The following is a 57,671-nucleotide window of genomic DNA, read 5'->3' as shown; positions in this document are numbered from 1 at the left end:
GCTACAACTCAACTTACCATTTCGTAAGTTGAAACCAACAATAACATGAAAACATTGAGAACGGGTGGGTCCTGCCTATCCGTTTTTATTAAATCGTGTTATAATAGAATAGAAATAAAAAAATATAGGAGAAACAAACCTCATGGCACGCGAATTTTCACTTGAAAAAACTCGTAATATCGGTATCATGGCTCACGTCGATGCTGGTAAAACAACTACTACTGAGCGTATCCTTTACTACACTGGTAAAATCCACAAAATCGGTGAAACTCACGAAGGTGCGTCACAAATGGACTGGATGGAGCAAGAGCAAGAACGTGGTATCACTATCACATCTGCTGCGACAACAGCTCAATGGAACAACCACCGCGTAAACATCATCGACACACCAGGACACGTGGACTTCACTATCGAAGTACAACGTTCTCTTCGTGTATTGGACGGTGCGGTTACAGTTCTTGACTCACAATCAGGTGTTGAGCCTCAAACTGAAACAGTTTGGCGTCAAGCAACTGAGTACGGAGTTCCACGTATCGTATTTGCCAACAAAATGGACAAAATCGGTGCTGACTTCCTTTACTCAGTAAGCACACTTCACGACCGTCTTCAAGCAAACGCACACCCAATTCAATTGCCAATCGGTGCTGAAGATGACTTCCGTGGTATCATCGACTTGATCAAGATGAAAGCTGAAATCTATACTAACGACCTTGGTACAGATATCCTTGAAGAAGATATTCCAGCTGAATACCTTGACCAAGCTCAAGAATACCGTGAAAAATTGGTTGAAGCAGTTGCTGAAACTGACGAAGAATTGATGATGAAATACCTCGAAGGTGAAGAAATCACTAACGAAGAATTGAAAGCTGGTATCCGTAAAGCGACTATCAACGTTGAATTCTTCCCAGTATTGTGTGGTTCTGCCTTCAAGAACAAAGGTGTTCAATTGATGCTTGATGCGGTTATCGACTACCTTCCAAGCCCACTTGACATCCCAGCAATCAAAGGTATCAACCCAGATACAGATGAAGAAGAAACTCGTCCTGCATCTGATGAAGAGCCATTTGCAGCTCTTGCCTTCAAGATCATGACTGACCCATTCGTAGGTCGTTTGACATTCTTCCGTGTTTACTCAGGTGTTCTTCAATCAGGTTCTTACGTATTGAACACTTCTAAAGGTAAACGTGAACGTATCGGACGTATCCTTCAAATGCACGCTAACAGCCGTCAAGAAATCGACACTGTTTACTCAGGTGATATCGCTGCTGCCGTTGGTTTGAAAGACACTACAACTGGTGACTCATTGACAGATGAAAAAGCTAAAATCATCCTTGAGTCAATCAACGTTCCAGAACCAGTTATCCAATTGATGGTTGAGCCTAAATCTAAAGCAGACCAAGATAAGATGGGTATCGCCCTTCAAAAATTGGCTGAAGAAGATCCAACATTCCGCGTTGAAACTAACGTTGAAACTGGTGAAACAGTTATCTCTGGTATGGGTGAGCTTCACCTTGACGTCCTTGTTGACCGTATGCGTCGTGAGTTCAAAGTTGAAGCGAACGTAGGTGCTCCTCAAGTATCTTACCGTGAAACATTCCGCGCTTCTACTCAAGCACGTGGATTCTTCAAACGTCAGTCTGGTGGTAAAGGTCAGTTTGGTGATGTATGGATTGAATTTACTCCAAACGAAGAAGGAAAAGGATTCGAATTCGAAAACGCAATCGTCGGTGGTGTGGTTCCTCGTGAATTTATCCCAGCGGTTGAAAAAGGTTTGGTAGAATCTATGGCTAACGGTGTTCTTGCTGGTTACCCAATGGTTGACGTTAAAGCTAAGCTTTACGATGGTTCATACCACGATGTCGACTCATCTGAAACTGCCTTCAAGATCGCTGCATCTCTTGCACTTAAAGAAGCTGCTAAGACTGCACAACCAGCTATCCTTGAACCAATGATGCTTGTAACAATCACTGTTCCTGAAGAAAATCTTGGTGATGTTATGGGTCACGTAACTGCTCGTCGTGGACGTGTAGATGGTATGGAAGCACACGGTAACAGCCAAATCGTTCGTGCTTACGTTCCACTTGCTGAAATGTTTGGTTACGCAACAGTTCTTCGTTCTGCATCTCAAGGACGTGGTACATTCATGATGGTATTCGACCATTACGAAGATGTACCTAAGTCAGTACAAGAAGAAATCATTAAGAAAAACAAAGGTGAAGAATAATTCATCGACACCCTAAAAGAAGTCACTTTGTGGCTTCTTTTTCTGTTTGGTAGAAATAGGTAAAAGTGCCTCAAATATGGTAAAATAGAAGGAGTATATTGTGAGGAAAATGGATGTCAACCACTTTTGAAATTTTAATGAATCAGTTGGGAATACCCGCTGAAATGAGAAATCATGAGGCCTTCTCTCAGGCTGAAATAGAACAAGTCATTGTTCATAAACGAAGCAAAGTTTGGGAGTTTCATTTTGTTTTTGAAAATATCTTGCCTTTTGAACTTTTTCTAGAGTTGAAAAGAGGCTTGAAAGAAGAATTCTCAAAAACGGGAAATCAGGCTAGTTTTGAGATAAAAACGCGAAACCAGGAATTTTCTAGAGAACTTTTACAAGCCTACTATCGAGAGGCTTTTTCGGATGGACCTTGCGCCAGTCAAGGTTTTCGTTCTATCTATCAGAATTTTCAGGTTCGCTTTGAAAATGACCAGTTAATCATTGAAGCTTCTGAAGCGGCAGATACAGAGCATTTTAGAAAAAATCATCTGCCAAATCTTAGCAAACAGCTGGAACTTTTTGGCTTTCCTAAACTTTCCTGCAGTTTAGAAAAAAATGAAGAACTCACGAGGGAAGAGCAAGAGGCCTTTCAGACAGAAAATCAAATGATTATCCAAGCTGCTAATGAAGAAACACTTCGGGCTATGGAACAATTGGAACAGATGGCGCCGCCTCCTCCAGCTGAGGATAAGCCTGTCTTTGATTTCCAAGCCAAGAAAGCAGCTGCCAAGCCTAAACTTGACAAGGCAGAGATTACTCCAATGATTGAGGTCAATACTGAGGAGAACCGTCTGGTTTTTGAAGGAGTCGTCTTTGATGTTGAGCATAAGGTGACTAGAACAGGTCGTGTTTTGATTAACTTCAAGATGACAGACTACACTTCTAGCTTCTCCATGCAAAAATGGGTCAAGAACGAAGAAGAAGCTCTGAAGTTTGACATGATCAAGAAAAATTCTTGGCTCCGTGTTCGTGGGAATGTTGAGGTCAATAATTTCACGCGAGACTTGACCATGAATGTACAGGATGTTCAGGAAGTCGTCCACTATGAGCGTAAAGACTTGATGCCAGAGGGTGAGCGTCGCGTTGAGTTTCATGCCCATACCAATATGTCGACCATGGATGCTCTACCTGAAGTTGAAGAACTCGTTGCGAAAGCAGCTAAATGGGGTCATAAAGCGGTAGCAATCACGGACCATGGGAATGTTCAATCCTTCCCTCATGGCTATAAGGCGGCTAAGAAAGCTGGCATCCAGCTAATCTATGGGATGGAAGCCAATATTGTTGAAGACCGTGTTCCTATCGTCTATAATGAAGTGGAGATGGACCTTTCTGAAGCTACTTATGTAGTCTTTGACGTGGAAACGACTGGTCTATCTGCTATCTATAATGACTTGATACAGGTTGCGGCTTCCAAGATGTATAAGGGTAATATCGTCGCTGAATTTGATGAGTTTATCAATCCAGGTCACCCCTTATCAGCCTTTACGACAGAATTGACGGGGATTACGGATGATCATGTAAAAAATGCCAAACCCTTGGTTCAAGTTTTAAAAGAGTTTCAAGAATTTTGTAAGGATACCGTTCTTGTCGCCCACAATGCAACCTTTGACGTTGGCTTTATGAATGCCAACTATGAACGTCATGGCCTGCCAAAAATCACTCAACCCGTCATCGATACGCTAGAATTCGCAAGAAATCTCTATCCTGAGTACAAACGTCATGGTCTAGGACCTTTGACTAAACGTTTTGGTGTAGCTTTAGAACACCACCACATGGCCAATTACGATGCGGAAGCAACTGGCCGTCTGCTCTTTATCTTTATCAAAGAAGTAGCAGAAAAACACGGTGTGACAGATTTGGCACGATTAAACCTTGATTTAATCAGTCCAGATTCTTATAAAAAAGCTCGAGTCAAGCATGCGACCATCTATGTGAAAAATCAGGTGGGCTTGAAAAATATCTTTAAGCTGGTTTCTCTCTCAAATACTCAGTATTTTGAAGGAGTACCGCGAATTCCACGTACGGTACTGGATGCCCATCGAGAAGGTTTAATCTTGGGCTCTGCTTGTACAGAAGGGGAAGTTTTTGATTCAGTCGTATCACAGGGAGTGGATGCAGCGGTCGAAGTCGCTAAATATTATGACTTTATCGAGGTGATGCCTCCAGCTATCTATGCACCTCTGATTGCCAAAGAGCAGGTCAAGGACATGGAAGAACTCCAAACCATTATCAAGAGTTTGATAGAGGTTGGAGATCGTCTCGGTAAGCCGGTTCTTGCGACAGGAAATGTCCACTATCTCGAACCCGAGGATGAAATTTATCGAGAAATCATCGTCCGCAGTCTAGGTCAGGGTGCCATGATTAACCGAACTATCGGCCATGGAGAAGCTGCCCAACCAGCTCCGCTACCAAAGGCGCATTTTAGAACCACCAATGAAATGTTGGATGAATTTGCCTTTCTAGGGGAAGATTTGGCTCGCAAGATTGTCATTGAAAATACCAATGCCATGGCAGAAATCTTTGAGCCTGTGGAGGTTGTAAAGAGTGATTTGTACACGCCTTTCATTGACAAAGCTGAAGAAACAGTTGCTGAATTAACCTATAAAAAAGCCTTTGAAATCTATGGAAACCCACTGCCAGATATCGTTGATTTACGGATTGAAAAGGAATTGACTTCTATCCTGGGGAATGGTTTTGCCGTGATTTATCTGGCTTCACAGATGCTAGTGCATCGTTCCAACGAACGAGGTTATTTGGTTGGTTCACGGGGGTCTGTTGGTTCTAGTTTCGTTGCGACCATGATTGGGATTACCGAGGTCAACCCTCTTTCTCCTCACTATGTCTGTGGTCAGTGTCAGTATAGTGAGTTTATTACAGATGGTTCCTACGGTTCAGGTTTTGATATGCCCAATAAAGACTGTCCAAACTGTGCCCACAAGCTCAGCAAGAATGGACAGGATATTCCTTTCGAGACCTTCCTTGGTTTTGACGGGGACAAGGTACCCGATATCGATTTGAACTTCTCGGGTGAGGATCAGCCGAGCGCCCACTTGGATGTACGTGATATCTTTGGGGAAGAATATGCCTTCCGTGCAGGAACGGTAGGTACGGTGGCTGCTAAAACAGCCTATGGATTTGTCAAGGGTTACGAGCGTGACTATGGCAAGTTCTACCGTGAAGCTGAAGTAGAGCGCCTAGCCCAAGGAGCTGCCGGTGTCAAACGGACGACAGGCCAACACCCCGGGGGAATTGTTGTTATTCCTAACTACATGGATGTCTACGATTTTACGCCTGTCCAGTATCCAGCGGATGACGTGACGGCTGAATGGCAGACCACTCACTTTAACTTCCACGATATCGATGAGAACGTCCTCAAACTCGATGTGCTGGGGCATGATGATCCGACCATGATTCGGAAACTGCAGGACTTGTCTGGGATTGATCCTAATGAAATCCCTATGGATGACGAAGGCGTGATGGCCCTCTTTTCAGGGACCGATGTGCTTGGGGTAACACCTGAGCAAATCGGGACTTCAACTGGTATGCTTGGAATTCCAGAGTTTGGAACTAACTTTGTTCGAGGCATGGTGGATGAAACCCATCCGACGACCTTTGCGGAGTTGCTTCAGCTTTCTGGTCTGTCTCACGGTACCGACGTTTGGTTGGGAAATGCCCAAGACTTGATTAAGGCTGGAATTGCGGACCTGTCAACCGTTATCGGATGTCGGGATGATATCATGGTTTACCTCATGCACGCTGGTCTAGATCCAAAGATGGCCTTTACTATCATGGAGCGTGTACGTAAGGGATTGTGGCTCAAAATCTCAGAAGAAGAGCGCAACGGTTATATCGAAGCTATGAAGGCCAACAATGTGCCTGAGTGGTATATCGAATCTTGTGGAAAAATTAAGTACATGTTCCCTAAAGCCCACGCGGCTGCCTACGTTATGATGGCCTTGCGTGTAGCCTACTTCAAGGTTCACCATCCGATTTATTACTACTGTGCTTACTTCTCCATTCGTGCCAAGGCCTTTGATATCAAGACCATGGGTGCAGGCTTGGATGCTATCAAACGCAAGATGCAAGAAATTGCTGAAAAGCGCAAGAATAATGAAGCTTCCAACGTAGAAATCGACCTTTACACAACGCTTGAAATCGTCAATGAGATGTGGGAACGTGGCTTCAAATTTGGGAAATTGGACCTCTATCGCAGTGATGCGACTGAATTCATCATCGACGGAGATACCCTCATCCCACCATTTGTCGCCATGGATGGTCTAGGAGAGAACGTTGCCAAGCAATTAGTTCGTGCTCGTCAAGAGGGAGAATTCCTCTCTAAAACAGAGCTCCGCAAGCGTGGTGGACTCTCATCAACCTTGGTTGAAAAGATGGATGAAATGGGAATTCTGGGCAATATGCCAGAGGATAATCAGCTGAGCCTGTTTGATGATTTGTTTTAAGAAGGCAGATTGGCCTCAATTTTATAGAGATGTTTGATAATTAAAAAAATAACAGGACATTAGATAATCCTGTTATTTTTTAATTGTGAACATAAATATACAACGGCTAGATTACTAATCCTCTAAGACGATATCCTCTTCTTCTAGGTCTTCTATCAATTTCTGCTTGTAATGAGTGAGAGAAAGTATTTTTTGGCCGACCCAAGATTTTTTAAATAAGTCCAATAATTCTTTATCTTCAATGAGGTCTTCTGGTCCTATAACTTGTCCTATTAAATGATTATCTTTGCAAAATGATATTAGGGGGATATCTATTGTACGGTAGGATGTATAATCAATAGTATTGTTTGAAAAAAAATAAATAAAATTCTCAAGGTTACCTTGGGTGTTTATGAATCTTAAATAAAAAGGTGTGTTTCTAGAAGCAGACCTAACAATAATTTTTACTGGAAGATTGAGAATGTAATATTCAAATAAGTCCTCGTCTTTAGATTTAGATTCTTCAAATTTATCTAATAAAGGAATTAAAATATTATTATTAAAGCGTTGGGTACTCATGTCCTCTAACATAGGGAATACTGAATCTGCACTAGAGCTAAATTTTCCTGATTCTATTAGATGAAAGCTATAGTCACGCATTTTACTATCCGTTTGTATATTTAGAAAATAAGCAACAAAATATTCTTGGAAGGAACGATGGGAGAACTTGTATCTGTTTCCTTCCATGTATAGTACACATAGGCGGTTTTCTAAATCGTCTATAAAATTGCGTATATTGAGAACGTCTTTAATTCGAGGAGGAAATTTTTTAAAAATTTCGTCAATCTCTGGGAAGGTAAACTCTGTTTTTGCTTTTTGGTATGTTAGAAAACAGAAGATTGCAAAACATTCTTTAAAAGTATCTGAACTTAAATCTGATAACATTTTTCGTCGATAACTTTTCGTAGCATCGTGCTTCGAGAGCATGGTATCAAAGGCTTGATAGTAGAATAGGTGTAATTTTTGCGGGATTTCTGCATAGTCATTGTAAGTGGAGAGCATAATATTTAGTAACAGAGGATTTGAAGCAAAGGATTCATGTCTATCATATAAACCACTCTCTAGATCACGAATAAATTTATTTTTGAGTTCCTCATCTGGATATTCAATTTTTGTAATAAGACTTATAGCTTGTTCCTTAGTAAAAGGAACAGCTTTTAGAACTGTGAAACGTTGAAATTCAATGAATTCGGATTTGCTATAAGGTCTGGAAGAAAGGATATAATGGTTTTCAGGATATTTGTCACAAAAATCATTTAACTTCTTGAAAAATTCTTTTTGGTTTTCGCTATACAATTCATCATAGCCATCCAATAGGAATAAAAAGCATCCAGATTGAAGTGCATAATCTAAATATTTTTCTTGAAATGTATTGTGAAATTGATTTAGTTTTTTTAGCAGTAATTTCTCAAGGTCTAAATGCTCCTCGTCGTTGAAATCTTTTAATTCAATAAAAATAGGAATATAGTCTTTTAATTCTAATTCACTTAGAAAAAGATGTTTCATGAGAGTGGATTTACCAATTCCACCAGAACCTTCAATGATTAAAAATTTTGAGATACCAGTTAGTACTCTTGTTGTAGTGGGATTGATGATGTCTGAGCCTTTTTCTAAAAAAGGAACTTCAAAAAAATCATACAGTCTTTTGGGCTCAATTCCGTAGATAATCGTTTTGATTTTACTGTATTTTTCATAAGAATTTGTTAAATAATCTTGGAAAGGAATCTCTAGATTAATTTTTGCCTCATTGTAGAGCGTTTTAAATTTGTCAGTTGTTTTTGAAATAATAGGTGAAAGGTATTTATCCAGAATAGCACTAGTAAATTGTTTTGCAATTTCATTGTTAAAGATTTCGTCCATCATCTTTTTGCTCCTGTGTATTTTTAGTGTATATCTATAGAATATCACCTTATATTTTTTATGTCAATATAAATAAAGAATGTCAATATAGCTGTATATTACATTCTCAATTCTTGGATAGTTAAATAAAAGCAAGCTTAATTTGACTTGTTTTTAAATTTACATCATATGTGATATACTAGTAACGGAGGACATTTCATGAAACTAAGAATTTTTGCGGAAGATAAGCCAGCTGAGAAGGTGTTTGAGTACCAATTTGAACTTGCTGATCATACAATTCTTCTATCGACAGCACTCTTGTCAGGTGCTATTGCTTTGGCAGGATTATTTTCTGCTTTGAAAGAAAAATAAAATAGAAAAGAGAAAACAGAATGGTTTTACCAAATTTTAAAGAAAATCTAGAAAAATACGCTAAGCTTTTGGTTGCAAACGGAGTGAACGTGCAACCTGGTCACACTTTGGCTCTCTCTATTGATGTGGAGCAACGCGAGTTGGCTCACTTAATCGTCAAAGAAGCCTATGCACTTGGAGCGCACGAAGTTATCGTTCAATGGGCAGATGACTTTGTAAACCGTGAGAAATTCCTTCACGCGCCGATGGAGCGTCTGGACAATGTACCAGAATACAAGATTGCTGAGATGAACTACCTTCTTGAAAACAAAGCAAGTCGTCTCGGTGTTCGTTCTTCTGACCCAGGTGCCTTGAACGGAGTGGATGCTGAAAAGCTTTCAGCTTCTGCTAAAGCTATGGGAATTGCGATGAAGCCAATGCGTATCGCAACTCAATCCAACAAGGTTAGCTGGACTGTAGCAGCAGCGGCTGGACTTGAGTGGGCTAAGAAGGTCTTTCCAAATGCTGCAAGCGACGAAGAAGCAGTGGACCTCCTTTGGGACCAAATCTTCAAGACTTGCCGTATCTACGAAGAAGATCCAGTTAAGGCTTGGGAAGAACATGCAGCTATCTTGAAGAGCAAGGCGGAAATGCTCAACAAAGAGCAATTCTCAGCTCTTCACTACACTGCTCCTGGAACTGATTTGACACTTGGCTTGCCTAAGAACCACGTTTGGGAATCAGCTGGTGCAGTTAATGCCCAAGGTGAAGGATTCTTGCCAAACATGCCAACAGAAGAAGTCTTTACAGCTCCTGACTTCCGTCGTGCAGATGGTTATGTAACGTCTACAAAACCACTCAGCTACAATGGAAATATCATCGAAGGCATCAAGGTGACCTTTGAAAATGGAGAAATTGTAGATATTACAGCTGAGAAGGGTGATCAGGTTATGAAGGACCTTGTCTTTAAGAATGCAGGTGCGCGTGCCTTGGGTGAATGTGCCTTGGTACCAGATCCAAGTCCAATTTCTCAGTCAGGTATTACCTTCTTTAATACTCTTTTCGATGAGAATGCTTCTAACCACTTAGCTATCGGTGCAGCCTATGCAACGAGCGTTGTTGGTGGAGCAGAGATGAGCGAAGAAGAACTGGAAGCTGCAGGACTCAACCGTTCAGACGTTCACGTTGACTTTATGATTGGTTCTAACCAAATGGATATCGATGGTATCCGTGAGGATGGAACACGCGTACCTCTCTTCCGCAATGGAGATTGGGCAAATTAAGGAGAAGCTATGATTGGAAGTATGTTTGTCGGACTTTTAATCGGACTACTAGCAGGAGCTATCACCAATCGTGGAGAACGAATGGGATGCTTCGGTAAAATGTTTCTCGGCTGGATTGGTGCCTTTCTAGGACAATTACTCTTTGGTGCATGGGGGCCAAGCCTAAGCGGTACAGCCATTATCCCATCAGTTCTTGGGGCCATGATTTTACTAGCCATCTTCTGGGAAAGAGGAAGCTAAGTTTCGCTTTAGAAGGCAGATTAACTCTAAAGAATAAGAGAGAGGCTAGGACAAAAGTCCTAGCCTCTCAATTGTCTTTGGATTGTCGATCAAGACGCAGTGGTTGAGTGGCCTCTACTACGCTGATTTCATCAGCTTTTACAGCCCTACTCAACTGTGCGGAGGTGGGACGACGAAATCGAATTCTAACGAATTACCGATTTCTGTCCCACTCTCTCTTTTTAGGTCGCTATATAAAGTCATTTGAAAGCACTCATCTAAGCTTAGCCACAGAGCTTTCAGTGACTGGTTCTTTTTATATTGCGTCAAGTATGGTACAATAAAAGCATGAGAATTCAACAATTACACTATATTATCAAAATTGTAGAGACTGGTTCCATGAATGAGGCTGCCAAGCAACTTTTCATTACGCAGCCCAGTCTATCAAATGCAGTTCGTGACCTAGAAAATGAGATGGGAATTGAGATTTTTATTCGAAATCCCAAGGGAATCACCCTCACACGTGATGGGATGGAATTTTTATCCTATGCCCGTCAGGTTGTCGAGCAAACCCAACTTCTAGAAGAACGCTATAAAAATCCAATCGCTCATCGCGAGCTTTTTAGTGTGTCTTCGCAACACTATGCTTTTGTGGTCAATGCTTTTGTTTCCTTGCTTAAGAAAAGCGATATGGAAAAGTACGAGCTTTTTTTGCGTGAAACCAGAACCTGGGAAATCATCGACGACGTCAAGAACTTCCGTAGTGAAGTAGGAGTCCTCTTTTTAAATAGCTATAACCGGGATGTCCTTTCTAAGATGTTGGATGACAACCATCTAGTTGCCCACCATCTCTTTACAGCGCAGCCCCATATCTTCGTCAGCAAGTCCAACCCACTTGCCAAAAAAGACAAGGTGCAGTTGGCAGACCTAGAAGACTTCCCATACTTGAGCTATGACCAAGGGACCCATAATTCCTTCTATTTCTCAGAAGAGATTTTGTCACAGGAACACCACAAGAAATCCATCGTGGTTAGTGACCGCGCGACCTTGTTCAATCTCTTGATTGGTTTGGACGGCTATACCATCGCGACAGGTATCCTCAATAGTAATCTTAATGGGGACAATATTGTCTCGATTCCACTTGATATTGATGATCCCATTGAGCTGGTTTATATCCAGCATGAAAAGACAAGCTTGTCTAAGATGGGTGAACGCTTCATCGAGTATTTGCTTGAAGAAGTTCGTTTTGATAGCTAATCATAAGTACATTAGAAAAGAAAAGGAAATATGACTACAATGAATACCAATGATTTTGATTTTCACTTGCCAGAGGAGCTGATTGCTCAGACACCTTTGGAAAAGCGCGATGCTTCTAAGCTTTTGATGGTCAATCGCAAAACAGGAGAATTTCAAGATCGCCATTTTCACTCCATTATTGAAATGCTAGAGCCAGGTGATGCCTTGGTTATGAATGATACCCGCGTCTTGCCAGCTCGACTTCATGGTCAAAAGGAAGAAACAGGTGGACACGTTGAACTCTTGCTCTTGAAAAATACGGCAGGAGACGAATGGGAAGTGTTGGCGAAACCAGCCAAACGTCTCAAGGTCGGTGCTCGAGTTGTCTTTGGTGATGGTCGCCTAAGCGCAGTTGTGACCGAGGAATTAACCCATGGAGGTCGTATTGTTCGCTTTGAGTATGAGGGGATTTTCCTTGAAGTGCTTGAAAGCCTTGGAGAAATGCCGTTGCCTCCTTATATCCACGAAAAGTTGGATGACCGTGAACGTTACCAGACAGTTTATGCCAAGGAGAGTGGTTCAGCGGCTGCTCCGACTGCAGGTTTGCATTTTACCAAGGAGTTACTAGAAGAAATCCAGCAAAAAGGAGTTCACTTAGTTTACTTGACCTTGCACGTTGGGCTTGGAACCTTTAGGCCTGTTTCGGTAGATAACCTGGATGAACACGAGATGCACTCTGAGTTTTACCAATTGTCTGAGGAAGCCGCATCGACCTTGCGTCAGGTCAAGGAAAATGGTGGCCGTGTCATTGCTGTGGGGACAACTTCTATCCGTACTCTAGAGACCATCGGAAGCAAGTTTGATGGTCAGATCCAAGCAGACTCTGGTTGGACCAATATCTTTATCAAGCCAGGTTATGACTGGAAGGTTGTGGATGCTTTTTCTACTAATTTCCATTTGCCTAAGTCTACCTTAGTCATGCTTGTCTCAGCCTTTGCAGGCCGTGAATTGGTCCTCGAAGCCTATCAGCATGCTATCGACCAAAAGTACCGTTTCTTTAGCTTTGGCGATGCCATGTTTATCTACTAAAAATAGAAGAGCTAATTCCTGATTGGATTAGCTTTTTTGATGTCAAATAGCTATTGAATTATATGGAAATAAATGATACACTGAAAACTACAGGTTAGCCGTCAAAAATATATGTAATTTCGGACTAGCCATTTTAGATTCAGACTAAACTGGGTCATCATTTCAAAAGGAGATTTTTATGAAAAACAAAACATTGCGTTACACTAGTCTTTCAGCTCTTGCTTTGCTGGCGGTCTTAACATTAGCTGCTTGTGGAGGAAATGCTGAAAAAACTACAGCATCTTCAAGCAAAGAGGCTTCTTCTAAAGTAACTAAGGAGTCATCAAGTAAAACAGAAGCTAGCCAAAAAGAGGAACAGAAGTCTAAGACAAGTTCTTCAAGCGCTACAGCTACTCAAACTGAGACAAAGGCGGAAAATCAAAAAGATTATTCTAAATTCCTTGGAACTTGGGAGAATTATGCAGGAACAACAGCTACGATTACAGCTGACGGCATTGTGACGATTCAAAGCTCAAAGGGAACTTTTAAATATGAGATGGATCAAGTAGAGGAGAAGGACGGTTACTATCTGACAGGAATTCATCTTGTTGGAGGCGGAGAAGGAGCACGCCTGATCTTTACTCCAGCAGGTGTAGCAAATGAATTAACTGGTACGGATGGTAGCCAAGACGTCTTGGCAATCGGCCAATCACCAAGCGACAAAGATAGTCATTTTTACCGTAATTAAGAATGAAAAAAGAAAAAGTGAGCCAAATCGACGGCTCGCTTTTTGAGTGGTGAAAAGTATGGATGAGATTGATTTGACAAGTAAAAAACCTTTAAGTAGCCGGTTGACCAAAAGTAGAACAGATACGAAAAAAAGCCTTGATTTCAAGGCTTTTCCTGTTGTATGTAGATGCCCCCTACAGGGATTTGGAAAGGACTTTCATATTGAGAGCAATTAAAAATATTGAAATATAAGTGATTTTAGGTATTTTCAATGTCATGATTTAAAAATGGGACAAAAGTGGGGCAAAAACCATACAGATTCTAAACTGTATGGTTCTTTTTTTATCTAACCAAGAAAGGTTAAAACTTATTAAAACAAATGCAATCAACTGTTGAAAACTTTTTAGTCCGTGTAATATAAAAACAAGTAAAAAGTTGAACTATAGGGAATATTGTGTCATAATAGGTAATAGATGAATAATTAATAGATTGGAAATAATGCTTTCTTACCTTAACAAGTTGAATTGGTTATACATTTTTTCGTCGCAATTGTGTCTATCTCTCGAGTTTAGCTAGTTTTTATAAGCTCTGGCTTCTAATCAATATAACAAATTTTAGAAGTGCATAAGACAAGATGGTGACATTACTACAGTCATTTCTAGTCACCATATGTTGCTGGCACAGGCTGTTTGTAGTGTTGGCTATTTACTAGTCAGTTTAATCGGAGTGTTTAATTTTTATTGTTGAAAGGTTTTTATATGGCGAAAATTCTATCTTTAGGTCTGACAGGTAAGAAATTACTTGCTCAGGGGTTCTTGTTTGTTCTGCTAGGTCTCATCTTGATGGTCACGGGGACTTGGTTGCCAGTAAAGGTTATTCGACTGGTTCTGTTTTTAGCTTGGATAGCAACGGTCTTAGATTTAGTATTACGTATTTTCAAAAAAAGTCAGTCAACGGACACCTTGGGAGTTGCACTGGTTAAATTGTTAGTGCTGGGATATTTGCTTGGCTCCAATCTTGCGACGGATGTGCCGATTTATATTTTGGCTCTTGTGATTGGAGTTTATCAGATTTTTCATGCTAGTATTAACCTTGTCACCTATGTTCTCTACCGCAAAAACAAAATTCGACCTCGTTTTCGTCTCTTACTAGATGGACTCGTACTAGTTTTTCTTGGTGGGACTAGTCTTTTGTCCTCTACAGGAAATTCTGTCTTTCAACTCTTTGTATTAGGGGCTTATTTTTTCCTTTATGGTGTGTCCAATATCCGTGATGGTTTCTTGTTTGAGGAGGAAATTGGGAAAAACCATCTCAAACGTCGCATTAGAATTAGCTTACCTATTGTCCTAGCCGCTCTCATCCCTGCAAGAACTTTAGCAAAAATCAACAAATTCATGCAGGAAAATGCTGATGAGAGAGAGGATATCCATCTTGGAATGGTGAAGTCTGGTAAGACAGCGGAGCTTGAAATTTTTGTTCATACAGCTGAGACCTCTCTGTTTTCGGCAATTGGTCATGTGGATATCTGCTATCAAGGCCGTGTTATTTCTTATGGCAACTATGATCCGTCTTCTGAGACCTTATTTGGCATGGTAGGAGATGGTGTCTTATATTTCTGTGATCGTGACAAGTACATTGACCTATGTAAACGTGAGAGTCAAAAAACGCTTTTTGGTTATGGGATAGATTTGACGCCTGAAATGGAAAAAGCAGTTCAGAAAAAGTTGGCTGAATTGAAACAACTGACGATTCCATGGGAGCCAAGTGCAGATAAAATCATGACAGGTGATGGTAAGGAAGACTACACCTACGCTTATAAAATCAGACATGAGACAGATGGGGAACTTTATAAATTTATCAAATCTAAGTTTAAATCCTACTTTGTCTTATCTACAAACTGTGTGCTCTTGGCTGATACCATAGTCGGTCAGGCTGGCACCGATATCCTCTCACCCAAAGGATTTATCGCTCCAGGAACTTACCAAGCCTACCTTAATCGAGAGTTTGAAAAACCAAATAGTATAGTCGTATCTAAACATGTTTATTAAGGAGAATTTATGAACTTAGTAAAAAAATACACCCCGTTAATACTTTTTATAGGGCTGGTTGCTCTTGTAATTCTGAATGCATCGAGCTTTATATCAGGAGCAATCTCTCTCTTTGATGTAATATCAACCTTGATTTATGGTGCTGTTATTGCTTTTGTGCTTAATGTTCCTATGAAAAAAATTGAACAGTACTTAGTTAAATTGAAGGTAAAGGCAGAGTTGCGTCGTCCGATTGCCATGGTACTTGTTTTCCTAGCTCTTATCTTAATCGTGATTGCTCTTTTGGTTTTGGTGCTGCCAACCCTAGCCCAGACTATTAGTCAGCTGGGAACAGTCCTTTCAACAGTCCTTACTCAACTTGGGAAATTGCTAGGCAGCTCGGAATTTGTAACCAAAGACATGTTGTCAACTATCGTATCAGGAATTCAGGGACAATCTAGTTCTATTAGCCAAGCTTTGATAGGTTTTTTATCAGGTCTGACTAGTAATATCGGCAATATTTTTTCAAGTTTGATGAATGCCTTTTTGATTATAGTCTTCACCTTTTTATTTTTATCCAGTAAGGAACATTTGGCAGCGATGACGAGTCGACTTCTAAAAGTTTTTCTTCCAGAGAAGGTGGTGATAAAGTTGACTTACATTGGACAAGTAGCACTAGAGACTTATGACCAATTTTTGATGAGTCAGCTGATTGAAGCAGTTATCATAGGAGTTATGATAGCGGTTGGTTACAGCGTGTTTGGGATACCCTATGGAGTAATGACAGGTATCTTTGCAGGAGTGCTATCGTTCATTCCTTATGTAGGGCCTATGATTGCTTGTGTTGTGGGAGCGATTTTTATCTTCACAGTGAGTCCTACTCAAGCCTTACTTTCTCTTCTTCTATATCAAGTTATACAGCTGATTGAAGGAAACCTTATTTATCCTAGAGTTGTAGGTCAGTCTATTGGTTTGCCAGCTATTTTCACGCTTGCGGCTGCTAGTATCGGAGGGAATCTTTTCGGACTACTTGGAATGATATTCTTTACCCCCGTATTTGCTGTTATCTATCGACTGGTTAAAGAATTTGTCGTTGCAAAGGAAAATCAGGTAGATTAAGAAAAACTAAATTTAATAAGATATACTGAGAAGAGAGTGAGAGATTCTCTTCTCTTTTATTTTTAAATACTTTTCTACAAAAAGCTATTAGACGTTAAAAAAAGCCTTGGTTTCAAGGCTTATTTCTGTTGATTTAGATGCCCCCTGCAGGGCTCGAACCTGCGCCCCATAGCTTAAGAGTCTACTGCTCTACCAACTGAGCTAAGGAAGCAACAGAAAAAGCTGAGAATGTAACTTCCCAGCTTTTTTAATATGCCCAAAATGGCAGCTAGATTATTTACGAAAGGCATCAAGGATATAGGTGAAACCAACAATTAAAAATGCAAAGGCAACGACATAAACGACAAAGACACTTGTAGCTACTGGATTGAACAAAATCACTAGACCTAGTAAAAATGCAAGCAACGCTATCCACATGATATGGTTGCCAATAATAGGGAAAATCAATCCCAGACGATTGCCTTTAAAGAAAACTATAATGGCTTCTACAATTAACCAAATTCCTAAAATAGTTGGAATGACAACTGGCAGCGTCACAAAGCCATAGGCAACGAGGTAAAGAGCTAAGAGAAGATTAACAATCCCTTGGAAAAGATGAGCTGGTGAGCGAAGCTCTTTTGGTACAGAGAAATAGCCTAAAATAGCTGCTATAGAAGAAACCAGTAAACCAAATGCAATCCACCAGCTGTAAGCAACAAGATTAGCTACTGGGTTTGTAAATAGGAAAAGTCCTAAAAGGACAAAAACAACTCCTGCAAGGAATAGCGATAAACGATTAGAAAATTTCATTTCAATACCCCCTATATAGTATAGTTTTCTAATAAAACTATTGTACTTATTTTTATAGAAAATGTCAATAAAATAAATAAACAATTTGGAAGTTTCAGTCTGACTTACAAAAAGAAAAGGAGTTTTCACTCCTTTTCACAGATTGAAGACAAAGTCCTTATAAAAGTGTCTTCTAAAGATTTTAACTTCAATCTGAAGCGAGGTTATCCTCGCTTTTTCTATTTATCAAACAATTCCTTATTTTCAATTAAGAGCTCTAGTGGAGATTTATCTCTTGCTTCAATAAAACCAGGTTCATATTGGGTATGAAGTGTTCTTTTCTGAGAAGTTGGATCAATATACAACTCTTTTCCATCTTCTGTGTATAGTTGGTTGCCTCTTGTTAGGTAAAGTAAATCCTCTAAGTACTGTCCATCAGTATGTAGGAAATGCTCGATGTATTTGACAGCTTTTAAGATTTCACTTACTTTATCAGAGTATTCATTAGATTCAAGAACACTCTTTTCTAACTCAATCTCTTTACTCGTTCCAAAGAGTTGGGTTGGAGTTGCATTAAAATATTCCGCTATCTTATCCAAATTTGCAAAGGTAGGATAGCTTTTTTGTTTTTCATAATCAGAGATGTCTGGAAAGATTGCTCATAAAAAAAATGTGGGGCAAATGATGGGGCAAATCAGTTATAGACAAGCAAAAAAGCCTTGAAATCAAGGCTTTTTCCTGTTGATTTAGATGCCCCCTGCAGGGCTCGAACCTGCGACCCATAGATTAAGAGTCTACTGCTCTACCAACTGAGCTAAGGAGGCAAATAAAAAGCTGTATTGGTGCCGAAACTTCACGGTTTGTATTGAACCCGCGCAATTAAGCAGGTGGGCAACTCGCTCTAACTGAAGCTGTTTCCGTGTGAGACGGCCTACATGCTGTTAGAAGACTTTTGTTTCCCTAATAATACAAAAAATAGTCGGTCAACACTTAAGTGTGAGGTCGTACACCACAGCGTTTCTATGTTTATATAATACCACTTTTTCAAAAAAAATCAAGAGGAAAATGCAATTTTTTGAAAAGGATTTCACAAGTTTCGTAATTTATCAATGGTTTCCTTGCGTTGAGCCAGGGCCCGTTCGTATTTTCCACTATCTTCTGGAGAAAAGTAGTGATGGTCACGGATTTTTTCTGGCAAATAATCTTGCTTGACCCAGTGACCAGGATAGTTATGGGGATAAAGATAGTTTTGGGCGTTTCCCAATTCCTTGCTACCGCCATAGTGGCCATCTCGCAAGTGACGTGGAATCGACAGATGCCCCGATGTTTTAAGGTCAGACAAGGCCTTATCTATAGCCACGTAGGCTGAGTTAGACTTAGGTGAAAGTGCCAGATCAATGACGACATTGGCAATGAGAATACGAGCTTCGGGGAAGCCGATTCTTTGCGCAGCATCCAAAGCAGTTACGGTATGGATCTGGGCATCGGGATTAGCCAAGCCGATATCTTCATAAGCAATCACCGTCAAACGGCGTGCCAAACTAGGAAGGTCACCAGCTTCTATCAAGCGAGCAGCATAGTGGAGACTAGCATCGACATCGGATCCACGGATGGATTTTTGCAGGGCAGATAGAACATCATAGTGTCCGTCTCCATCCTTGTCCATAGTGATGTAGCTTCTCTGAAGACTATTTTCCATGATGTCAAGCGTGATATGACGGATACCGTCATCATTTTCTGGAGTGGAGAGAACTGCCAAATCAAGTGAGTTAAAGGCAGAACGGAGGTCACCGTTGGTAGATGTTGCGATAAAATCAAGGGCATCATCATCTAACTCAACAGGGAAATCAAAGCCTCGTTCAGGGTCAGTCAAGGCGATTTGAATGGCTTTTTTGACATCTTGGTTAGACAGAGGTTCCAATTCAAAAATCTGAACACGGCTACGGATGGCTGGAGTGACAGAAAAGAAAGGATTTTCAGTTGTCGCACCAATCATGATGACCAGGCCACTTTCCAAAAGTGGCAGGAGAAAGTCTTGCTTGGTCTTGTCTAAGCGGTGGATCTCGTCTAGGAGTAGTACAAGACCACCTGAAAACTTGGCTTCTTCGGCGATTTCTTGGAGACGTTTTTTACTATCAACTGTCGCATTAAAGGTCCGAAAGGCATACTTGGTCGTTCCAGCGATGGCTGAGGCGATACTGGTTTTTCCGATACCCGGAGGTCCATAGAGAATCATAGACGATAGGCGGTTAGCCTCCACCATGCGACGGATGATTTTTCCTGGGCCGACCAGATGCTCCTGACCGATAACCTGGTCGATGGTTTTGGGGCGCATACGAAGTGCGAGATTGTCTGGCATAGCAGTCCTTTCTAACATGGATTTTCTGATGTATATGTGGTAATATGGTAGTATCTATTTTAGCATATTTCCGAGTATTCGGGGCGATTAAAGAATCGTATAGAAAGAGGACAAAATGGCAACATATGGATTTTTAGATGTTTTACAAGAAGAGTTGGACAAGAACTTTCCTTTTGACTATGAGATTAGTTGGGACAAGCGCAATCATGCGGTTGAAGTGAGCTTTTTACTAGAAGCACAAAATCCTGCAGGAGTTGAGATGGTGGATGAAGACGGAGAGGTGTCATCAGACGATATCCTCTTTGAGGAAGCAGTGCTCTTTTACAACCCTGCCAAGTCAACTGTTAATGAGGAAGACTATTTGACAGTCATTCCTTACTTACCTAAGAAAGGTTTTTCTCGTGAATTCTTAGCTTATTTCGCCCTATTTCTCAAAGATACTGCAGAGGTTGGGCTAGATGCCCTCATGGACTTTTTGGAAGACCCAGAAGCAGAAGAATTCGTTATGGAATGGAACCAAGAAGTCTTTGAAGAAGGAAAAGCAGGCTTGGAAGAAGGAGAATTTTACCCTTATCCGAGATATTAGGAGTTGGTTGGAGATTTTATGAAGAAAATTGGGACTTATTTGGTTTATGTGCTAGCTTTTGCCTTTATTATGCTAGCTTTTGCTTGTGGAACCATCGCATTTGCAGAGTTGGGATATTCCGCAGTTTTAGCCTTTACTTTTGGTTATGCCTTCGCTCTTCTAAGCATGTATGTGATATTTATTCTTCATGAGTTGGGTCATGCTTTTTGTGGCTACTTGACAGGCTATCGGCTGGTGGCTTTTGGATTAGGACATTTTCTTTTGACCAAAAAGTCAGACAGATTTCATCTTAGTCGAACAGCAGTTTTGAAAAATGTTGGTGCTCAGTATATTGGATTGAAAGAAGATGAAAGCGATCAAAGAATCATCCTGATGCTTTCAGGAGGCTTGCTGGTTCATATCAGCTTGATGTTATTGGCGATATTGTTTGGATTTTTGACAAGAAGTTGGTATTTTGCTGGTACTTGGATTTTTTTGAATTTGTCTTTCTTCCTAAACAATGCTTTGCCAGTCGGCATAACCGATGGAGCGAAAATTTGGGAATTGAGACAACACCCTGAAAATACCAAATACGCCTACTTGGTATTGAGACATTCTGCTCAAACTTTGCTGGCTCCTCAAGAATATGATTTAAAAGACTTTATCATGCCTGTTGCTGAGGATGCGAGAGGGAGTTTTGCAGAAAGTGTTCAGACTCTTCAGGGATTGGTATTCATATTGGATGATAATATAGAGCTTGCAAAGCAACAGCTTCAGTCTGTGTTAGAGAAAACAGATAATCCAATGTCTAAAACTATTTCTCAATTATACCTTCTTCAAATTGCTCTGATAGAAGGAGATAATAAGAAAGCGGAAGAATATGCAAGTATTCGAGGGGTCAAATCCTTTTTATCTCTAAAAACAGCAGATATGCAAGTCATTCAAGCTTGGTATCAATTTAAGGTAAAGAAAGATGTAGTTCAAACTCACAAGGCTATGAAGATTGCTAGACAGAAAATGAATAGCAGCCGAATGCTGCGGGATGAGAAAAGATATTATGAAAACTGGTTAGCCGAGCTGGAAAAGGAATTAGCCGAAGGAGTCTAATATGGAAATAGAAATTTCTGATTTTACAGGCTCTAAAATTGCCTTGATTTGTGGGGATAAGGTCTTGACTATCTTACGTGATGACAAGGACGATATCCCTTGTCCCAACATGTGGGAGTTGCCAGGTGGTGGTCGTGAAGGAAACGAACGCCCTTTCGAGTGCGCAGCGCGTGAAGTTTATGAGGAATTGGGAATTCATTTAGATGAAGACTGTCTGCTTTGGAGCAAGATTTATCCTAGCGTAATCTTTAAAGACAAGCAATCGGTCTTTATGGTTGGTCAGCTAAGACAAGAACAATTTGACAATATCATCTTCGGAGATGAAGGACAAGGCTATAAATTGATGCCTATTGAGGAGTTTTTGAAGTCTAAACAGGCAGTACCTCAGCTCCAGGGGAGATTGAGGGATTATTTGGAGGAAAGTTTATGATAAGACTTGAGAGAGCAGGAGCAGAAGATTTAGAAACGATTATTGCCATTCAAAGAGCTAGTTTTAAAGCAGTTTATGACAAATACCAAGATGAATACGATCCTTATCTGGAGGACCACGAACGAATTAAGTGGAAATTAGTAGAGCGTCCCAATAGCTATTACTACTTTGTAAAAGAAAACGAAGATAAAATCGGATTTCTACGAATTCAGACTAATGAAGAGTTAACGAAAGCTTGGTTGGGAACAGCAGCGATTTTGCCTCCGTATCAGGGAAAAGGGTATGGATCTGAAGGATTGCGCTTGCTAGAAGAGGAATTTTCAACCGTTAGACAATGGGATTTGTGTACGGTATTACAGGATGCAGGCATGGTCGCCTTCTACGAGAAGAATGGCTACCAACAAACCCATATCGAACCTGAAAAAGAAGGCATGGATATGGTCTACATGAAAAAATTGATAGAGAAATAGAAAGGATGGTTCAGTTAAATTTCTAAACTGAATCCGCCCTAAACACTGTGCCAAAAAGATAAACTTTTCTTAGACACAAGCGTCTTCAGAGAGTTTCCTATTTTGGCTTTGTGTTTTACGGGCTTGGTATCTTAATGATGGAAACGTGGCAAGAGTTAAAAGTTACAGTGAAGCGTGAGGGGGAGGAATTAGTTTCCAACCTCTTGATTGAGTTAGGTGCCCAAGGGGTAGCAATCGAAGACAGCATGGACTATGTGGGAAATGTGGACCGCTTCGGTGAGATTTTTCCAGAAGTCGAGCAACAAGAGGAAATCGTGGTGACCGCCTACTACCCTGATACGGTTGATGTGGCAGTGGTGGAAGCGGACTTGCAAACTCGTCTCTCAGAATTGACCGACTTTATGGACTTAGGAGAAATCAAGATTGGCACGACTGCCTTGGCTGAGGAAGACTGGGCTGACAATTGGAAGAAATACTATGAGCCAGCTCGTATCACTCATGACTTGACCATCGTGCCGTCATGGACGGACTATGAGGCGACAGCTGGCGAGAAGATTATCAAGCTAGATCCAGGGATGGCCTTTGGGACTGGAACACACCCGACAACTAAGATGAGTCTCTTTGCCTTGGAGCAGGTTCTTCGTGGTGGAGAAACAGTGCTAGATGTGGGGACTGGATCAGGCGTCCTCTCTATTGCTAGCTCGCTACTTGGTGCTAAGGAAATTTTCGCCTATGACCTAGATGATGTGGCAGTTAGAGTTGCTCAGGAAAATATTGAGCTAAACCCTGGTATGGAAAACATCCATGTAGCAGCAGGAGACTTGCTTAAGGGAGTTGAGATTGAGGCAGATGTGATTGTAGCTAATATCTTGGCGGATATCCTCGTTCATCTGACGGATGATGCTTACCGCTTGGTCAAGGATGAAGGCTACCTCATCATGAGTGGCATTATTAAGGACAAGTGGGATATGGTGCGCGAATCGGCTGAGTCAGCTGGATTTTTCCTTGAAACTCACATGGTTCAAGGGGAATGGAATGCCTGTGTCTTTAAGAAAACCAAGGATATTTCCGGTGTGATTGGAGGCTAGGATGCAGCAGTATTTTGTCAAAGGCAGTGCTATCTCTCCTATCACCATCGAGGACAAGGAAACCAGCAAGCATATGTTTCAGGTTATGCGCTTGAAAGAAGATGATGAGGTGACCTTAGTATTTGATGATGGAATTAAGCGCTTGGCGCGCGTGCTAGATGTGGAAAATCGTCAGTTTGAGTTGGTAGAAGAACTAGATGACAATGTGGAACTGCCCGTTCAAGTGACCATTGCATCCGGCTTTCCCAAGGGGGACAAGCTTGAGTTTATCACTCAAAAAGTAACAGAACTCGGTGCCAGTCAAATCTGGGCCTTTCCTGCCGATTGGTCGGTTGCCAAGTGGGATGGCAAGAAGTTGGGTAAAAAGGTCGAGAAACTAGAAAAAATCGCCCTCGGAGCAGCCGAACAAAGCAAGCGTAACTTCGTTCCAAGTATCAAGCTGTTTGAGAAAAAATCAGACTTTCTAGCACAACTGGACCAGTTTGATCGCATCGTGGTGGCCTATGAAGAGTCGGCTAAAGAAGGAGAATCCGCTGCCCTTATACAGGCAGCCTCGGGTCTTGAAAAAGGAGCAAAACTGCTCTTTATCTTTGGACCAGAAGGTGGTCTTTCACCTGCGGAAATTGAAAGTTTTGAAGCTAAAGGAGCTGTTCTGGCAGGACTTGGGCCTCGGATTCTAAGAGCAGAAACAGCACCGCTTTATGCCTTATCTGCTATAAGTGTTTTATTAGAATTAGAGAAATAAGAGGAAGAAAATGGAACAAAAACACCGTTCAGAATTTCCCGAAAAGGAACTTTGGGACTTGACAGCCCTATACCAAGATCGTGAGGATTTCTTGCGTGCCATTGAAAAGGCGCGTGAAGACATCAATCAATTTAGCCGTGACTACAAGGGCAATCTTCACACTTTTGAAGATTTCGAGAAGGCCTTTGCGGAATTGGAACAAATCTACATTCAGATGAGTCATATTGGCAATTACAGCTTTATGCCTCAGACGACAGACTATGGTAATGAAGATTTTGCTAATATCGCTCAGGCTGGGATGGACTTTGAGACAGATGCTAGCGTAGCTTTGACCTTCTTTGATGACGCCTTGGTAGCAGCAGATGAAGAAGTCTTGGACCGTTTGGGTGACTTGCCACATTTGACGGCAGCTATTCGTCAAGCCAAAATCAAAAAAGCCCACTATCTTGGGGCTGATGTGGAGAAGGCCTTGACCAATCTGGGTGAAGTTTTCTACAGTCCACAGGATATCTATACTAAAATGCGAGCTGGGGACTTTGAAATGGCTGATTTTGAAGCCCATGGAAAAACCTACAAAAACAGCTTTGTGACCTATGAAAACTTCTACCAAAACCACGAGGACGCTGAGGTTCGTGAGAAATCCTTCCGTTCTTTCTCAGAAGGACTACGTAAGCACCAAAATACGGCAGCTGCAGCCTACCTTGCTCAAGTCAAGTCTGAAAAACTATTGGCAGATATGAAGGGATACGGCTCAGTTTTTGATTATCTTCTGGCTGAACAAGAAGTAGACCGTGCCATGTTTGATCGTCAGATTGACCTCATCATGAAGGACTTTGCGCCAGTTGCTCAGCGATATCTCAAGCATGTTGCCAAGGTGAATGGTCTTGAAAAGATGACCTTTGCGGATTGGAAATTGGACTTGGACAGTGCTCTCAATCCAGAGGTTAGCATTGATGATGCCTATGATTTGGTCATGAAGTCAGTAGAACCTTTGGGACAAGAATATTGTCAGGAAGTTGCTCGCTATCAAGAAGAACGCTGGGTGGACTTTGCTGCCAATAGTGGCAAGGATTCTGGTGGCTATGCAGCTGATCCATACCGTGTGCATCCATACGTTCTCATGAGCTGGACAGGTCGTTTGAGCGATGTTTATACCTTGATTCATGAAATCGGGCATTCTGGTCAATTTATCTTTTCAGACAATTACCAAAGCTATTTTAATGCCCACATGTCGACCTACTATGTCGAAGCGCCGTCAACCTTCAATGAATTGCTTCTCAGTGATTATTTGGAGCATCAGTCTGATGATCCTCGTCAAAAACGCTTCGCTCTTGCTCACCGCTTGACAGATACCTACTTCCATAATTTCATCACCCACCTCTTGGAAGCAGCCTTCCAACGTAAGGTGTATACACTGATTGAAGAAGGGGAGACCTTTGGAGCAAGTAAACTCAATAGCATTATGAAGGAAGTCTTGGCAGACTTCTGGGGAGATGCCATTGAGATTGACGACGATGCGGCTTTGACTTGGATGCGCCAAGCTCACTATTACATGGGCTTGTATAGTTATACCTATTCAGCAGGTTTGGTTATCTCAACAGCGGGTTACTTGCATCTAAAAAATTCAGAAACTGGAGCTGAAGACTGGCTCAATCTCCTCAAGTCTGGTGGTAGCAAGACACCACTTGAGTCAGCTATGATTATCGGAGCAGATATCTCTACAGATAAACCACTCCGTGATACCATCCAATTCTTGTCTGACACAGTTGATCAGATTATCGCCTACAGTGCCCAGTTGGGAGAGTAAATTAAAAGAGTCTGGGACAAGAGTCTAACCTTAAATATAAAAAGCTAACAAAACGAGTTATCTGACACTCAGAATTCTGTCTTGTTCGCTTTTTTATCTAATCTATTGATTTAAAAATTTAGAATAAAGAATTCCTAAAATCAAAATTTTTTGTCCTGGCCTCTTAAATTATCTCCAAAAGCTATCTTCTTCAGCTTGATCTGAAGAGAAGAGCCAAACTTCTTTGATTTTTCCGTCTTCAATACGGAAGAGGTCAATCCCGTTCATATTGAGTTCAGTACCATCAGCACGTGTTCCAAGAAAAGTAACATTGGCTGCGATTAAATCCTTATTATCAGAAACCCAATTTGTTATCACCTTAAAGGTTCCATTAGTTTTCTCAGCAAATGTAGCCAGGTGAGTTCCTAGCTTGTCCTTACCAACAACTGTACCAGATATACTATGAGTACCAGGTTGATGCCAGACAATATCATCTGCCATCGTTTCAAAGACACCAGGAAAGTCACCAGCAATTAAAGCTTGGTTATAAGCATTGAAAATTTCTAAGTTTGTTGACATATATATTCTCCATTTCTTTTTTATGATATAATTGTAACAGTTACAAACAAAAAAACAAGTAGACACTTTTTTGATAGCTAGTATCAAAAGTAGTACTATTATTGATACTAAAAGATAAATTTTTTTAAAAAAATAGAAAGAAGATATTTTATGACAAATAAAGTGAGTGAGTATGGTATTTGTCCATTTGCGACAACGCAGAGGGTTTTAACGGGGAAATGGGCACTGGTAATCATTTATCAGTTGAGTACGGGTACCAAACGATTTAAAGAATTGCAGAGATTATTGCCTGGGATTACTCAAACTATTTTGACCCGTCATCTCCGTCAATTAGAAAAGGATAAGATTGTTCAACGAAAGGTCTATGCGGAAGTTCCCCCACGAGTTGAGTACAGCTTAACCGAAATGGGGCAGGAATTCAGAGTTGTTTTAGATGCTGTCGAGAAATGGGGTCTGGATTATATCAAGTTGCTAGAAATGTAGAGGTATTGACCATGTATCAAGACTTACTTAGAAAAATAACAGAAGAAAAACCGAGTTATAGTCAAAAAGAACTCCAGTGGTTGCTTGAGCACTTAGGGGATACTAGTCCGGAGATTCGCGATGAATTGGTTTTTACCAGTCTGGCTAGAGGGATTCAAGAAGAGTTATTTACCAAGGAGCAATTTCAGCTGATTGCTGCTATGATTGTTTCTGATGGTGGCCTAGATAAAGAGATTGATAAGACAGGAGCTTCAACGCTTGAACGTTCTTTTAGTGCCCTTATTTATGCTAATCTCTTATCTGCTGATGGCAATGAACAGTCTCTTTTTTATCAAGTGCTTAAAACTGATATCAGAAATACGTTGCTCGATCAAGGGTTGCATTACCTTGAAAAAGAAGAGGATACGACAGGTTTTTCAAGTCAGTTTGGTTGGGTACATGCTTTTGCTCATGGGGCTGATCTTTTGACTGAAGTTGTTTGTCATCCAGAATTTTCTAAAAATAGAGTTCATGAAGTATTTGACATACTTGGCCAACTATTTAAAAGAATTACGATTCGGTTTATAGATGATGAGGACTGGCGCTTGGCCAGAGTCCTTTACGAACCTATTTTGCAAGGAAAGGTGGAGCAAGCGACACTGGCTTCTTGGATAAAGTCACTTGATTTCCCGATAGAAGAGAGGGAAGATTTTTATAGATTTTCTAATTTTAGATCTTGTCTCTTAGAAGTCTATGTCCAACTCGATCAGAGAAATAGTTTACAAGATGACTTGAAAAAAGCTATTCAATCTTTTCAATATTAGATTTCGATTATTAAATGTGAAAACTTACACAAAATTTCCAAGCACTTTTCTTGAAACCCTTTCCTTCTTCTGATAGACTAATACATAGTTTGAAAAAAGGAGACTTAACATGAAAAAATTTGTTGCTGAATTAATCGGTACTTTTATGCTTGTGTTCATCGGAACAGGAGCTGTTGTTTTTGGAAATGGTGTTGAAGGACTTGGACACCTTGGGATTGCTCTTGCCTTTGGTTTAGCAATCGTAGTCGCAGCCTTCTCAATCGGAACTGTTTCAGGTGCTCACTTGAACCCAGCTGTTTCTATCGCTATGTTTGTAAACAAACGTTTGTCATCTTCAGAGCTTGTAAACTACATCCTCGGACAAGTGGTTGGTGCTTTCCTTGCATCTGGATCTGTATTCTTCCTCTTGGCAAATTCAGGTATGTCAACTGCAAGTCTTGGTGAAAATGCCTTGGCAAACGGTGTAACTGTCTTTGGTGGTTTCTTGTTTGAAACAATCGCAACATTCTTGTTTGTTTTGGTCATCATGACTGTAACATCAGCAAGTAAAGGTAATGGCGCAATCGCTGGTTTGGTCATCGGTTTGTCATTGACAGCTTTGATTCTAGCTGGCTTGAACATCACTGGACTTTCAGTAAATCCAGCTCGTAGCTTGGCTCCTGCTGTCTTGGTAGGTGGCGCAGCTCTTCAGCAAGTTTGGATTTTCATCCTTGCACCAATCGTTGGTGGAGTTCTTGCAGCCCTTGTTGCTAAAAACTTCCTTGGAACTGAAAAATAATTGAAACTTAAAAAGCCTTGCTCCTCATCTTGAGGAACAGGGCTTTTTCGTATTATACTCTTCGAAAATCTCTTCAAACCACGTCAGCTTCCATCTACAACCTCAAAGAAGTGCTTTGAGCAACTTGCGGCTAGCTTCCTAGCTTGATCTTTGATTTTCATTGAGTATGAGTTTAGCGGTTGTCAATTTTCTCTGGATAAAGATCGTGTTGAAAGAGGCGTTGTTCTGCCAAACCTTCATACTTGGTTCCAGGCTTACCGTAGTTATAGTAGGGGTCGATTGAGATACCACCGCGCGGAGTGAATTTTCCCCAGACTTCTAAATAGCGAGGGTCTAGCAAGTTGACCAAGTCTTTCCCGATGGTGTTGATACAGTTTTCGTGGAAATCTCCATGATTTCGGTAGCTAAAGAGGTAGAGTTTGAGGGATTTTGACTCGACACAGAGCTTGTCAGGAATGTAGGAAATATAAATAGTTGCAAAGTCTGGTTGAGCAGTGATGGGACAAAGGGAGGTAAATTCAGGACAGTTGAACTTGATAAAATAGTCATTTTCCACATGACGGTTGTCAAAGGATTCCAGGACTTCTGGTTGATATTCGAAAATGTAGTTGGTTTCTTTGTTGCCGAGGAGGCTGAGGTTTTTCATTTCTTCTTGTTGTGACATGATTTTTTCTTTCTAATCTTAAACACCACGTTGGTTATCGTAGAGGAGGGTATGAAGTTGGGGAAGGACGCGGACGTTGCCCCAGCTGTCGTCAGCAGCGATACGTTCCCAGAGTTCTTTGAGGCGGTCCAGTTGGTCTTGGACAATATTGCCTCTAGCCTTGGGCTCAGGATTTCCTGCCGATAAGAAGAGAACATCTGGTTGATAGCGTTCTTGAATCCCTTTGGCAAAGGCTAAATCTGCATCATCAAAGACAGGAATTTTAAAGGTAACCTTGTCGGGGTCTAGTTGGGAAACGATAAAGTCCAAGGTCTCAAAGTTGACTTCCATCTTGGATGAAGGAGGTTTGGGACTCAGGGTGACTTGGTCGATATCTTTTAACCAATTTTGCCAGCGGGAGCCTTGGGTTTCAACAGCCAGAGTGACACCGCGTTCCTTGAGTTTGGTGACCAGCTCGGCCATGTTGGCTGCTAGGATAGCAGGATTTCCCCCAGATAGGGTCACATAGTCATAGCTCCCTAGTTTATCCAAGGCAGCAATGACCTCATCAGCTGTCATACGAGTTGGCTTTTCAGAACCATCCCAAGTAAAGGCAGAGTCGCACCAGTCGCAATGATAGTCGCAACCTGCAGTGCGGACAAACATGGTTTTCTGCCCAATAGCACGACCTTCACCTTGAAAGGTTGGACCGAAAATTTCCAAAACTGGTAGTTTAAGGACACGTTCCCTAGTCATCTAACCACTCCCGTCTAAACTCCGCAAAGGCAGTCGGAGTCTCATAGAGGCGAACGTATTCCAAACGGAGACCACGTTCGTCTGGCAACTCTTGACTCATGGTTTGGAAAATCCAGTAAACCATATTTTCAGCAGTCGTGTTCATATAGGGAAGGGTTTCATTGAGATAGCGATGATCCAAGTGGGGTTCTAAGTAGTTCTTGTAGATTGCTTTGATGTCTCCGAAATCGTAGGTCATGCCACGTTCATCTAAAAATCCACTGACAGCAATCTGCAGATGATAGGTGTGGCCGTGCAGGGATTTGCATTTTCCCTCATAGTGAAAGAGATGGTGGGCAGCATCAAAAGTAAATTCTTTAGAGACTAGAGTCCGATAAGGATTGTAAACGAGAGATTCTCCAGTTGCTTGTTTGATTTCTTTGGGTGCAAAAAACATTAGGCCTCTCCTTTCTGTGAGAGATAAACATCTAAACCATGTTGACGTAGATGGCAGGCAGGACAATCTCCGCAACCAGTACCAATAAGGCCATTATAGCAGGTCAAGGTCTTTTCACGAACATAGTCAAAGGCGCCGAGTTGGTCGGCCAATTCCCAAGTTTCAGCCTTGTCTAGCCACATAAGAGGCGTTTGGATAACAAAGTCGTAATCCATAGCAAGGTTGAGGGTGACATTGAGGGATTTGACAAAGACATCACGGCAGTCAGGATAGCCTGAGAAGTCTGTTTCACACACTCCTGTGACGATATCTGTAATTCCTCGCTGCTTGGCAAGAACTGCCGCAAAGGACAGAAAGAGATGATTGCGACCGTCGACGAAGGTATTGGGAACCTCTCCCTCTTTTTGCTCAATTTCCAGATCAGAGGTCAAGGCGTTTTCAGTGATTTGTCCCAGCAGAGACATATCTAGGATATGGTGGGGAATTCCTTGTTCCTCGGCGATTTCTTTGGCGACTTGAATTTCTAAATGGTGGCGTTGACCGTAGGCAAAGGTCACGGCTTCTACCTTTTCATAATGTTGCTTGGCCCAGAAAAGGCAGGTTGTTGAATCTTGACCGCCACTAAAGACGACCAAGGCTGATTGACGTTTCATAGTACTCCTTCCAAAATAGGAAATGTTTAGAGCACGCAAAAAGCTCCCTTGAGGGAGCTAAAAAATACCAAGTAGAGGTTTTTTTTAGCGATGGCATGTCCCAAACATCGTGATATTCTAATTACAGTCTAGCATATTTTTTGAAAAATGGCAAAGGGCGAGAAAAAAGAGACCAAATGAATGCACTTGGTCTCTCCTTTGATTAGCTTAATTCAGCTACGATAGCCTTGATTTGTTCAGCTGTGTGGACACCAGCCACTTGTTTAACCACTTGTCCATCTTTCTTGAATAGAAGAGTAGGGATAGACATGATTCCAAATGAACGAGCTGTATTTGGATTTTCATCTACGTCCATTTTAACGATTTTCAAGACATCTTCTGAAAGTTCTTCAGACAATTTGTCCAAGATTGGACCTTGCATACGACATGGTCCACACCAAGTTGCCCAGAAGTCTACCAAGACCAATCCGTCTTTAGTTTCTTGTTCGAATGTTGCGTCTGTAATTGCTTTTGCCATTGTATTTCTCCTTTTTAATTATATTGGCTTAAATCTTGTTTCATGAGATAGAAGAAAACATCTCCGTAAGTCCCATGGTAGTCCAAATTATGCCCCTTGTAGGTTACTTTTTGGACGGGGTAATAGTCTGCGACACCGATCAGGCAGGCCTGTTGAGAACGTTCAAAGTCTTCATAAGACTCGAAGGTCATGGTTCTCTCTTGCTTGCTGGCGTCAAGATAGGTGATTTCAATCATAGGATTCTCCTTTGCTAAATCATGTTTTCATTTTACTCCTTGAAAAAAGGAATGTCAAGAAAAATGATTGCGCACGCAAGTTTTTTAAAAAAATGTTTTAGGATAACCAGTTGGCTTTTGTCTTTAAACTTTCTTCAACAGCTGTTTGTAAATAAGCCAAGGTAGTCTGGCCTTCGCTAGTGAGGCAGATAAAACTAGCTCGCTTGTCCTGGTCGCAGCATCTCCGACTAAGTAAGCCGCAGTTCTTGGCTTCCAGACGAGCCACCATCCGTGAAACAGCACTAGGGCTCAGGTGGAGTTTGTCTGGCAAGTCGATTTGTCGTAGGGATTTGCCTTCAGCCTGATTTAGAAAGTGCAAGAGGTAAAATTCCTTGAGTGTCAAGGTTTGTTCACTCTGCTCAGCGATGGTCTCTTCTAAAATACCTTCTAGCTCTACTTGCCTACGGTTGAAGTCAAACCATTTTTCTAAGTAAGTCATGTCCATCTCCTTTCCCTCTATAATAGTGTAATCATACTAGTGCATCTATGATGCTTGCGCACGCAATTAGTATACACCTTTTTGGCTTGGATAGCAAGAAGGATGTTTCTTATATATTTCCTTGAAATTTTCTGAAAAAAGAGTAAACTGGTATGCAGAAAGTCTATTTGTGGAGTTTACAATGAAGTTATATGTTCAGTTAATGATTCTCTTTGTGATTTCTCTAATCGGTGAAGGAATCTCCAGTTTTTTTCATTTGCCCATACCAGGAAGTATCATCGGCTTGATTATTCTGTTTCTTGCCTTGCAGTTCAAGTGGCTGCGCATTCGCCATGTCAACATGGTTGGAAATTTTCTCCTAGCCAACATGACCATTCTCTTTCTACCTCCTGCGGTTGGAATTATGGAAAAATTTGATGTGATTGCTCCCTATCTTCTGCCGATTGTCTTGATTGTCTTTTTTGCAGCAGTGATTAATATCATCTTGATTGCGCTTGTGGTTCAATTTATCAAAAAACGCTATGAAGGTGACTACGAAGAAAGAGGTGCTAAATGAGCGAATTTGTATCCAATCCCCTATTTGGGATTGCTTTGTCAATCTTAGCCTATCTTGGGGGAATGATGATTTTCAGACGCTATCCTCATCCCTTAACGACTCCCTTGTTGCTGTCAGCTATTTTTATAATTATCTTTCTAAAGGTAACTGGCATTTCCTACCAAGATTACTACCAAGGTGGGGTTTATCTTAACAACTTGATTGTTCCTTCAACAGTGGCTCTAGGAATTCCCCTCTATAAGAGTTTCCACTTGATGAAGCATCATGTCAGAAGTATCTTGCTGGGGAGCTTCCTAGCTGTCGTCGTCAATACGATTTTTACCGCTCTAGTCGCAAAAATCTTTGGCATGGACTTTTTCCTAGCTATTTCCCTCTTTCCTAAGTCAGTAACGACCGCTATGGCAGTAGGGATTACAGAAAAGTTGCAAGGTTTGACTACTGTGACTCTAGTAGTTGTCGTAGCGACTGGTATTTTGACCAGCGTTATCGGACCAACACTTCTAAAATGGCTAAAAATAGATGATCCAGTTGCTGTTGGGCTAGCCCTGGGTGGAACAGGTCACGCTGTTGGAACTGGAACGGCCTTTCGTTATGGACCAGTTGCAGGTGCTATGGGAGGATTAGCTATCGGTGTTACAGGTGTTCTCTATGTATTTGTCAGTCCTATTGTAGCTAATTTGATCTTGAGTTAAAAAGCAAGGATTAAGAATTTGGAGAACATCGGTTTTATTTTAGGGTGAGGATGAAAAAGATTGTCCTGTGACCCGAAACTATATCTATCTAGGACTTAAGAGTTGAAGAAAAGTGGCGTCAAGGGGATTTTACAGAAATGAATAGAGATAGTTTATGAATGAAAAATTAAATTTTTTAAAGAAATATGTGCCATTTGGAGAGATGGTCGAGATTTTATCTAATTTTGAAAATCTGTCCAATCATCCTATTCCACAATATTGGCGGGATGCGTTTCAAACATCAGATTTTTCTAAAAGAAAACAAATCATCCTAGGAGAATGGAAAAAATATCTAGCTGAGGAACTCAGCAATACAATCTCATATCTAGAGGAATTTTCAGAAGATATAGATCTTATCAAAATTGGAAACAATTACTCATTGCTTTATTCGATTAGAACGTATCAGAGTCAGAGTCTAGTATTTTATGAGGGTAAAATGCCGATTTCGGACCGAGAGTTTACAGACCACTTTAATCAGTTCAAACTAGAACTTGACGGGAGTATCCGTGATTTCTATACACACATTCATGCAGGGTTTAATGATTATACGAGTAAAAGCATGGGATTAGACGATCTAGATATGATTGAACCAATAGCCGATTATGACTGGGAATTTGAGGATCAGTTAACAAATGACATTTCCTGTTATTACAATTTTTTTAGCAATGGTATGGGAAAGTATCTCGTATTAGACTTGTCTAAACCAATGAGTCAAGGTGGAGTGTTCTGGTCAAAGGATGAGTTGCCCATTTACCCAATCCCTTTTTGGGATTATGTTGATGAATGGATTATTCTGGGGCTTGATTTCTAGGTGTTTGATTATCAGTGACTTTATTGATAAGGTTAAAACAGAAAAAGGATGGAATGATTTTCCATCCTTTTTATAGCGGAATAAATCTATATTCCTAGGGGGACAATGTTTAATCTTTCTTACCTTTTAGCAAGAAGGCAGCCGAGAGGGCTAGGCTGAGGCTCGCCATAAAGAGGAGGGGACTAGTCTGTTCACCAGTAGCTGGAAGTTGTTTTTCATTCGTAGAGGCTTTGTCATTGGCATCATTTCTTTGAGCCAATGGTGTTGTAGTTTCTAGGTTTCTTTCTTCCATATGAGCTGGGATAGGTTTAATAGTTGATCCTTCTGTTTTGTAAACAATAGCATAGGTGTTCAGGTCAAGAGTGATAAACTCAAGATACCCATCTCGGATGGTGAACTCTTGTGATTTTAAGTCTTTTGTCGGAGTCAACTGATAGAGTTCTTGGACAGCACCTGAAACTGGTAAACGAACGAGTACAGCACCTTTTGGTTGAACTAATTTGCCATCTTTATCCTTGAGTTGAAGAGCATAAGCATCGTATATCTTGCCTAAGAGTTCTTTGTTTTCAATTTTTTGACTGTCAAGATAACTTGCTCCTTCGAGTTCAGTTGTTCCACTAATAACTTGAGCTCTTGTGGTCTTATCTTTCATTATTTTGAGTTTAAACTCAGGAAGTGTGATGCTTGGTGCTTCTTGGTCTCCTGCAGTCCCGATAGGCTCAGTGTATTCAGGGATAACCACAGAAGGCGCTTCTTGATCTCCCGCTGTGCCGATAGGCTCAGTGTACTCAGGGGTAACCACAGAAGGCGCTTTTTGGTCTCCCACTGTGCCGATAGGCTCAGTGTATTCAGGGATAACCACAGAAGGCGCTTCCTGGTCTCCCGCAGTCCCGATAGGATTAGTATATTCAGGAATTACCACAGAAGGCGCATCTTGATCTCCCGCTGTTCCGATAGGACCAGTGTATTCAGGTCTTTCCACAGAAGGCGCATCTTGGTCACCTGCAGTTCCGATAGGTTCGATGTATTCAGGAATTACCACAGAAGGTGCTTCTTGGTCACCTGCAGTTCCGATAGGTTCGGTGTATTCAGGAATTACCACAGAAGGTGCTTCCTGGTCACCTGCAGTGCCGATAGGTTCAGTGTATTCAGGAATTACTACAGAAGGTGCTTCTTGGTCACCTGCAGTGCCGATAGGTTCAGTGTATTCAGGAATTACTACAGAAGGTGCTTCTTGGTCACCTGCAGTTCCGATAGGACCGGTGTATTCAGGAATTACCACAGTAGGTGCCTCCTGATCCCCAGCAGTTCCGATAGGACCAGTGTATTCAGGAATTACTACAGAAGGCGCTTCTTGGTCTCCTGCAGTTCCAATAGGCTCAGTGTATTCAGGAATTAGTACGGAAGGCGCTTCTTGGTCTCCTACTGTCCCGATAGGTTCAGTGTATTCAGGAATTACTACAGAAGGCGCTTCTTGATCCCCAGCAGTTCCGATAGAACCAGTGTATTCAGGGATTACCACAGAAGGTGCTTCTTGATCTCCAGCAGTTCCGATAGGCCCAGTGTATTCAGGTCTTTCCACAGTAGGTGCTTCCTGCTCACCAGCAGTACCAATAGGATCTGTGTACTCAGGAATGGTTACTACTGGAGCAGGCTCATCCCCTTTACTTGTTTGGATTTTTTCTTCCACTGAACTAGTTTCATCCTTAGGAAATACTGTTACAATAGAGCTGCTTATTGTTTTTCCTTGGATAGCATAAGCTTCTATCGGATTACCAGCTTTACGATCTGTAGTTTCAGGAATGTCTAGTTGGACCTTGTTATCCTTAATGGTTAGAACAGTTTGTTCACCTGATGTGACAAGATGGTCGTCATCGACTTTTCTGAGTAGAAGAGGATCTTTGATACCAGGGAAGGTGACAGCGACTCCATCCCAATTACCAGTTGGTAGGGTTAAGGTAACAGTCTTATCTTTGGACTTAATAGGATCAAGGCTTGGACTATCGAGAGATACAGATGGTGCTTTTAAGATATCAAAGGAATCAAGAGAGATTTTCTTTCGTCCTTGTGGAGAATTTGGATCTACTTTCAAAGTGAGAACATGATCACCATCAGCTAGATTGGTGAATTCACCAATCAAAGCTCCTTTTTCAGTCGCTCCTGGAGTGTAGAAGTCAAGAGCTGGCATCTCTTTTCCATCCAGTGTGACAAGTGCCTTGCCTAGTGATGCCGTTTTTAATCCATAGATTCGGATACCTGTTCCAGAGAATGGGATGGTTGCAGTGGCTTCAGAAGCAAGGTTATCATCAGCGTTGATGTCAGCGTATTTTTCTGTAGAAGCATATAGTTCTGCATCGCTCCAATCCTTAAACATGGAACCATACTGGATTCGAGGGTCACGGTCGTCGATTTTCTCAACTGTTTCTCCTTGTCCTGGGAAAACCTTGAAGTAATCTAAGGAAATTTTGGAGCGTTCACTTCCTCGTCCCTTATGTTCGCGTTTAACAGTGATGGTCATGAGGTGAGGGCCTGAAGAAAGATTTGTGTAACGTCCTATTAGTACACCTTTTTCAGTGGCTCCTGCTGTATAGAAGTCCAGTTCTCCAACAGATTTGCCATCGATTTTAACGTCAGCAAGTCCCAATTGAGATGACTTGAGTCCGTAGATTTCAATACCTGGTCCATTGAAAGGAATAGTTGCAGTCGCATCCTTATCGGAATAATTCCCATTTGAGATATCGGCGTATTTCTCTGTTCCACCAAAGAGTTCTGAGTCAGCCCAGTTTCCATAAGCAGAGCCGTACTGGATGCGTTTGTCACGGTCATCCATCAACTCACTGAAGGCATCGATGGAGGCAACGTCTGAAACTGGTGTTGTACGGTCCCCTAGCATAGCCTTAACGCTATAAGTATAGGCATGACTAGAATCAATTGAGCGATCGACAAAGTGAGTTTGGTTGGTGATAAACTCACGAACGCTAGGAGTTTGACTGTTTTCATCCTTGCTTTCTCGTCGGATGACATAATGAGTTGCTTCCTCAACTGTGTTAAAGTCGAGTTCAGCTGTGACGGAATCCTTTCGAAGGGCTGATAAGCGAGTCACTCGTCCAGGGAAGTTTTCAAAGGTAATGACATCACCCTTTTGAGTCGCAAGTTGGATACGGTTATCTTTGAGACGACTAGCTTGAACTTCCTTGCCATTAATCTTGATGATACTAGATTCGATATTTGGATAGTCTACGACTAAGTCTCCACCAACATTAGAAAGGAAAGATAGCGTTTCAAGATTTTTCTCTTTCCATTTCATGCTGACTTCAAAGTTACCACGAGCGACTAAGCCTGATACTTGACCGTCTTTCCAAGCATCTGGAAGGGCTGGTAATGGGGCAATGTAGCCTGTGTGAGATTGAAGGAGCATTTCTGCCATACCGCTGGTTGCACCAAAGTTCCCATCGATTTGGAAAGGTGCGTGGGTATCCCAGAGGTTTTCTAGAGTTGAGGATCTGAGCTGTTCTGCCAACAAACGGTGGGCACGATTTCCATCTAAGAGACGAGCCCAGAGGTTGATTTTATTGGCCTTAGACCATCCAGTACCACCATCTCCACGGTGGTTTAGGGTTGCGCGTGCTGCTTCCAAATATTCAGGTTGATCCTTGCCAAATAGAGTACCTGGGAAGAGTCCAACCAAATGAGAAACGTGGCGGTGATGGTTTTCGATGCCTTCGTTAGTGAATTGCGGGCTGTCTTCTTCGTACCATTCCTTGATACGGCCGTCTTGGTTGATATGAAGTGGTTTGAGCTTGTCAAATTTAGCCTTCACTTCTGTCACCAAATCTTGGTCGACCTTCAGATGATTGGCTGCTTCCATATAGTCGTGGAAGAGCTGCCAAACTAGAGATTGGTCAAAGGTATTCCCAATCGTAATAGTTCCATGTTCTGGCGAGTAAGATGGAGAAGAAACCCAACGGTCACTAGCCTTGTCGTAGTGTAAGAAGGAGTTCCAGAACTTAGCTGTTTCCTTGAGCATTGGATAAATCTTTTCTTTGAGATAGGTTTCATCCTTGGTGAATTTGTAGTAGTCATAGACGTTTTGCATCATCCAAGCATTGGCAGCAGGAGACCAACCCCAATAGTAGTTCCAACCAGGAGTAGTCCAGCCAAATGGTGTCGCCTGAGTATGAACCAACCAACCGTTTTCTTGACCTTCTTTGGATTCGATACCTGCGTATTCTTTAGCAGCGATACGACCATAATAGCGCATGTCGTCGATATAATTGATCATTGGCTTAGCCGTTTCTGCGAGATTACTCATGTAGGCAGGCCAGTAGTTCATTTGTAGGTTGACATTGAGGTGGTAGTCTGAGTTCCAAGGTGGATTATCTACAGCATTCCAGACACCTTGCAAGTTTGCTGGAAGTGCATCTGTCCGGTTACGAGAAGAACTGATGAGGAGGTAACGTCCGTATTGGAAGAAGAGTTCTTCTAGTTTTTGCCCTTTTGTTGGATTATAGGTTTGGAGAGCTTCTTTTGTAGTTTGATTAGACTTGCTACCGCCGAGGTTTAGTTGAACACGATTGAAAAGGCTTTGGTAATCCTTGATGTGGTCATTTTTCAGAGTCTCATAGTCTTTGGCTTTAGCAGCTTCGACGATAGATTTGACAGTCTTTTCTACATCAATATCCTTGCGGTAGTTGGTTTTCGGATTTTGAGCAAAATTGGTCTTGGCACTGAGTAGCAGTGTTGCATAACTTGCTCCTGTAACAGTCAAATAACCATCTTGAGCAGTGACTTGTCCATCTGTCTTGATACCAAGATAAGAGGCAAATTGAAGGCCGTTATCTTTAACAGTTCCCTTGAGTAAAATACCATTAGAATCTACACTGACAGTTCCTTGTTTGTATTTAGAATTTTCCCAAGAATAATCTCCATTAGCAATCAAATCTTCAGTCAAGCTGTTCCAAAGAGTAAAATCAAGCGTCTTATCTCCCTTTTTAGTCAAATGGGTAACAGTGACGTCATCTGGGAAGCTAGAGAAGGTCTCACGTTTGAAACTTGTCCCATCTTGGGTATAGGAGGTAGTTGTGATAGCTTCAGAAATATCTAAGCCACGGTGATAGTCAGTAACATTTTCCAAGCCCTTCTTCTGGTTATTAAAGACCATGAAGATATCACCGAAGGCTAGGTAGCGACCGTATTGGGCATTGTTTGGCCCAACCAAATTTCTCTCTGCTAGTTGTTTGGCTTTTTGACGGTCACCGTCTTCTAAGGCCTTACGAATTTCGACTAAGACTTTGTAGCGGTCCTTGTAGTTTCCTCCGTTGTAGTCTTGGCTATCTTGCTGTGGGCCTCCAGACCAAAGTGTTTTTTCGTTGTACTGGATTCTTTCTTCACCGATGAGTCCGAAAACCTTGGCACCCATTTCCCCATTTCCGACTGGGAGGGCTTGTTTTTCCCATCCATCATAGGAAGGAGCAGTTGGTTGGTTGTAATGTAATTCGTAATGTTCTTGCTTGTTCACAGGAAGTTCTGGCTTCTCGCTCTCATTATTGTCAGCAGGGGCGGTAGTAGCACTTGTCTCTGACTGACTACTAGTTTGAGGTAGTTCTGTCCCTGGGTTTGTTTGCTTTTCAGCTGATTCAGCTATAGGTTGAGTCTCTGTGTTAGAAGCAACAACTTCCTCTAGCTTCGTATCCGGTTTAGCAGAGGTTTCAGTAATGGTTGCCTCACTTTCCGTAATCTCGACACCATCAGCAGACACACCCTGTGCTGTTAAAAAAACAGCACCAAGTAAAACAGAGGCAGCTCCGACACTTAGCTTGCGGATGCTATACTTACAGGATTTTTCCCAATATCTCTTATCCACAAAATTCTCCTTTCTTAAATCTGTAAGCGCATACATTCTCTTTTAAAAAAATAAGTCTTCAGAAATATATGTGATTTTTTCAGATAATCTTAATATAACAAATAAATGGAGTTATTGCAAGGGCTTTCAAGGAAAATGGGCTTATTTTACTAAGTTTTACTAAGTATGAAGTATTTGCTAATTACTTAGGAAATCACAGTGGATGTAAGCGTAAATCAAACTAGTCAGGCGGGGGACTTTATGGTATAATATAGAAGACTCAAAAAGAAACAGGAGAAATATTATGGATCTTATTTTAGCAATTGTCTTGATTGTTTTAGCTTTTCTAGGGGGAGCTCTTGGAGGAATGTACTTGGTGCGCAAGCAAATCGAAAAAGAATTTGCGGATAACCCACGTTTGAACGCAGAAGCAGTTCGTACTCTGTTGAGTGCAAATGGTCAAAAGCCAAGCGAAGCTAAAGTACAACAAGTGTACCACCAAATCATCCGCCAACAAAAAGCAGCTCTTGCAAATAGCAAAAAGAAAAAATAAAAGCTCTTTTGAACTAAAAATAGGAAAAGTCTGGGATGAAAGTTCCAGACTTCTCACTATATTGGACTTAATATTTAAGGATAAGGCTTTTTCCTTGCATTCTATTGATATTTGATTATGATTAAGAGGGAGACAGTTGGGAGTTTGCCAGTCTGTCAGCAATGTCACTAAGAGATGTAATGATAATGAACTATCAATCAGAAAAATAAGACTAGAAAGAAGACTGTATGGATAATCGACCAATTGGTTTTTTGGATTCGGGTGTCGGGGGCTTGACGGTTGTGCGTGAGCTTATGCGCCAGCTTCCCCATGAAGAAATCGTCTATATTGGAGATTCGGCACGAGCGCCTTACGGGCCCCGTCCTGCTGAGCAAATTCGTGAATATACTTGGCAACTGGTCAACTTTCTCTTGACCAAGGATGTCAAGATGATTGTCATTGCTTGCAATACGGCGACGGCAGTCGTTTGGGAAGAAATCAAGGCTCAACTAGATATTCCTGTTTTAGGTGTGATTTTGCCAGGAGCTTCGGCAGCTATCAAGTCCAGTCAAAGTGGGAAAATCGGAGTGATTGGAACGCCCATGACGGTCCAATCAGACATCTACCGTCAGAAAATCCATGATCTGGATCCGGACTTACAGGTGGAGAGTTTGGCCTGTCCCAAATTTGCCCCCTTGGTCGAGTCTGGTGCCTTATCAACTAGTGTAACCAAGAAAGTGGTTTATGAAACCCTGCGTCCCTTGGTTGGAAAGGTGGATAGCCTGATTTTGGGTTGTACCCATTATCCACTTCTTCGTCCCATCATCCAAAATGTGATGGGACCAGATGTAAAACTCATCGATAGTGGAGCCGAGTGCGTGCGGGACATCTCAGTCTTGCTCAATTATTTTGAAATCAATCGTAGCCGTGATGCAGGCTCGCTACAACACCGTTTTTACACAACAGCAAATAGTCAGAGTTTTGCTCAGATTGGTGCAGAATGGCTGGAAAAAGAGATTCATGTGGAGCATGTAACATTATGACAAATAAAATTTATGAATACAAGGACGACCAGGACTGGTATGTCGGGTCCTACAGTGTTTTTGGTGGTATTCGTACTTTGACGGATGATGAGTTAAACTTTCCTCTGTTCCAATTCGCCAAAATATTTGGAGATGAGGAGCGAGGCTTTCCACTTTCAGTCACCGTTTTACGCTATGGTTCTCTCTACCGTTTATTGTCCTTTGTGGTAGATATACTTAACCAAGAAATGGGACGAAATCTGGAAGTCATTCAACGTCAGGGGGCTTTGCTCTTAGTTGAAAATGGGCAACTCTTGTATGTGGAATTGCCTAAAGAAGGGGTTAATGTCCAAGATTTCTTTGAGACTAACAAGGTCAGAGAAACCCTGTTGATTGCGACTCGTAACGAAGGTAAGACCAAGGAATTTCGAGCTATCTTTGACAAACTTGGTTATGATGTGGAGAACCTTAATAACTATCCAGACCTGCCTGAAGTAGCTGAAACAGGTATGACCTTTGAAGAAAATGCTCGCCTTAAGGCAGAAACCATCTCTAAATTAACAGGCAAGATGGTTTTAGCTGATGATTCTGGTCTTAAGGTCGATGTCCTCGGTGGATTACCAGGTGTCTGGTCGGCTCGATTTGCAGGAGTAGGGGCTACTGACCAAGAAAATAATGCTAAACTCTTGCACGAATTAGCTATGGTCTTTGAACTAAAGGACCGTTCAGCTCAATTCCATACAACCCTGGTCGTAGCTAGCCCAGGTAAGGAAAGCTTGGTTGTCGAAGCTGACTGGCCAGGCTACATTAACTTTGAACCTAAGGGTGAAAATGGCTTTGGTTATGATCCGCTCTTTTTAGTAGGAGAAACTGGCAAATCATCAGCTGAATTAACCCTCGAAGAAAAAAATAGTCAATCCCACCGTGCCTTAGCCGTTAAGAAACTTTTGGAGGTATTTCCATCATGGCAAAGCAAACCATCATTGTAATGAGTGACTCCCACGGAGATAGCTTGATTGTAGAAGAAATCCGTAACCGCTATCTGGGGAAAGTCGATGCTATTTTTCACGATGGTGACTCTGAGCTTCGCCCAGATTCACCCCTCTGGGAAGGCATTCAGGTCGTCAGAGGGAACATGGATTTTTATTCAGATTATCCAGAACGCTTGGTGACTCAACTGGGTCCTACCAAGATCATCCAGACCCATGGACACTTATTTGATATTAACTTCAATTTCCAAAAGCTTGATTTTTGGGCTCAAGAGGAAGATGCAGATATCTGTCTTTATGGTCACTTGCATGTTCCAAATGCTTGGATGGAAGGAAAGACCCTCTTTTTAAATCCTGGTTCTATCAGTCAGCCACGTGGGACCATCAGAGAATGTCTCTATGCCCGTGTAGAGATTGATGATAGCTACTTTAAAGTGGACTTTTTGACACGTAACCATGAGGTCTATCCAGGCTTATCCAAGGAGTTTGCTCGATGATTGCCAAAGAGTTTGAACAGTTTTTACTGGAGCAAGAGGAAACCTTTTTAACTCCTGCTGAAAATTTGGCAGTCTTGATTGATACTCACAATGCAGATCATGCAACTCTCCTTCTAAGCCAGATGACCTACACCAGAGTTCCAGTAGTGACTGATGAGAAAGAATTTGTCGGAACCATTGGGCTTAGAGACATTTTGGCCTACCAAATGGAGCAAGGCTTGAGCCAAGAGTCCATGGCAGATACGGACATTGTCCATATGACCAAAAAGGATGTAGCAGTTGTGGAGCCAGACTATAGCCTCACGGATGTTTTGCATAAGTTAGTAGATGAATCCTTCTTACCAGTTGTGGATGAAGAGGGGATTTTCCAAGGGATCATCACGCGCAAGTCCATCCTCAAGGCAGTAAATGCCCTCTTGCATGACTTTAGTAAGGAATATGAGATTCGAAGCAAATGAGAGACAGGATTTCAGTATTTTTAGAGGAAAAGCAGGGATTATCTGCCAATTCCAAGCAGTCTTATAAGTATGATCTTGAGCAATTTTTAGATATGATAGGAGAGCAAATTTCTGAGACTAATCTCAAGATTTATCAATCTCAACTGTCAAGTTTGAAGATTAGTGCTCAAAAACGTAAAGTTTCTGCTTGTAACCAGTTTCTCTACTTTCTCTATCAAAAAGGGGAACTCAAGACCTTTTATCGCATAGAATTGCTTAAACAGGCCGAGCAGCAACAAGCAAAACCTGAGCTTTTGGACCTAGAATCCTTTTGGCAGGAAAGCGACTTTCCAGAGGGACGCTTACTGGCGCTCCTCATCTTGGAAATGGGGCTCTTGCCAAGCGAGATTTTAACTCTAAAGGTTGCGGATATCAATCTGGATTTTCAAGTTTTGAGAATCAAGAAGGCTTCCCAACAGAGAATTGTAGCTATTCCCATGCGCTTGCTTCCAGAATTGGCTCCCTTGATGGACCAGACCTATATTTTTGAAAAGTCTGGCAAAGCCTACTCGCGTCAGTGGGCCTTTCGTCAGTTAGAAGCCTTTCTAAAAGAAAGAGGTTTCCCAGAATTATCCGCTCAAGGACTGAGAGAACAGTTTATTTTGAGACAGATGGAAGAAAAGGTTGACTTGTATGAAATTGCTAAAAAGCTAGGATTAAAGACAGTCATGACCTTAGAAAAATACAGATAATGGATATTAAATTAAAAGATTTTGAAGGGCCTCTAGATCTTCTATTACACTTGGTTTCCAAGTACCAGATGGATATCTATGATGTACCTATCACAGAGGTTATCGAGCAGTACCTAGCCTATGTGTCAACCTTACAGGCTATGCGCCTCGAAGTAGCAGGTGAGTATATGGTCATGGCTAGTCAACTCATGCTGATCAAGAGTCGTAAGCTCCTGCCAAAGGTTGCGGAAGTGTCTGATTTAGAGGATGACCTAGAGCAGGATCTCCTTTCTCAGATTGAAGAATACCGCAAGTTTAAACTTTTGGGAGAGCAGTTGGAAGTGAGGCACCAAGAACGAGCTCAATATTACTCAAAAGCACCTACTGAGTTGATTTATGAGGATGCTGAACTTGTGCACGATAAGACAACAATCGACCTTTTCTTAGCCTTTTCAACTTTGTTAGCTAAGAAAAAAGAAGAATTTTCCAAAAGTCACACAACCATTTTACGCGATGAATACAAGATTGAAGATATGATGGTCATGGTCCGAGAAGCCTTGGTTGAAGATCAACAACTATGCTTGCAGAATTTGTTTAAAGAAACTAAGGATTTACAAGAGATTATTACACTCTTTTTAGCGACCTTGGAGTTGATTAAAACCCAAGAAATTCTCTTGATCCAGGAAGAGAGTTTCGGAGATATCTATCTCATGAAAAAGAAAGAAGAAAATCAAGTAGAACAAAGTCAGGCTTGATAGAGAGGAAATATGAGTACTTTAGCAGAAATAGAAGCACTCCTCTTTGTAGCGGGTGAAGATGGGATTAGGATTCGCCAGTTGGCTGAACTCCTCTCACTACCTCCAACAGGTATTCAGCAGAGTCTAGAAAAATTAGCCAAAAAGTATGAAAAAGACCAGGATTCTAGTCTGGCCCTGATTGAGACAGGTGGTGCCTACAGATTGGTAACCAAGCCTCAATTTGCAGCTATTTTGAAAGAATATTCTAAGGCGCCCATCAACCAGAGTCTATCTCGAGCTGCGCTAGAAACCTTGTCCATCATTGCTTATAAGCAGCCTATCACACGTATAGAAATTGATGCCATCCGTGGGGTCAACTCTAGTGGTGCTCTAGCTAAGTTGCAGGCCTTTGACTTGATACGAGAAGATGGGAAAAAAGAGGTACTTGGACGCCCTAATCTCTATGTAACGACGGATTATTTCCTAGATTACATGGGCATTAACCACTTGGAAGAACTGCCCGTGATTGATGAGCTTGACATTCAAGCGCAAGAAAGCCAATTATTTGGTGAAAGGATAGAAGAAGATGAGAATCAATAAATATATTGCCCACGCAGGTGTGGCCAGTAGGAGAAAAGCAGAAGAGTTGATCAAGCAAGGCTTGGTGACGGTTAACGGCCAAGTAGTACGTGAACTAGCAACGACCATTAAGTCAGGCGACAAGGTCGAAGTTGAAGGCCAACCCATCTACAACGAAGAAAAGGTCTATTATCTGCTCAATAAACCACGTGGTGTAATTTCCAGTGTAACGGATGATAAGGGACGCAAGACTGTTGTGGACCTCTTGCCGAATGTGAAAGAACGGATTTACCCTGTGGGACGTTTGGACTGGGATACATCTGGAGTCTTGATTTTGACCAATGATGGTGACTTTACAGACGAGATGATTCACCCTCGTAATGAGATTGACAAGGTCTATGTTGCGCGTGTTAAAGGTGTGGCTAACAAGGAAAATCTTCGTCCTTTGACTCGAGGCGTTGAAATTGAAGGCAAGAAAACCAAGCCAGCTGTTTATGAAATTCTCAAGGTAGATCCAGTTAAGAATCGTTCCGTTGTACAGCTGACCATTCATGAAGGGCGTAACCATCAGGTTAAAAAGATGTTTGAAGCTGTTGGGCTTCAAGTGGATAAGTTGTCTCGGACACGTTTTGGACACTTAGACTTGACTGGACTTCGTCCAGGAGAATCACGCCGTCTCAATAAAAAAGAAATCAGCCAACTACACACCATGGCTGTAACCAAGAAATAATGAAACGAATTTTAATAGCGCCTGTGCGCTTTTACCAACGCTTTATCTCGCCAGCCTTTCCACCTTCTTGTAGATTTGAGCCTACTTGTTCAAATTACATGATTCAGGCTATTGAAAAACATGGACTCAAGGGAGTTTTGATGGGCTTGGCTAGGATATTACGTTGCCATCCTTGGTCTAAAACGGGTAAAGATCCAGTGCCAGACCACTTTTCATTAAAAAGAAATACCAAGTAAAAAGGAATCGTAACAGATTCCTTTTTACTTGATAAGAACTATGAAGTCGGAGGATTTGTGATTTTCACTACCCTTCTCCTATAAAAAGTGGTAAAATGGTTGAAAGAAAGAAGGGATAGAAATGACAACATTATTTTCTAAAATCAAAGAAGTAACAGAACTTTCTGCTATCTCAGGTCATGAAGCGCCTGTACGCGCTTATCTTCGTGAGAAAATAACTCCTCACGTGGATGAAGTAGTGACAGATGGCTTGGGTGGTATTTTTGGTATCAAACATTCAGAAGTTGCGAATGCACCTCGCGTCTTGGTAGCATCTCACATGGATGAAGTTGGTTTTATGGTGAGTGAAATCAAACCTGATGGAACCTTCCGTGTCGTTGAGATTGGCGGTTGGAATCCTATGGTGGTCAGCAGCCAGCGCTTTAAACTCTTTACTCGTGACGGTCGTGAAATTCCAGTAATCTCAGGATCGGTACCTCCACATTTAACTCGTGGAACAGGTGGTCCAAGCATGCCAGCTATTTCAGATATCATCTTTGATGGTGGTTTCGCGGATAAGGCTGAGGCTGAAAGTTTTGGTATTCGTCCTGGAGACACCATCGTTCCAGATAGTAGCGCGATCCTTACAGCTAATGAAAAAAATATCATCTCAAAAGCATGGGATAACCGCTACGGAGTTCTCATGGTGAGTGAGTTGGCTGAAAACTTGTCAGGTCAAAAACTAGGAAATGAACTTTATCTTGGTGCCAATGTCCAAGAAGAAGTCGGACTTCGTGGTGCCCATACATCAACAACTAAATTTGATCCAGAAGTATTTTTGGCAGTTGACTGTTCACCTGCTGGTGATGTTTATGGTGGTCAAGGTAAGATTGGTGATGGAACCTTGATTCGTTTCTATGATCCAGGTCACTTGCTTCTCCCAGGTATGAAGGATTTCCTTTTGACAACTGCTGAAGAAGCTGGAATCAAATACCAATACTATTGTGGAAAAGGTGGAACTGACGCAGGTGCAGCTCATCTGAAAAATGGTGGGGTCTCATCAACAACAATCGGTGTTTGTGCCCGTTATATCCACTCTCACCAAACGCTTTACGCTATGGATGATTTCCTTGAAGCACAAGCATTTTTACAAGCCTTGGTTAAAAAATTGGATCGCTCAACTGTAGATTTGATCAAGAACTATTAAACAGAAAAGATGGAGGGAATAGGGATGGAAGAACCAAACCTAGAAACCTTGATACGGGATCTTTACAATCATGCCCGTCAAAACTTGAGTGAAGATTTAGTGGCTGCACTCTTAGAGACTGCCAAGCAATTGCCTAGCACCAATGAGCGATTGCTTGCAGTCCGACTTTCAGGGCTAGTTACACTTGAACTCCTCAATAATCCTAGAACACCTGCGCCAGAGTTAGTCAATCTGGCCAGTTTTATCCAAAAGGAAGAAGCTAGGTACAAGGGCGCAGCTGCATCTTCCATTATGATTGGAGAACTATTTAAAATGCTTTGATTCGAGAGAATCAAAGCATTTTTTCATTTTAAATTTGTTCTGCCAAAACCTTTTCAGCCAGGTTCATAGCGTGGTCTGATACACGAGTGTAGTGAGAAATGATATCGATAAAGTTGACACCTGCTTGGGTAGAACATTCACCGTTATTAAGACGTTTGATATGTGTCTTACGAAGAACACGTTCCATATTGTTGATGTCTTCGTGACGTTCCATAAGGGCTTGAGCTTGTTCAAGATCATTATTTTCAACACTCTCAAGAGCATCTTTGACGAATTCGCTCGTTTTAAGATAAATATCTGCTAGTTCTTCTAAGGCAGCTTCAGAGAATTGAACATTCTTGCGTTGCAAGTAATCGTTAAGATTGATTAAAGCTTCGGCGTGGTCTCCGATACGTTCCAAGTCTCGTGAAGAGTCTAGGATGTTGGTTAAGACTTCACTCTCTTTTTGGCTCAAAGCTTCACCTGATAAACTGATGAGGTAACGAGTCAATTTTTCATCAATAGTATTGATGGCTTCTTCAGTCTTATGACCCTTTTCTGCAACTTTTTCATTAGAATTGATGATATAGTCGTAAGAGAGGTCAAAGGCTTTTGCAGCGTAGTTCCCCAAGTGTAGGAGTTCTTTTTTAGCATTTCCAAGAGCGATAGATGGAGCTTGTTTGATCAGTTGCTCGTCTAGGTAGAGAGCTTCGTATTTGACAACTTCATCTTCACCAGGGATGAGCTTGGTTACCAAGAAGGCAAGCGCTCCGATGAATGGGAACTGGATAATGGTGTTGGTAATGTTGAAGGTTCCGTGGGCAAAGGCAATGGTCATCTCTGGAGCCAGATGAAGGGCAGCTTCAAACCATTGGATCAAGGCTGTGAAGGGAACGAGGAAGATGATACAGATAACAGTTCCGATAACGTTGAAGGCCACATGGGCCCCCGCTACACGCTTGGCCGCAATATTAGCTCCTAAGGAAGCGATAATCGCTGTGATAGTAGTTCCGATGTTATCCCCAAAGAGCACGGGTAGGGCTCCCTGAAGGTCAATCAAATTGCTAGCGTAGAGATTTTGCAAAATACCGATGGTCGCTGAGGAGGCTTGAATCAGAAGGGTTAAACCAGTTCCGACAAAGACTCCCAAGATTGGATTTTTACTCAGCTCTACCATGTAGTCTTTAAAGACTTGTAAATCCTTGAGGGGCTCCATAGCACCACTCATAAGATTGAGGGCGAAGAAGATACCACCGACACCAAAGACAATTCGTCCGATGTTATTGATGGTTCTATTTTTTGTGAAGAAGAGACAGACTGCTCCGAGAAAGAGCATGGGTAATGCGTAGTCTCCCAATTTAAAACCGATGATAAAGGATGTGACAGTTGTCCCGATATTGGCCCCCATGACAATCCCGATAGCCTGACGTAGGGTCAAAAGTCCCGCACTGACCAGACCAACCGTAATAACTGTAACCCCTGAACTAGACTGAATCAGGGCAGTCATTCCAATACCTACCAGAATACCAAAGAAAGGATTGCTGGTATATTTGTCAATGTAATATCGAAGACGATCTCCAGCTGCTTGTTGCAAACCGTCCCCCATGGTCTTGATACTATATAAGAATAGTCCCAGACCACCTAAAAAGTGAAATACAATTTCCTGCCAATTAATGGACATTTTCTTTTTCCTCCGAAAAATAATCGCGGAATCTCTCCCATTCTATTTTAAAGGATTAAGAGCGATCTAACAAGTAGTAAATGATTTTTTTTTAAGAAAATGTTAAATTTATTCTAAAAATGGAGCTTGATTGTCTAATTTATATTAATTCTTCACTTCTATATAGTTCTTTTGGGACTCATGTTGACTCTTCATCTAAATAGCGTAAAATGGAGATGAACTGTTCTATTATCTTTATTAGGGCAGCTACTTTTTTAAAACAAAAATAAAGCGCTTACTTTCTGGAAGTAAAAGGAGAAAAAGATGAAGAATCCATTTTTTGAAAAACGTTGCCGCTATAGTATTCGAAAATTGTCAGTGGGTGCCTGCTCTTTGATGATTGGGTCAGTTCTATTTGCAGGACCAGTCTTAGCTGAAGAAGCAGTTATTGCTGAAAATGCTACGGGGACAACAGCAGTAGTTTCGGAGCAACCAACTACGCCTGCGCCAGAAGTGTTGAAGGAGTTGGAAGCAACTGAAGACAAGGCAAGCGAGCAACCAGTTTCAAATGAGAAGCCATCACTGGAAGAGCTGACAGCAACAGATAAAGAAGCGACAAGTCCGACTGCTGAAACTCCTAAGGTTGAAGAAACGCCTGCTACTACAGAAAATAAGCCAGAAGAAAAAGCTACTGTCGCTGACGTTCCTAAGAAAGAAGAAAAAAGTCTTCGACCAAAAGAAATTAAGTTTGACACATGGGAAGATTTGTTGAAATGGGAACCAGGTGCTCGCGAAGACGATGCTATTAACCGCTCTTCAGTAGAACTAGCCAAGCGCTATCGTGGGCATGTAGTCAACGAAAAAGCCAATAAGGATGCCAAGGTTGAAGCTCTTGCCAATACCAACTCTAAGGCTAAAGACCACGCTTCTGTAGGTGGTGAAGAGTTTAAAGCCTATGCTTTTGATTACTGGCAATACTTGAATTCAATGGTCTTCTGGGAAGGGCTTGTTCCAACTCCGGACGTGATTGATGCTGGTCACCGTAATGGTGTCCCTGTATTGGGTACACTCTTCTTCAACTGGTCTAACAGTATTGCAGACCAAGAAAAATTTGCTGCAGCCCTTCAACAAGATGAGGACGGAACTTTCCCTATCGCTCGTAAATTGGTTGATTTGGCTAAATACTATGGATTTGACGGCTATTTTATCAACCAAGAAACAACTGGTGATATCGTAGCACCCCTTGGTAAGAAAATGCGTGACTTCATGCTCTATACCAAGGAGTACGCAGCTCAAGTCAACCACCCAGTCAAGTATTCTTGGTACGATGCCATGACCTATGAATATGGTCGTTATCATGAAGATGGACTTGGTGAATACAACTATCCATTCATGCAAAAAGAAGGGGACAAGGTTCCTGCGGATCACTTCTTTGCCAACTTTAACTGGACCAAAGAGAAAAATGATTACTCTGTAGCGATGGCAAAATGGCTAGAGCGCAGCCAGTATGATGTTTTTGCAGGATTGGAATTGCAACAGGGTGGTTCCTACAAGACAAAAGTGAAATGGGATGCCCTTTTAGATGAAAATGGCAAGCTCCGTTTGTCACTTGGACTCTTTGCACCTGATACTATCACGAGTCTTGGGAAGACAGGCGAAGACTATCATAAGAATGAAAACATCTTCTTTACAGGTTATCAAGGAGATCCAACTGGTCAAAAACCAGAGGACAAGGACTGGTACGGGATTGCCAACCTAGTAGCTGACCGTACACCAGCAGTGGGACGTAGCTTCACAACATCCTTTAACACAGGACATGGTAAAAAATGGTTTGTAGACGGTAAAGTTTCTAAGGATTCTGAATGGAACTATCGTTCTGTATCAGGTATCTTGCCTACATGGCGTTGGTGGCAAACGTCATCAGGTGCTAAACTTCAAGCTGACTATGACTTTGAAGATGCCTACAATGGTGGTAACTCACTTAAGTTTGCGGGTGATTTAGCTGAAAATACAAATCAAGATGTTCGTCTCTACTCTACAAAACTGGAAGTAACAGATAAAACCAAACTCCGTGTTGCTCATAAAGGTGGTAAGGGAAGTAAGGTCTATGTAGAGTTTGCGACTCAGAAAAACTACACCTATGGTGGCGAGAATGCTCGTAAAGAGCTGACTCTATCTGACGATTGGACAAAAGATGAATTTGATTTGAGTGCCTTGGCAGGTCAGACTATTTACGGTATCAAGCTTACTTTTGAAAATACTGCTGCTCTTAAGGGCTATCAATTTAACTTGGGTGAGTTGATTGTAACAGATAATCAAGAGGCTCCTCAAGCACCAACAGCTCTTAAAGTAGCTAAACAATCCCTTAAAAATGCCCAAGAAGCAGAAGCCATTGTTCAATTTACAGGTAACAAGGATGCTGACTTCTATGAAGTTTATGAGAAGGATGGCGATACTTGGCGTCTATTGACAGGCTCATCTGCCACTACGATCTACCTACCAAAAGTTAGTCGTTCAGCTAGTGCAACTGGTACTAGTCAGGAGTTGAAGGTTGTCGCAGTTGGGAAGAACGGTCTTCGCTCTGAAGCAGCAACTACAAACTTTGAGTGGGGGATGACTGTCCAAGATACCAGTCTTCCAAGACCTCTAGCAGAAAATATCGTTCCAGGGGCTACCGTTATCGGAAGTACCTTCCCAGACACAGAAGGTGGCGAAGGTATCGAAGGTATGTTGAATGGAACTATCACTAGCTTATCTGATAAATGGTCTTCTGCTCAGTTGAGTGGTAGCGTTGATATCCGTTTGACACAACCACGCCGTGTCGTTAGATGGGTCATGGACCATGCTGGTGCGGGTGGAGAATCTGTTAATGATGGCTTGATGAACACCAAAGACTTTGACCTTTACTACAAAGATGAAGCAGGAGAATGGAAACTAGCTAAAGCTGTTCGTGGCAATAAAGCCCATGTTTCAGATATCACCCTTGATAGCCCAATCACTGCGAAAGACTGGCGATTGCACGTTATTACATCTGACAATGGAACACCATGGAAAGCCATTCGTATCTACAACTGGAAGATGTATGAAACTCTTGATACGGAGAGCCAAAACATTCCAATGAGTAAAGTTGCAGCGCGTGTTCTAACTGACAATAAGGTTCAGCTCGGCTTCTCAGAAGTTCCTGCTGGGGCAACCATTACAGTCTATGACAAGGCAGATTCACAAACTCCTATCGCTACTTTAAACACAGTAGTTGGAGGGGATTTGGCAACAGAACCATTGAGCTTTGAAAAACGTCCAAGCCTTCTTTACTACCGCACACAATTGCCAGGAAAAGAAATCAGTAATACTCTTGCTGTGACGATTCCTCAGGATGAAAGAAAGATTAAGGCTGTCAGTCTAGAAGTAGCACCTAAAAAGACAACTTACCAAGATGGCGAGGAATTGAATCTCAAAGGAGGTCTTCTTCGTGTCAAATATGAGGGTGAAGAAGCAGATGAAGTCATCAACCTTAGTCATGCTGGTGTTGTAGTCAACGGCTACGATGCTCACCATCATGGCGAACAAGAGTTAACAGTAACCTATCTTGGTCTTCCAGTTGCAGGAAGCTTCAAGGTTCAAGTGACAGGTGAAGAAGCTGGTCAAAAAGAAGTCGCTGCCTTGTATATTAGCAAGCAACCGAAAATTGATTACTTTGTAGGCGATGCTCTTGACTTATCAGAGGGACGCTTCAAGGTCTTGTATGATGATGAAACTGAGACAGAACATAGCTTTACAGACGAGGGTGTCGAAATTACAGGTTATGATGCTCAAAAAACAGGCCGTCAAAAACTTGAGTTGCATTATCAAGGACAAACTGTCGACTTTGATGTTCTAGTATCACCTAAGGCAGCCATTAACGACGAATATCTGAAACAAGAAATCACATCTGCTCAAGGACGCAAAGAAACATTAGCTTATACATTTGCGGATGCAGAAAAACAAGCAGCTCTTGTTGAGAAGCTTGATGCAGCAAAAGCCATCTTAGAAAACCATGATGCTAGTCAAGAAGCAGTCAACCAGGCATTGAATGACTTGAAACAAGCAGGTGCTGATTTGAATGGTAGTCAAGTCTATCAAGCTGCTAAACAAGAACTTGAAACTCTTCTAGGAAAAGTTCGTGAGAAAAATGCAGATGATCCAATTATCGCTCAAGCAGAAACTCTCATTGGTTCAACGAATTCAACTCCAGAAGCTTTTGCCAACCTCAAGGAAGAACTCAATAAAAAACTCCTTGTTGAAGAGAGCCACCATGTAGGTAGCTTGGAAGAAGGAGAAGAAGCACCAAGAGTTGAAGTTCTACCAGAGTTAGTGGTTGAAACAGAAACTCAAGCCTTCGAACGTCAAGAACGTCCGTCAGGAGACCTCTTGTTAGGTGAACGCCGTCTGGTTCAAGCTGGTGAGGCAGGGCAAGTCCGTCACTTAATTGAGGTAGATACTAAGGGTAATCGCACGCTTCTTCAGACAGAGGTAGTCAAGGAAGCAGTAGCAGAGATTACTGAAGTTGGGACTAGGGTAGAAAGCCGTGTTCAACCGCTAGACGGAGTCAAAGATTTGACTATCAGCAATCCAACATTAGTAGTTGAAGAAGAAAAAGTTGCATACGGCCATGAAGAACGAGTAAATCCTAGCCTTCAAGCAGGAGAGCGTCGTATCGTTCAGGCAGGTGTAGAAGGCCAAACTCGTCGTCTGATTGAAGTAGATACAGAAGGCAACCGCACTCTTCTTGAGACAGAAGTAGTCAAGGAAGCAGTGGCTGAGATTACTGAAGTTGGTACCAAGGTAGAAAGCCGTGTTCAACCACTAGACGGAGTCAAAGATTTGACCATTAGCAATCCAGCATTAGTGGTTGAGGAAGAAAAGGTTGCATACGGCCATGAAGAACGAGTAAATCCTAGTCTTAAAGCAGGGGAACGTCGCCTGGTTCAAGCAGGAGTTGAAGGACTTCGTAGAAATCTGGTAGAGGTTGACACTGAAGGCAACCGCAGTCTTAAGGGAACAGAGCTTATCAAAGAAACTGTTACTGAGATTGTTGAGATTGGGCCAAAAGTGGATGTCCAAGATGACAAATCTCTTGCACCTGCTCCAGTAGCACAAGCAGCTAAGCAGGAACCAGCAAAAGCAGAAGCACAAGCACAAGCTGAAAAACCTGAAGGAAAACAACTTCCAAGTACAGGTGAAGGAGTAGATGCAAATCTAGTAGCTCTTGGCCTAGCTGGAGTTTTAAGTGGCTTTGGTTTGCTAGCTCAAAAGAAAAAAGAAGATTAAGTTAATAACTTTGCTTAATGTAACTTCTTAGAAATAAAAAGAAGGCGGTGGGACAGAAATCGATAGACAAAGTCTCGATTTCGTAGTCCCAGCCCCGCGAGGATGATTAGGAGCATTTTGGAGTCTAAAAGACGAACAAAAAGTTCAATCAGCTACCGCGTCAAAGTTTAATTGCTAATAAAAAGTGAGGTTGGGATCTGTTGTCCCAACCTCTTTTTGAGTTTAAGAAGTGAAAATCTTGTTTGGGGGTTAAAATGCGTTCCAAATGAATAGGAAGATAAAAATACAACCCCAAGCGTTGCCTGTTCTCTTTTGAATGACGAGCATACCATAAATCAAGATAAAAACAGACAAAGCCTCTAAAATGGCATGGAGATGAAAGCTAATCATCCCATGAATCATCAGACAGATAAGAGCACAAGTCAAGGCTCCGTAATCAAGCCAAGTCTGATGTGATGGAAAGCGACAGTTAATTTTGTTTGCAATGACAACATAATTAAAACCTTCCCAGAATCCCCAAACAAAGGCAGTGAGGAGAAAGCCCAAGACATTTGTTGGGAAGGGACTTGTGAGAATTTCTTTAGCAATGGGGATGGATTGAAAGGGGAGATAGGAATGAATCTGCCCTCTACAGATGAAAAAAAGAAGTAAGGGGAGACAGATAGTAGCCGTCTGAATGAGGGTTGGGAGGAAGTGTTTAGCTAGCAAACCATATTGTTTCCAGCTTTCTTTTCTTCGAATCATTACCATGCTCGTACCCAATCCAGCAACACAAAACTGGAGAGTTGCGAGAAAAAGAAGACGAATCCAGACGGGAAACTCTGTTTGGTGAGAGAAATCAAGTATTTGTTTTTGGAAAAGGATGTATCCTATAAACGAAAGAATTGTCAAAATGGCAATGATATTGAGGTCTGAATCTGCCTCTTTTTGCTTATCTGTTAGAGTATTTTTCATCATTTAGCGCTCCTTATCTTATTTTTTATTATAAAACAATAAGAAATAAAGGACAATAAAGAACTGGAAAAGTTTAAGGTTTTGCTATCTCTTTTATTGATTTTGTGATATAATTAACACGTAAAAAAAATTAAGGAGTCTTTCCAAATGGCAAAATTGACTGTTAAAGATGTTGAGTTGAAAGGGAAAAAAGTTCTCGTTCGTGTTGACTTCAACGTTCCTGTAAAAGATGGCGTGATTACTAATGACAACCGTATCACTGCAGCTCTTCCAACTATCAAGTACATCCTTGAACAAGGTGGACGTGCGATTCTTTTCTCTCACCTTGGACGTGTAAAAGAAGAAGCAGACAAAGCTGGTAAATCACTTGCTCCTGTAGCTGCTGACTTGGCTGCTAAATTGGGTCAAGAAGTTACATTCCTTCCAGGTGTTACTCGTGGTGCTGAATTGGAAGCAGCGATTAACGCTCTTGAAGATGGACAAGTTCTCTTGGTTGAAAACACTCGTTTTGAAGATGTTGACGGTAAGAAAGAATCTAAAAACGATCCTGAACTTGGTAAATACTGGGCATCACTTGGAGATGGTATCTTCGTAAACGATGCATTCGGTACAGCTCACCGTGCACACGCATCTAACGTTGGTATCTCAGCAAACGTTGAAAAAGCTGTTGCTGGATTCCTTCTTGAAAACGAAATTGCTTACATCCAAGAAGCTGTTGAAGCTCCAGAACGTCCATTCGTGGCTATCCTTGGTGGTTCAAAAGTTTCAGACAAGATCGGTGTTATCGAAAACTTACTTGAAAAAGCTGATAAAGTTCTTATCGGTGGTGGTATGACTTACACATTCTACAAAGCACAAGGTATCGAAATCGGTAACTCACTTGTAGAAGAAGATAAATTGGATGTTGCGAAAGCTCTTCTTGAAAAAGCAAACGGTAAATTGATCTTGCCAGTTGACTCAAAAGAAGCGAACGCATTTGCTGACTACACTGAAGTGAAAGACACTGAAGGCGAAGCAGTTGACCCAGGTTTCCTTGGTCTTGACATCGGTCCAAAATCTATCGCTAAATTTGACGAAGCTTTGACTGGTGCCAAAACTGTTGTATGGAACGGACCAATGGGTGTATTTGAAAACCCTGACTTCCAAGCTGGTACAATCGGTGTGATGGACGCTATCGTGAAACAACCAGGCGTTAAATCAATCATCGGTGGTGGTGACTCAGCTGCCGCAGCTATCAACCTTGGTCGTGCAGACAAGTTCTCATGGATTAGTACGGGCGGAGGCGCTTCAATGGAGCTTCTTGAAGGTAAAGTATTGCCAGGTTTGGCTGCACTTACAGAAAAATAATTTCAGCCCGTTAGTCTCTACAAAATCCTGATTTTGTAGAAAAAGGAACAAAACTGAAACGTTAACAAAAAGGTGGCTCTGTCACCTTTCAGATTGAAGACAAAGTCCTTGGAAGTCCAGTTTCTAAGGGCTTTTCTTTGTGTAAAGTCGTATAATAGAGGTAAG

52 protein-coding genes and 2 tRNA genes are annotated in these 57,671 nt (G+C 41.7%); 37 read left to right on the top strand and 17 right to left on the bottom strand.

Annotated elements, in window-relative coordinates; genetic code table 11:
• The first annotated feature begins 142 nt into the window (after positions 1–142).
• Together fusA and QEZ38_RS07515 are read left to right on the top strand one after the other, a co-directional pair.
• The gene (gene fusA, locus QEZ38_RS07520) at positions 143–2,224 is read left to right on the top strand and encodes an elongation factor G (protein ID WP_281335505.1); all 2,082 of its coding nucleotides are present in this window, start codon (positions 143–145) and stop codon (positions 2,222–2,224) included.
• A gap of 113 nt (positions 2,225–2,337) precedes the next feature.
• Complete coding sequence (locus QEZ38_RS07515; protein ID WP_281335504.1) at positions 2,338–6,732, top strand: PolC-type DNA polymerase III; 4,395 nt, start codon at positions 2,338–2,340, stop codon at positions 6,730–6,732.
• A 114-nt stretch (positions 6,733–6,846) separates the two neighbouring features.
• Here QEZ38_RS07515 and QEZ38_RS07510 read toward each other — a convergent pair whose 3' ends face one another.
• Entirely contained in the window at positions 6,847–8,634 is a 1,788-nt protein-coding gene (locus QEZ38_RS07510) for an NACHT domain-containing protein (protein WP_281335503.1), read from the bottom strand.
• Between the two features lie 195 nt (positions 8,635–8,829).
• Between QEZ38_RS07510 and QEZ38_RS07505 the strand changes: the two genes are divergently transcribed.
• The 8 genes from QEZ38_RS07505 to QEZ38_RS07470 all read left to right on the top strand — a co-directional run bounded on the left by QEZ38_RS07505 (position 8,830) and on the right by QEZ38_RS07470 (position 16,642).
• Positions 8,830–8,982, top strand: coding sequence for a hypothetical protein (locus QEZ38_RS07505; protein ID WP_281335502.1), 153 nt, complete (start codon positions 8,830–8,832; stop codon positions 8,980–8,982).
• A gap of 20 nt (positions 8,983–9,002) precedes the next feature.
• On the top strand, positions 9,003–10,244 hold the full coding sequence (locus QEZ38_RS07500; RefSeq protein ID WP_281335501.1) for an aminopeptidase: 1,242 nt from the start codon (positions 9,003–9,005) through the stop codon (positions 10,242–10,244).
• A 9-nt stretch (positions 10,245–10,253) separates the two neighbouring features.
• A complete protein-coding gene (locus QEZ38_RS07495; protein ID WP_281335500.1) occupies positions 10,254–10,484 on the top strand; it encodes a GlsB/YeaQ/YmgE family stress response membrane protein in 231 nt (76 codons plus the stop codon).
• A gap of 327 nt (positions 10,485–10,811) precedes the next feature.
• Positions 10,812–11,720, top strand: coding sequence for a LysR family transcriptional regulator (locus QEZ38_RS07490; RefSeq protein WP_049548400.1), 909 nt, complete (start codon positions 10,812–10,814; stop codon positions 11,718–11,720).
• Between the two features lie 39 nt (positions 11,721–11,759).
• Positions 11,760–12,788, top strand: coding sequence for a tRNA preQ1(34) S-adenosylmethionine ribosyltransferase-isomerase QueA (gene queA, locus QEZ38_RS07485; protein WP_281335521.1), 1,029 nt, complete (start codon positions 11,760–11,762; stop codon positions 12,786–12,788).
• A gap of 178 nt (positions 12,789–12,966) precedes the next feature.
• Complete coding sequence (locus tag QEZ38_RS07480; protein ID WP_281335499.1) at positions 12,967–13,515, top strand: DUF6287 domain-containing protein; 549 nt, start codon at positions 12,967–12,969, stop codon at positions 13,513–13,515.
• A 739-nt stretch (positions 13,516–14,254) separates the two neighbouring features.
• On the top strand, positions 14,255–15,544 hold the full coding sequence (locus QEZ38_RS07475) for a membrane protein (protein ID WP_001062783.1): 1,290 nt from the start codon (positions 14,255–14,257) through the stop codon (positions 15,542–15,544).
• A gap of 9 nt (positions 15,545–15,553) precedes the next feature.
• Positions 15,554–16,642 (top strand): AI-2E family transporter, encoded by a 1,089-nt coding sequence (locus QEZ38_RS07470; protein ID WP_004193676.1) that lies wholly within the window; start codon positions 15,554–15,556, stop codon positions 16,640–16,642.
• A 138-nt stretch (positions 16,643–16,780) separates the two neighbouring features.
• Here QEZ38_RS07470 and QEZ38_RS07465 read toward each other — a convergent pair.
• The 5 genes from QEZ38_RS07465 to QEZ38_RS07445 form a co-directional block, all read right to left on the bottom strand.
• Positions 16,781–16,853 (bottom strand) — tRNA-Lys (locus QEZ38_RS07465).
• Between the two features lie 62 nt (positions 16,854–16,915).
• Positions 16,916–17,431 (bottom strand): DUF308 domain-containing protein, encoded by a 516-nt coding sequence (locus tag QEZ38_RS07460; RefSeq protein WP_000672744.1) that lies wholly within the window; start codon positions 17,429–17,431, stop codon positions 16,916–16,918.
• A 218-nt stretch (positions 17,432–17,649) separates the two neighbouring features.
• The gene (locus tag QEZ38_RS07455; RefSeq protein WP_235084148.1) at positions 17,650–18,066 is read right to left on the bottom strand and encodes a helix-turn-helix domain-containing protein; all 417 of its coding nucleotides are present in this window, start codon (positions 18,064–18,066) and stop codon (positions 17,650–17,652) included.
• A gap of 95 nt (positions 18,067–18,161) precedes the next feature.
• Positions 18,162–18,234, bottom strand: a tRNA-Lys gene (locus QEZ38_RS07450).
• A 263-nt stretch (positions 18,235–18,497) separates the two neighbouring features.
• Positions 18,498–19,769 (bottom strand): replication-associated recombination protein A, encoded by a 1,272-nt coding sequence (locus QEZ38_RS07445; RefSeq protein WP_281335498.1) that lies wholly within the window; start codon positions 19,767–19,769, stop codon positions 18,498–18,500.
• A gap of 115 nt (positions 19,770–19,884) precedes the next feature.
• On the opposite strand from QEZ38_RS07445, the gene QEZ38_RS07440 reads away from it, so the two are divergent.
• The 7 genes from QEZ38_RS07440 to pepF all read left to right on the top strand — a co-directional run bounded on the left by QEZ38_RS07440 (position 19,885) and on the right by pepF (position 25,981).
• On the top strand, positions 19,885–20,355 hold the full coding sequence (locus QEZ38_RS07440; RefSeq protein WP_281335497.1) for a DUF3013 family protein: 471 nt from the start codon (positions 19,885–19,887) through the stop codon (positions 20,353–20,355).
• Between the two features lie 18 nt (positions 20,356–20,373).
• On the top strand, positions 20,374–21,441 hold the full coding sequence (locus tag QEZ38_RS07435; protein ID WP_281335496.1) for a site-2 protease family protein: 1,068 nt from the start codon (positions 20,374–20,376) through the stop codon (positions 21,439–21,441).
• Between the two features lies 1 nt (position 21,442).
• Entirely contained in the window at positions 21,443–21,871 is a 429-nt protein-coding gene (locus QEZ38_RS07430; protein ID WP_281335495.1) for an NUDIX hydrolase, read from the top strand.
• Complete coding sequence (locus QEZ38_RS07425; RefSeq protein ID WP_153224866.1) at positions 21,868–22,341, top strand: GNAT family N-acetyltransferase; 474 nt, start codon at positions 21,868–21,870, stop codon at positions 22,339–22,341. Before QEZ38_RS07430 ends, QEZ38_RS07425 begins: the two co-directional genes overlap by 4 nt.
• A 137-nt stretch (positions 22,342–22,478) precedes the next feature.
• Complete coding sequence (prmA, locus tag QEZ38_RS07420; protein WP_281335520.1) at positions 22,479–23,429, top strand: 50S ribosomal protein L11 methyltransferase; 951 nt, start codon at positions 22,479–22,481, stop codon at positions 23,427–23,429.
• Between the two features lies 1 nt (position 23,430).
• Entirely contained in the window at positions 23,431–24,174 is a 744-nt protein-coding gene (locus tag QEZ38_RS07415; protein WP_281335494.1) for a 16S rRNA (uracil(1498)-N(3))-methyltransferase, read from the top strand.
• 10 nt (positions 24,175–24,184) lie between these two features.
• Entirely contained in the window at positions 24,185–25,981 is a 1,797-nt protein-coding gene (pepF, locus tag QEZ38_RS07410) for an oligoendopeptidase F (RefSeq protein WP_281335493.1), read from the top strand.
• Positions 25,982–26,149: 168 nt separating this feature from the next.
• Here pepF and QEZ38_RS07405 read toward each other — a convergent pair whose 3' ends face one another.
• A complete protein-coding gene (locus tag QEZ38_RS07405) occupies positions 26,150–26,539 on the bottom strand; it encodes a nuclear transport factor 2 family protein (protein WP_281335492.1) in 390 nt (129 codons plus the stop codon).
• A gap of 150 nt (positions 26,540–26,689) precedes the next feature.
• On the opposite strand from QEZ38_RS07405, the gene QEZ38_RS07400 reads away from it, so the two are divergent.
• The 3 genes from QEZ38_RS07400 to QEZ38_RS07390 all read left to right on the top strand — a co-directional run bounded on the left by QEZ38_RS07400 (position 26,690) and on the right by QEZ38_RS07390 (position 28,603).
• Entirely contained in the window at positions 26,690–27,022 is a 333-nt protein-coding gene (locus QEZ38_RS07400) for a winged helix-turn-helix transcriptional regulator (protein WP_000182730.1), read from the top strand.
• Between the two features lie 11 nt (positions 27,023–27,033).
• Positions 27,034–27,825, top strand: a complete 792-nt coding sequence (locus QEZ38_RS07395) for a DUF2785 domain-containing protein (protein WP_281335519.1) — start codon at positions 27,034–27,036, stop codon at positions 27,823–27,825.
• Between the two features lie 109 nt (positions 27,826–27,934).
• On the top strand, positions 27,935–28,603 hold the full coding sequence (locus QEZ38_RS07390; protein WP_281335491.1) for an MIP/aquaporin family protein: 669 nt from the start codon (positions 27,935–27,937) through the stop codon (positions 28,601–28,603).
• A 172-nt stretch (positions 28,604–28,775) separates the two neighbouring features.
• Here the strand turns inward: QEZ38_RS07390 and queF are convergent, their stop codons facing one another.
• From queF to QEZ38_RS07355, 7 genes are all read right to left on the bottom strand, one after another.
• Complete coding sequence (gene queF, locus QEZ38_RS07385; protein ID WP_000082587.1) at positions 28,776–29,267, bottom strand: preQ(1) synthase; 492 nt, start codon at positions 29,265–29,267, stop codon at positions 28,776–28,778.
• Between the two features lie 18 nt (positions 29,268–29,285).
• Positions 29,286–30,002 carry a 7-carboxy-7-deazaguanine synthase QueE gene (queE, locus tag QEZ38_RS07380; RefSeq protein WP_261098183.1) on the bottom strand — a complete coding sequence of 239 codons (717 nt, stop codon included), beginning with the start codon at positions 30,000–30,002 and terminating at the stop codon, positions 29,286–29,288.
• Complete coding sequence (queD, locus tag QEZ38_RS07375) at positions 29,995–30,438, bottom strand: 6-carboxytetrahydropterin synthase QueD (RefSeq protein WP_281335490.1); 444 nt, start codon at positions 30,436–30,438, stop codon at positions 29,995–29,997. The genes queE and queD overlap by 8 nt, the downstream gene beginning before the upstream one ends.
• Positions 30,438–31,091: a 7-cyano-7-deazaguanine synthase QueC gene (gene queC / locus QEZ38_RS07370; RefSeq protein WP_281335489.1), complete on the bottom strand. Its 654-nt coding sequence runs from the start codon at positions 31,089–31,091 to the stop codon at positions 30,438–30,440. Before queC ends, queD begins: the two co-directional genes overlap by 1 nt.
• A 202-nt stretch (positions 31,092–31,293) precedes the next feature.
• Positions 31,294–31,608 (bottom strand): thioredoxin, encoded by a 315-nt coding sequence (trxA, locus tag QEZ38_RS07365; protein ID WP_001029584.1) that lies wholly within the window; start codon positions 31,606–31,608, stop codon positions 31,294–31,296.
• 14 nt (positions 31,609–31,622) lie between these two features.
• Positions 31,623–31,844 (bottom strand): DUF4649 family protein, encoded by a 222-nt coding sequence (locus QEZ38_RS07360; RefSeq protein WP_281335488.1) that lies wholly within the window; start codon positions 31,842–31,844, stop codon positions 31,623–31,625.
• 97 nt (positions 31,845–31,941) lie between these two features.
• On the bottom strand, positions 31,942–32,322 hold the full coding sequence (locus QEZ38_RS07355; RefSeq protein ID WP_281335487.1) for a MarR family winged helix-turn-helix transcriptional regulator: 381 nt from the start codon (positions 32,320–32,322) through the stop codon (positions 31,942–31,944).
• A 181-nt stretch (positions 32,323–32,503) separates the two neighbouring features.
• On the opposite strand from QEZ38_RS07355, the gene QEZ38_RS07350 reads away from it, so the two are divergent.
• The 3 genes from QEZ38_RS07350 (at position 32,504) to QEZ38_RS07340 (ending at position 34,420) form a co-directional block, all read left to right on the top strand.
• On the top strand, positions 32,504–32,878 hold the full coding sequence (locus QEZ38_RS07350; RefSeq protein WP_000781321.1) for a CidA/LrgA family protein: 375 nt from the start codon (positions 32,504–32,506) through the stop codon (positions 32,876–32,878).
• The gene (locus tag QEZ38_RS07345) at positions 32,875–33,570 is read left to right on the top strand and encodes an LrgB family protein (RefSeq protein ID WP_281335486.1); all 696 of its coding nucleotides are present in this window, start codon (positions 32,875–32,877) and stop codon (positions 33,568–33,570) included. The genes QEZ38_RS07350 and QEZ38_RS07345 overlap by 4 nt, the downstream gene beginning before the upstream one ends.
• Positions 33,571–33,724: 154 nt before the next feature.
• Positions 33,725–34,420: a hypothetical protein gene (locus tag QEZ38_RS07340; RefSeq protein WP_281335485.1), complete on the top strand. Its 696-nt coding sequence runs from the start codon at positions 33,725–33,727 to the stop codon at positions 34,418–34,420.
• A gap of 109 nt (positions 34,421–34,529) precedes the next feature.
• Here QEZ38_RS07340 and QEZ38_RS07335 read toward each other — a convergent pair whose 3' ends face one another.
• Positions 34,530–40,283, bottom strand: a complete 5,754-nt coding sequence (locus QEZ38_RS07335; protein ID WP_281335484.1) for an SIALI-17 repeat-containing surface protein — start codon at positions 40,281–40,283, stop codon at positions 34,530–34,532.
• Between the two features lie 283 nt (positions 40,284–40,566).
• Between QEZ38_RS07335 and QEZ38_RS07330 the strand changes: the two genes are divergently transcribed.
• The 12 genes from QEZ38_RS07330 to QEZ38_RS07275 all read left to right on the top strand — a co-directional run bounded on the left by QEZ38_RS07330 (position 40,567) and on the right by QEZ38_RS07275 (position 48,259).
• A complete protein-coding gene (locus tag QEZ38_RS07330; RefSeq protein ID WP_075226808.1) occupies positions 40,567–40,815 on the top strand; it encodes a YneF family protein in 249 nt (82 codons plus the stop codon).
• A 227-nt stretch (positions 40,816–41,042) separates the two neighbouring features.
• On the top strand, positions 41,043–41,837 hold the full coding sequence (gene racE / locus QEZ38_RS07325; protein WP_281335483.1) for a glutamate racemase: 795 nt from the start codon (positions 41,043–41,045) through the stop codon (positions 41,835–41,837).
• Positions 41,834–42,805 (top strand): nucleoside-triphosphate diphosphatase, encoded by a 972-nt coding sequence (locus tag QEZ38_RS07320; RefSeq protein ID WP_281335482.1) that lies wholly within the window; start codon positions 41,834–41,836, stop codon positions 42,803–42,805. The genes racE and QEZ38_RS07320 overlap by 4 nt, the downstream gene beginning before the upstream one ends.
• Positions 42,781–43,302 carry a metallophosphoesterase gene (locus tag QEZ38_RS07315; protein ID WP_001118959.1) on the top strand — a complete coding sequence of 174 codons (522 nt, stop codon included), beginning with the start codon at positions 42,781–42,783 and terminating at the stop codon, positions 43,300–43,302. Before QEZ38_RS07320 ends, QEZ38_RS07315 begins: the two co-directional genes overlap by 25 nt.
• Complete coding sequence (gene cbpB / locus QEZ38_RS07310) at positions 43,299–43,760, top strand: cyclic-di-AMP-binding protein CbpB (RefSeq protein WP_281335481.1); 462 nt, start codon at positions 43,299–43,301, stop codon at positions 43,758–43,760. The genes QEZ38_RS07315 and cbpB overlap by 4 nt, the downstream gene beginning before the upstream one ends.
• On the top strand, positions 43,757–44,491 hold the full coding sequence (gene xerD / locus QEZ38_RS07305) for a site-specific tyrosine recombinase XerD (RefSeq protein ID WP_281335480.1): 735 nt from the start codon (positions 43,757–43,759) through the stop codon (positions 44,489–44,491). The genes cbpB and xerD overlap by 4 nt, the downstream gene beginning before the upstream one ends.
• Entirely contained in the window at positions 44,491–45,225 is a 735-nt protein-coding gene (locus QEZ38_RS07300; protein ID WP_281335479.1) for a segregation/condensation protein A, read from the top strand. The genes xerD and QEZ38_RS07300 overlap by 1 nt, the downstream gene beginning before the upstream one ends.
• A gap of 12 nt (positions 45,226–45,237) precedes the next feature.
• Positions 45,238–45,807 (top strand): SMC-Scp complex subunit ScpB, encoded by a 570-nt coding sequence (scpB, locus tag QEZ38_RS07295; protein ID WP_281335478.1) that lies wholly within the window; start codon positions 45,238–45,240, stop codon positions 45,805–45,807.
• Positions 45,794–46,516: a pseudouridine synthase gene (locus QEZ38_RS07290; RefSeq protein ID WP_261012932.1), complete on the top strand. Its 723-nt coding sequence runs from the start codon at positions 45,794–45,796 to the stop codon at positions 46,514–46,516. The genes scpB and QEZ38_RS07290 overlap by 14 nt, the downstream gene beginning before the upstream one ends.
• Positions 46,516–46,752: a membrane protein insertion efficiency factor YidD gene (yidD, locus tag QEZ38_RS07285; RefSeq protein WP_281335477.1), complete on the top strand. Its 237-nt coding sequence runs from the start codon at positions 46,516–46,518 to the stop codon at positions 46,750–46,752. Before QEZ38_RS07290 ends, yidD begins: the two co-directional genes overlap by 1 nt.
• Positions 46,753–46,873: 121 nt before the next feature.
• A complete protein-coding gene (pepA, locus tag QEZ38_RS07280; RefSeq protein WP_281335476.1) occupies positions 46,874–47,938 on the top strand; it encodes a glutamyl aminopeptidase in 1,065 nt (354 codons plus the stop codon).
• Between the two features lie 24 nt (positions 47,939–47,962).
• Positions 47,963–48,259, top strand: coding sequence for a bacteriocin immunity family protein (locus QEZ38_RS07275; RefSeq protein ID WP_281335475.1), 297 nt, complete (start codon positions 47,963–47,965; stop codon positions 48,257–48,259).
• A gap of 28 nt (positions 48,260–48,287) precedes the next feature.
• On the opposite strand, the gene QEZ38_RS07270 is transcribed toward QEZ38_RS07275, so the two are convergent.
• Entirely contained in the window at positions 48,288–49,919 is a 1,632-nt protein-coding gene (locus QEZ38_RS07270; RefSeq protein WP_281335474.1) for a Na/Pi cotransporter family protein, read from the bottom strand.
• 303 nt (positions 49,920–50,222) lie between these two features.
• Between QEZ38_RS07270 and QEZ38_RS07265 the strand changes: the two genes are divergently transcribed.
• Complete coding sequence (locus QEZ38_RS07265; RefSeq protein ID WP_281335473.1) at positions 50,223–55,205, top strand: endo-beta-N-acetylglucosaminidase; 4,983 nt, start codon at positions 50,223–50,225, stop codon at positions 55,203–55,205.
• A 249-nt stretch (positions 55,206–55,454) separates the two neighbouring features.
• Here QEZ38_RS07265 and QEZ38_RS07260 read toward each other — a convergent pair whose 3' ends face one another.
• Complete coding sequence (locus QEZ38_RS07260; protein ID WP_281335472.1) at positions 55,455–56,162, bottom strand: hypothetical protein; 708 nt, start codon at positions 56,160–56,162, stop codon at positions 55,455–55,457.
• A 144-nt stretch (positions 56,163–56,306) separates the two neighbouring features.
• Between QEZ38_RS07260 and QEZ38_RS07255 the strand changes: the two genes are divergently transcribed.
• The gene (locus QEZ38_RS07255) at positions 56,307–57,506 is read left to right on the top strand and encodes a phosphoglycerate kinase (protein WP_001096781.1); all 1,200 of its coding nucleotides are present in this window, start codon (positions 56,307–56,309) and stop codon (positions 57,504–57,506) included.
• The last annotated feature ends 165 nt before the right edge of the window (positions 57,507–57,671 follow it).

Origin of the sequence: Streptococcus taonis (genome assembly GCF_029948085.1) — a bacterium.
Taxonomy (GTDB): Bacteria; Bacillota; Bacilli; order Lactobacillales; family Streptococcaceae; genus Streptococcus; species Streptococcus taonis.
This window is presented reverse-complemented; position numbering and strand designations above follow the sequence as displayed.

What these genes read in the sequence shown, in the direction of transcription:
- queA (WP_281335521.1), top strand. Translation starts at nt 11,760, where the DNA reads ATGAATACCAATGATTTTGATTTTCACTTGCCAGAGGAGCTGATTGCT.
- pepA (WP_281335476.1), top strand. Translation starts at nt 46,874, where the DNA reads ATGACAACATTATTTTCTAAAATCAAAGAAGTAACAGAACTTTCTGCT.
- QEZ38_RS07460 (WP_000672744.1), bottom strand. Translation starts at nt 17,431, where the DNA reads ATGAAATTTTCTAATCGTTTATCGCTATTCCTTGCAGGAGTTGTTTTT.
- QEZ38_RS07475 (WP_001062783.1), top strand. Translation starts at nt 14,255, where the DNA reads ATGGCGAAAATTCTATCTTTAGGTCTGACAGGTAAGAAATTACTTGCT.
- queE (WP_261098183.1), bottom strand. Translation starts at nt 30,002, where the DNA reads ATGACTAGGGAACGTGTCCTTAAACTACCAGTTTTGGAAATTTTCGGT.
- QEZ38_RS07320 (WP_281335482.1), top strand. Translation starts at nt 41,834, where the DNA reads ATGACAAATAAAATTTATGAATACAAGGACGACCAGGACTGGTATGTC.
- QEZ38_RS07260 (WP_281335472.1), bottom strand. Translation starts at nt 56,162, where the DNA reads ATGATGAAAAATACTCTAACAGATAAGCAAAAAGAGGCAGATTCAGAC.
- QEZ38_RS07515 (WP_281335504.1), top strand. Translation starts at nt 2,338, where the DNA reads ATGTCAACCACTTTTGAAATTTTAATGAATCAGTTGGGAATACCCGCT.
- xerD (WP_281335480.1), top strand. Translation starts at nt 43,757, where the DNA reads ATGAGAGACAGGATTTCAGTATTTTTAGAGGAAAAGCAGGGATTATCT.
- QEZ38_RS07345 (WP_281335486.1), top strand. Translation starts at nt 32,875, where the DNA reads ATGAGCGAATTTGTATCCAATCCCCTATTTGGGATTGCTTTGTCAATC.
- QEZ38_RS07440 (WP_281335497.1), top strand. Translation starts at nt 19,885, where the DNA reads ATGGCAACATATGGATTTTTAGATGTTTTACAAGAAGAGTTGGACAAG.
- QEZ38_RS07340 (WP_281335485.1), top strand. Translation starts at nt 33,725, where the DNA reads ATGAATGAAAAATTAAATTTTTTAAAGAAATATGTGCCATTTGGAGAG.
- QEZ38_RS07510 (WP_281335503.1), bottom strand. Translation starts at nt 8,634, where the DNA reads ATGATGGACGAAATCTTTAACAATGAAATTGCAAAACAATTTACTAGT.
- pepF (WP_281335493.1), top strand. Translation starts at nt 24,185, where the DNA reads ATGGAACAAAAACACCGTTCAGAATTTCCCGAAAAGGAACTTTGGGAC.
- QEZ38_RS07435 (WP_281335496.1), top strand. Translation starts at nt 20,374, where the DNA reads ATGAAGAAAATTGGGACTTATTTGGTTTATGTGCTAGCTTTTGCCTTT.
- QEZ38_RS07360 (WP_281335488.1), bottom strand. Translation starts at nt 31,844, where the DNA reads ATGATTGAAATCACCTATCTTGACGCCAGCAAGCAAGAGAGAACCATG.
- trxA (WP_001029584.1), bottom strand. Translation starts at nt 31,608, where the DNA reads ATGGCAAAAGCAATTACAGACGCAACATTCGAACAAGAAACTAAAGAC.
- QEZ38_RS07425 (WP_153224866.1), top strand. Translation starts at nt 21,868, where the DNA reads ATGATAAGACTTGAGAGAGCAGGAGCAGAAGATTTAGAAACGATTATT.
- QEZ38_RS07275 (WP_281335475.1), top strand. Translation starts at nt 47,963, where the DNA reads ATGGAAGAACCAAACCTAGAAACCTTGATACGGGATCTTTACAATCAT.
- cbpB (WP_281335481.1), top strand. Translation starts at nt 43,299, where the DNA reads ATGATTGCCAAAGAGTTTGAACAGTTTTTACTGGAGCAAGAGGAAACC.
- QEZ38_RS07290 (WP_261012932.1), top strand. Translation starts at nt 45,794, where the DNA reads ATGAGAATCAATAAATATATTGCCCACGCAGGTGTGGCCAGTAGGAGA.
- QEZ38_RS07405 (WP_281335492.1), bottom strand. Translation starts at nt 26,539, where the DNA reads ATGTCAACAAACTTAGAAATTTTCAATGCTTATAACCAAGCTTTAATT.
- QEZ38_RS07265 (WP_281335473.1), top strand. Translation starts at nt 50,223, where the DNA reads ATGAAGAATCCATTTTTTGAAAAACGTTGCCGCTATAGTATTCGAAAA.
- scpB (WP_281335478.1), top strand. Translation starts at nt 45,238, where the DNA reads ATGAGTACTTTAGCAGAAATAGAAGCACTCCTCTTTGTAGCGGGTGAA.
- QEZ38_RS07490 (WP_049548400.1), top strand. Translation starts at nt 10,812, where the DNA reads ATGAGAATTCAACAATTACACTATATTATCAAAATTGTAGAGACTGGT.
- QEZ38_RS07315 (WP_001118959.1), top strand. Translation starts at nt 42,781, where the DNA reads ATGGCAAAGCAAACCATCATTGTAATGAGTGACTCCCACGGAGATAGC.
- QEZ38_RS07400 (WP_000182730.1), top strand. Translation starts at nt 26,690, where the DNA reads ATGACAAATAAAGTGAGTGAGTATGGTATTTGTCCATTTGCGACAACG.
- QEZ38_RS07330 (WP_075226808.1), top strand. Translation starts at nt 40,567, where the DNA reads ATGGATCTTATTTTAGCAATTGTCTTGATTGTTTTAGCTTTTCTAGGG.
- QEZ38_RS07500 (WP_281335501.1), top strand. Translation starts at nt 9,003, where the DNA reads ATGGTTTTACCAAATTTTAAAGAAAATCTAGAAAAATACGCTAAGCTT.
- QEZ38_RS07395 (WP_281335519.1), top strand. Translation starts at nt 27,034, where the DNA reads ATGTATCAAGACTTACTTAGAAAAATAACAGAAGAAAAACCGAGTTAT.
- queF (WP_000082587.1), bottom strand. Translation starts at nt 29,267, where the DNA reads ATGTCACAACAAGAAGAAATGAAAAACCTCAGCCTCCTCGGCAACAAA.
- queD (WP_281335490.1), bottom strand. Translation starts at nt 30,438, where the DNA reads ATGTTTTTTGCACCCAAAGAAATCAAACAAGCAACTGGAGAATCTCTC.
- QEZ38_RS07470 (WP_004193676.1), top strand. Translation starts at nt 15,554, where the DNA reads ATGAACTTAGTAAAAAAATACACCCCGTTAATACTTTTTATAGGGCTG.
- fusA (WP_281335505.1), top strand. Translation starts at nt 143, where the DNA reads ATGGCACGCGAATTTTCACTTGAAAAAACTCGTAATATCGGTATCATG.
- QEZ38_RS07300 (WP_281335479.1), top strand. Translation starts at nt 44,491, where the DNA reads ATGGATATTAAATTAAAAGATTTTGAAGGGCCTCTAGATCTTCTATTA.
- QEZ38_RS07390 (WP_281335491.1), top strand. Translation starts at nt 27,935, where the DNA reads ATGAAAAAATTTGTTGCTGAATTAATCGGTACTTTTATGCTTGTGTTC.
- QEZ38_RS07480 (WP_281335499.1), top strand. Translation starts at nt 12,967, where the DNA reads ATGAAAAACAAAACATTGCGTTACACTAGTCTTTCAGCTCTTGCTTTG.
- queC (WP_281335489.1), bottom strand. Translation starts at nt 31,091, where the DNA reads ATGAAACGTCAATCAGCCTTGGTCGTCTTTAGTGGCGGTCAAGATTCA.
- QEZ38_RS07430 (WP_281335495.1), top strand. Translation starts at nt 21,443, where the DNA reads ATGGAAATAGAAATTTCTGATTTTACAGGCTCTAAAATTGCCTTGATT.
- QEZ38_RS07415 (WP_281335494.1), top strand. Translation starts at nt 23,431, where the DNA reads ATGCAGCAGTATTTTGTCAAAGGCAGTGCTATCTCTCCTATCACCATC.
- QEZ38_RS07505 (WP_281335502.1), top strand. Translation starts at nt 8,830, where the DNA reads ATGAAACTAAGAATTTTTGCGGAAGATAAGCCAGCTGAGAAGGTGTTT.
- QEZ38_RS07495 (WP_281335500.1), top strand. Translation starts at nt 10,254, where the DNA reads ATGATTGGAAGTATGTTTGTCGGACTTTTAATCGGACTACTAGCAGGA.
- QEZ38_RS07445 (WP_281335498.1), bottom strand. Translation starts at nt 19,769, where the DNA reads ATGCCAGACAATCTCGCACTTCGTATGCGCCCCAAAACCATCGACCAG.
- QEZ38_RS07255 (WP_001096781.1), top strand. Translation starts at nt 56,307, where the DNA reads ATGGCAAAATTGACTGTTAAAGATGTTGAGTTGAAAGGGAAAAAAGTT.
- QEZ38_RS07355 (WP_281335487.1), bottom strand. Translation starts at nt 32,322, where the DNA reads ATGACTTACTTAGAAAAATGGTTTGACTTCAACCGTAGGCAAGTAGAG.
- QEZ38_RS07350 (WP_000781321.1), top strand. Translation starts at nt 32,504, where the DNA reads ATGAAGTTATATGTTCAGTTAATGATTCTCTTTGTGATTTCTCTAATC.
- yidD (WP_281335477.1), top strand. Translation starts at nt 46,516, where the DNA reads ATGAAACGAATTTTAATAGCGCCTGTGCGCTTTTACCAACGCTTTATC.
- QEZ38_RS07270 (WP_281335474.1), bottom strand. Translation starts at nt 49,919, where the DNA reads ATGTCCATTAATTGGCAGGAAATTGTATTTCACTTTTTAGGTGGTCTG.
- racE (WP_281335483.1), top strand. Translation starts at nt 41,043, where the DNA reads ATGGATAATCGACCAATTGGTTTTTTGGATTCGGGTGTCGGGGGCTTG.
- prmA (WP_281335520.1), top strand. Translation starts at nt 22,479, where the DNA reads ATGGAAACGTGGCAAGAGTTAAAAGTTACAGTGAAGCGTGAGGGGGAG.